The organism is Paenibacillus chitinolyticus NBRC 15660 (assembly GCF_000739915.1).
Classification (GTDB): domain Bacteria; phylum Bacillota; class Bacilli; order Paenibacillales; family NBRC-103111; genus Paenibacillus_F; species Paenibacillus_F chitinolyticus.
Genome location: NZ_BBJT01000004.1, coordinates 171,920 through 229,590, shown reverse-complemented (window position 1 = coordinate 229,590; position 57,671 = coordinate 171,920). Strand labels below are relative to the sequence as shown.

General features: G+C 54.2%; 48 protein-coding genes and 1 pseudogene (2 of these 49 running past the window's edge). 36 read left to right on the top strand and 13 right to left on the bottom strand.

The window, feature by feature from the left end:
• On the top strand, nt 1–685 hold the 3' portion of the coding sequence (locus tag PCH01S_RS11020) for a helix-turn-helix transcriptional regulator (RefSeq protein WP_042229253.1). Its footprint begins 266 nt before the window's first position; only the last 685 of its 951 coding nucleotides appear in the window; its start codon lies off the left edge, out of view; it ends in the stop codon at nt 683–685.
• 364 nt (nt 686–1,049) lie between these two features.
• Here PCH01S_RS11020 and PCH01S_RS11015 read toward each other — a convergent pair whose 3' ends face one another.
• From PCH01S_RS11015 to PCH01S_RS11000, 4 genes are all read right to left on the bottom strand, one after another.
• Entirely contained in the window at nt 1,050–1,502 is a 453-nt protein-coding gene (locus PCH01S_RS11015; RefSeq protein ID WP_241688814.1) for a hypothetical protein, read from the bottom strand.
• A 398-nt stretch (nt 1,503–1,900) separates the two neighbouring features.
• Nucleotides 1,901–3,079 (bottom strand): glycine C-acetyltransferase, encoded by a 1,179-nt coding sequence (locus tag PCH01S_RS11010; RefSeq protein ID WP_042229252.1) that lies wholly within the window; start codon nt 3,077–3,079, stop codon nt 1,901–1,903.
• 18 nt (nt 3,080–3,097) lie between these two features.
• Complete coding sequence (gene tdh, locus PCH01S_RS11005) at nt 3,098–4,144, bottom strand: L-threonine 3-dehydrogenase (protein WP_042229251.1); 1,047 nt, start codon at nt 4,142–4,144, stop codon at nt 3,098–3,100.
• A 231-nt stretch (nt 4,145–4,375) separates the two neighbouring features.
• Nucleotides 4,376–4,930 carry a helix-turn-helix domain-containing protein gene (locus PCH01S_RS11000; RefSeq protein ID WP_009676228.1) on the bottom strand — a complete coding sequence of 185 codons (555 nt, stop codon included), beginning with the start codon at nt 4,928–4,930 and terminating at the stop codon, nt 4,376–4,378.
• Between the two features lie 184 nt (nt 4,931–5,114).
• Here PCH01S_RS11000 and PCH01S_RS10995 point away from each other — a divergent pair, with 184 nt between their 5' ends.
• The 6 genes from PCH01S_RS10995 to PCH01S_RS10970 all read left to right on the top strand — a co-directional run bounded on the left by PCH01S_RS10995 (nt 5,115) and on the right by PCH01S_RS10970 (nt 12,114).
• Nucleotides 5,115–6,143, top strand: a complete 1,029-nt coding sequence (locus PCH01S_RS10995; protein ID WP_042229249.1) for a LacI family DNA-binding transcriptional regulator — start codon at nt 5,115–5,117, stop codon at nt 6,141–6,143.
• Between the two features lie 354 nt (nt 6,144–6,497).
• Nucleotides 6,498–7,469: an ABC transporter permease gene (locus PCH01S_RS10990; protein ID WP_042229246.1), complete on the top strand. Its 972-nt coding sequence runs from the start codon at nt 6,498–6,500 to the stop codon at nt 7,467–7,469.
• 15 nt (nt 7,470–7,484) lie between these two features.
• Nucleotides 7,485–8,366: a carbohydrate ABC transporter permease gene (locus PCH01S_RS10985; protein WP_042229245.1), complete on the top strand. Its 882-nt coding sequence runs from the start codon at nt 7,485–7,487 to the stop codon at nt 8,364–8,366.
• A gap of 57 nt (nt 8,367–8,423) precedes the next feature.
• Nucleotides 8,424–10,040, top strand: coding sequence for an extracellular solute-binding protein (locus tag PCH01S_RS10980; protein WP_042229243.1), 1,617 nt, complete (start codon nt 8,424–8,426; stop codon nt 10,038–10,040).
• 14 nt (nt 10,041–10,054) lie between these two features.
• Nucleotides 10,055–11,329: a Gfo/Idh/MocA family protein gene (locus PCH01S_RS10975; protein WP_042229241.1), complete on the top strand. Its 1,275-nt coding sequence runs from the start codon at nt 10,055–10,057 to the stop codon at nt 11,327–11,329.
• A 161-nt stretch (nt 11,330–11,490) separates the two neighbouring features.
• Nucleotides 11,491–12,114, top strand: a complete 624-nt coding sequence (locus tag PCH01S_RS10970) for an HAD-IA family hydrolase (protein ID WP_042229239.1) — start codon at nt 11,491–11,493, stop codon at nt 12,112–12,114.
• Here the strand turns inward: PCH01S_RS10970 and PCH01S_RS10965 are convergent.
• Both PCH01S_RS10965 and PCH01S_RS10960 read right to left on the bottom strand, forming a co-directional pair.
• A complete protein-coding gene (locus PCH01S_RS10965) occupies nt 12,069–12,386 on the bottom strand; it encodes a hypothetical protein (protein WP_042229237.1) in 318 nt (105 codons plus the stop codon). The genes PCH01S_RS10970 and PCH01S_RS10965 overlap by 46 nt on opposite strands.
• A 25-nt stretch (nt 12,387–12,411) precedes the next feature.
• A complete protein-coding gene (locus PCH01S_RS10960; protein ID WP_042229236.1) occupies nt 12,412–13,701 on the bottom strand; it encodes an alpha-L-fucosidase in 1,290 nt (429 codons plus the stop codon).
• A gap of 343 nt (nt 13,702–14,044) precedes the next feature.
• Between PCH01S_RS10960 and PCH01S_RS10955 the strand changes: the two genes are divergently transcribed.
• Genes PCH01S_RS10955 through PCH01S_RS10945 form a run of 3 tightly spaced genes read left to right on the top strand, consistent with a single transcriptional unit; the run spans nt 14,045 to nt 17,587 of the window.
• Nucleotides 14,045–15,013, top strand: coding sequence for an ABC transporter permease (locus tag PCH01S_RS10955; protein WP_042229234.1), 969 nt, complete (start codon nt 14,045–14,047; stop codon nt 15,011–15,013).
• 18 nt (nt 15,014–15,031) lie between these two features.
• The gene (locus PCH01S_RS10950; RefSeq protein WP_042229231.1) at nt 15,032–15,940 is read left to right on the top strand and encodes a carbohydrate ABC transporter permease; all 909 of its coding nucleotides are present in this window, start codon (nt 15,032–15,034) and stop codon (nt 15,938–15,940) included.
• A gap of 36 nt (nt 15,941–15,976) precedes the next feature.
• Nucleotides 15,977–17,587, top strand: coding sequence for an extracellular solute-binding protein (locus PCH01S_RS10945; protein WP_042229228.1), 1,611 nt, complete (start codon nt 15,977–15,979; stop codon nt 17,585–17,587).
• Between the two features lie 51 nt (nt 17,588–17,638).
• Here PCH01S_RS10945 and PCH01S_RS30400 read toward each other — a convergent pair whose 3' ends face one another.
• Together PCH01S_RS30400 and PCH01S_RS10940 are read right to left on the bottom strand one after the other, a co-directional pair.
• Nucleotides 17,639–17,788 (bottom strand): hypothetical protein, encoded by a 150-nt coding sequence (locus tag PCH01S_RS30400; protein ID WP_156972815.1) that lies wholly within the window; start codon nt 17,786–17,788, stop codon nt 17,639–17,641.
• A gap of 242 nt (nt 17,789–18,030) precedes the next feature.
• Complete coding sequence (locus PCH01S_RS10940) at nt 18,031–20,283, bottom strand: helix-turn-helix domain-containing protein (protein WP_042229225.1); 2,253 nt, start codon at nt 20,281–20,283, stop codon at nt 18,031–18,033.
• Nucleotides 20,284–20,441: 158 nt separating this feature from the next.
• Between PCH01S_RS10940 and PCH01S_RS10935 the strand changes: the two genes are divergently transcribed.
• From PCH01S_RS10935 to PCH01S_RS10915, 5 genes are read left to right on the top strand one after another with little or no spacing between them, the layout of a single operon-like run.
• On the top strand, nt 20,442–21,839 hold the full coding sequence (locus PCH01S_RS10935) for an alpha-L-fucosidase (RefSeq protein ID WP_042229222.1): 1,398 nt from the start codon (nt 20,442–20,444) through the stop codon (nt 21,837–21,839).
• Between the two features lie 51 nt (nt 21,840–21,890).
• Entirely contained in the window at nt 21,891–22,913 is a 1,023-nt protein-coding gene (locus PCH01S_RS10930; protein ID WP_042229220.1) for a carbohydrate-binding family 9-like protein, read from the top strand.
• A gap of 7 nt (nt 22,914–22,920) precedes the next feature.
• Nucleotides 22,921–25,755 carry a transglutaminase domain-containing protein gene (locus PCH01S_RS10925; RefSeq protein WP_174446800.1) on the top strand — a complete coding sequence of 945 codons (2,835 nt, stop codon included), beginning with the start codon at nt 22,921–22,923 and terminating at the stop codon, nt 25,753–25,755.
• A 15-nt stretch (nt 25,756–25,770) separates the two neighbouring features.
• On the top strand, nt 25,771–26,832 hold the full coding sequence (locus PCH01S_RS10920; RefSeq protein WP_042229219.1) for a glycoside hydrolase family 18 protein: 1,062 nt from the start codon (nt 25,771–25,773) through the stop codon (nt 26,830–26,832).
• Nucleotides 26,833–26,885: 53 nt separating this feature from the next.
• Nucleotides 26,886–27,707 (top strand): alkaline phosphatase family protein, encoded by an 822-nt coding sequence (locus PCH01S_RS10915; RefSeq protein ID WP_042229217.1) that lies wholly within the window; start codon nt 26,886–26,888, stop codon nt 27,705–27,707.
• Nucleotides 27,708–28,023: 316 nt separating this feature from the next.
• Here the strand turns inward: PCH01S_RS10915 and PCH01S_RS10910 are convergent, their stop codons facing one another.
• Together PCH01S_RS10910 and yhbH are read right to left on the bottom strand one after the other, a co-directional pair.
• Nucleotides 28,024–29,454: a SpoVR family protein gene (locus PCH01S_RS10910; RefSeq protein WP_042229216.1), complete on the bottom strand. Its 1,431-nt coding sequence runs from the start codon at nt 29,452–29,454 to the stop codon at nt 28,024–28,026.
• Nucleotides 29,451–30,611, bottom strand: coding sequence for a sporulation protein YhbH (gene yhbH, locus PCH01S_RS10905; RefSeq protein ID WP_042229214.1), 1,161 nt, complete (start codon nt 30,609–30,611; stop codon nt 29,451–29,453). The genes PCH01S_RS10910 and yhbH overlap by 4 nt, the downstream gene beginning before the upstream one ends.
• A 198-nt stretch (nt 30,612–30,809) precedes the next feature.
• Between yhbH and PCH01S_RS10895 the strand changes: the two genes are divergently transcribed.
• The 3 genes and pseudogenes from PCH01S_RS10895 to PCH01S_RS10885 all read left to right on the top strand — a co-directional run.
• Nucleotides 30,810–31,103 carry a Dabb family protein gene (locus PCH01S_RS10895; RefSeq protein ID WP_042229211.1) on the top strand — a complete coding sequence of 98 codons (294 nt, stop codon included), beginning with the start codon at nt 30,810–30,812 and terminating at the stop codon, nt 31,101–31,103.
• A gap of 119 nt (nt 31,104–31,222) precedes the next feature.
• Nucleotides 31,223–32,131, top strand: coding sequence for an aldo/keto reductase (locus tag PCH01S_RS10890; RefSeq protein ID WP_042229210.1), 909 nt, complete (start codon nt 31,223–31,225; stop codon nt 32,129–32,131).
• A 40-nt stretch (nt 32,132–32,171) separates the two neighbouring features.
• A pseudogene (locus tag PCH01S_RS10885) lies at nt 32,172–32,450 on the top strand (cell wall hydrolase); the annotation flags it as partial.
• 217 nt (nt 32,451–32,667) lie between these two features.
• Here the strand turns inward: PCH01S_RS10885 and PCH01S_RS10880 are convergent.
• Together PCH01S_RS10880 and PCH01S_RS10875 are read right to left on the bottom strand one after the other, a co-directional pair.
• Nucleotides 32,668–33,705: a metallophosphoesterase family protein gene (locus PCH01S_RS10880; RefSeq protein WP_042229208.1), complete on the bottom strand. Its 1,038-nt coding sequence runs from the start codon at nt 33,703–33,705 to the stop codon at nt 32,668–32,670.
• A gap of 100 nt (nt 33,706–33,805) precedes the next feature.
• Nucleotides 33,806–35,269, bottom strand: a complete 1,464-nt coding sequence (locus PCH01S_RS10875) for an aminotransferase-like domain-containing protein (protein ID WP_042229205.1) — start codon at nt 35,267–35,269, stop codon at nt 33,806–33,808.
• Between the two features lie 142 nt (nt 35,270–35,411).
• On the opposite strand from PCH01S_RS10875, the gene PCH01S_RS10870 reads away from it, so the two are divergent.
• From PCH01S_RS10870 to PCH01S_RS10800, 15 genes are all read left to right on the top strand, one after another.
• A complete protein-coding gene (locus tag PCH01S_RS10870) occupies nt 35,412–36,737 on the top strand; it encodes an MFS transporter (RefSeq protein WP_053228695.1) in 1,326 nt (441 codons plus the stop codon).
• A 259-nt stretch (nt 36,738–36,996) separates the two neighbouring features.
• Nucleotides 36,997–37,956: a hypothetical protein gene (locus PCH01S_RS10865; protein WP_042229202.1), complete on the top strand. Its 960-nt coding sequence runs from the start codon at nt 36,997–36,999 to the stop codon at nt 37,954–37,956.
• A 15-nt stretch (nt 37,957–37,971) separates the two neighbouring features.
• Nucleotides 37,972–38,223, top strand: a complete 252-nt coding sequence (locus tag PCH01S_RS10860) for an acyl carrier protein (RefSeq protein WP_009677159.1) — start codon at nt 37,972–37,974, stop codon at nt 38,221–38,223.
• A 45-nt stretch (nt 38,224–38,268) separates the two neighbouring features.
• A complete protein-coding gene (locus PCH01S_RS10855) occupies nt 38,269–39,963 on the top strand; it encodes an NAD(P)/FAD-dependent oxidoreductase (protein ID WP_042229200.1) in 1,695 nt (564 codons plus the stop codon).
• Between the two features lie 21 nt (nt 39,964–39,984).
• Nucleotides 39,985–41,259 (top strand): cation:proton antiporter, encoded by a 1,275-nt coding sequence (locus tag PCH01S_RS10850; RefSeq protein ID WP_042229199.1) that lies wholly within the window; start codon nt 39,985–39,987, stop codon nt 41,257–41,259.
• Between the two features lie 30 nt (nt 41,260–41,289).
• Nucleotides 41,290–41,547, top strand: coding sequence for an acyl carrier protein (locus PCH01S_RS10845; RefSeq protein WP_042229197.1), 258 nt, complete (start codon nt 41,290–41,292; stop codon nt 41,545–41,547).
• A gap of 41 nt (nt 41,548–41,588) precedes the next feature.
• Nucleotides 41,589–42,308 carry a class II aldolase/adducin family protein gene (locus PCH01S_RS10840; RefSeq protein WP_042229195.1) on the top strand — a complete coding sequence of 240 codons (720 nt, stop codon included), beginning with the start codon at nt 41,589–41,591 and terminating at the stop codon, nt 42,306–42,308.
• Nucleotide 42,309: 1 nt separating this feature from the next.
• Nucleotides 42,310–45,198, top strand: coding sequence for an AMP-binding protein (locus PCH01S_RS10835; protein WP_042229194.1), 2,889 nt, complete (start codon nt 42,310–42,312; stop codon nt 45,196–45,198).
• A 70-nt stretch (nt 45,199–45,268) separates the two neighbouring features.
• Entirely contained in the window at nt 45,269–46,513 is a 1,245-nt protein-coding gene (locus tag PCH01S_RS10830) for an LL-diaminopimelate aminotransferase (RefSeq protein WP_042229191.1), read from the top strand.
• Nucleotides 46,514–46,580: 67 nt separating this feature from the next.
• A complete protein-coding gene (locus tag PCH01S_RS10825; RefSeq protein WP_042229189.1) occupies nt 46,581–47,594 on the top strand; it encodes a hypothetical protein in 1,014 nt (337 codons plus the stop codon).
• A 33-nt stretch (nt 47,595–47,627) separates the two neighbouring features.
• Nucleotides 47,628–48,629 (top strand): cysteine peptidase family C39 domain-containing protein, encoded by a 1,002-nt coding sequence (locus tag PCH01S_RS10820; RefSeq protein ID WP_042229188.1) that lies wholly within the window; start codon nt 47,628–47,630, stop codon nt 48,627–48,629.
• Nucleotides 48,630–48,656: 27 nt separating this feature from the next.
• Complete coding sequence (locus tag PCH01S_RS10815; protein ID WP_042229187.1) at nt 48,657–50,636, top strand: sialidase/neuraminidase family protein; 1,980 nt, start codon at nt 48,657–48,659, stop codon at nt 50,634–50,636.
• A 9-nt stretch (nt 50,637–50,645) separates the two neighbouring features.
• Nucleotides 50,646–52,091, top strand: a complete 1,446-nt coding sequence (locus tag PCH01S_RS10810; protein ID WP_042229185.1) for a CoA-acylating methylmalonate-semialdehyde dehydrogenase — start codon at nt 50,646–50,648, stop codon at nt 52,089–52,091.
• A 40-nt stretch (nt 52,092–52,131) separates the two neighbouring features.
• Nucleotides 52,132–53,133 (top strand): MBL fold metallo-hydrolase, encoded by a 1,002-nt coding sequence (locus PCH01S_RS10805; protein WP_042229183.1) that lies wholly within the window; start codon nt 52,132–52,134, stop codon nt 53,131–53,133.
• 14 nt (nt 53,134–53,147) lie between these two features.
• On the top strand, nt 53,148–53,945 hold the full coding sequence (locus PCH01S_RS10800; protein ID WP_042229182.1) for an NUDIX hydrolase N-terminal domain-containing protein: 798 nt from the start codon (nt 53,148–53,150) through the stop codon (nt 53,943–53,945).
• 103 nt (nt 53,946–54,048) lie between these two features.
• On the opposite strand, the gene bluB is transcribed toward PCH01S_RS10800, so the two are convergent.
• Nucleotides 54,049–54,696 (bottom strand): 5,6-dimethylbenzimidazole synthase, encoded by a 648-nt coding sequence (gene bluB, locus PCH01S_RS10795; protein WP_042229179.1) that lies wholly within the window; start codon nt 54,694–54,696, stop codon nt 54,049–54,051.
• A gap of 378 nt (nt 54,697–55,074) precedes the next feature.
• Between bluB and PCH01S_RS10790 the strand changes: the two genes are divergently transcribed.
• The 3 genes from PCH01S_RS10790 to PCH01S_RS10780 form a co-directional block, all read left to right on the top strand.
• Nucleotides 55,075–56,391, top strand: a complete 1,317-nt coding sequence (locus PCH01S_RS10790; protein ID WP_042229177.1) for an ABC transporter substrate-binding protein — start codon at nt 55,075–55,077, stop codon at nt 56,389–56,391.
• Between the two features lie 162 nt (nt 56,392–56,553).
• Nucleotides 56,554–57,450, top strand: coding sequence for a carbohydrate ABC transporter permease (locus PCH01S_RS10785; protein ID WP_042229175.1), 897 nt, complete (start codon nt 56,554–56,556; stop codon nt 57,448–57,450).
• 20 nt (nt 57,451–57,470) lie between these two features.
• Nucleotides 57,471–57,671: the 5' portion of a carbohydrate ABC transporter permease gene (locus tag PCH01S_RS10780; RefSeq protein WP_042229173.1), read on the top strand. 612 nt of this gene lie beyond the right edge of the window; the window shows 201 of its 813 coding nt (coding positions 1–201); the start codon lies at nt 57,471–57,473; the stop codon falls past the right edge of the window.

Below are 57,671 nucleotides of genomic sequence, written 5' to 3'. Positions count from 1 at the left end.
GGAAGAGCTGCCGCCTGGGTTTGACCAGGCTTATCATAAAGTAATGGCCACTCACGGGAAAGAAAAGAGCCACCATCGCGACATTGTGCAAAATATTACGGACATTATCCAGATGGGAGCGCCCGCTTACCGGCAGGAGCATCCGAATTTTTTGGAACCGATTATCCGGGCCGTTCTGGACCAGAAAACCATTTCTACCGTTTATCATACGATGTCCCGCAACAAAACGGCGGAGAGGAACATTGATCCGTATTATCTCGTTCCACGTGAGCAGCGATTTTATCTCATCGGCTACTGTCATTTGAAGCGGGAGGTCCGCACGTTCCGGATGAGCCGTTTTCAGCAGGTGGAGGTGACCGGGCAGACGTTTGAAAAAGGGGATTTTAACATCCGTCAGTATCTTAAAAACACCTGGTCCATCGAGCGCGGGAACAAAAACATGACCTTCAAGGTGAAGTTCAACGCCGAAATTGCGCGGTACGTCAAGGAAGAGGAACTGTTCGTTCATCCCCGTATGCGCGACCGCAAGGACGGGAGCCTCATTTTCGAGGTGACGGTCAACAATGAGCGCGAGTTTCTCAATTGGGTGATGCAGTACGGTCCGGCGGCGGAAATTTTGGAGCCTAAGGCCGTGCGGGAGAAGCTCAAGCAGCAGCTGCACCAATGGGTGGAGCTATACAAATGAAGGAAGCGGATGCTTCTAAAAAAAATAGTTAACTCGGCGTCGACTCGTGGGCCTGGAGAATGGTACAATATCGGATTTTTTTCAATCTTCATAAAGGTAAGGGAGAAATTAATATTTAGTTCACATATTTATTAAGCTAAAGGAGAACGATAGCTCAATAAACCGCCTTTTCACCAAGGCGGTTTTCTTATGGTCAAATATCAATATTAGAAATTAACACAGCCTCAATAAAAAAATAGTTGTATTAGTAAACTTTGATTTATGACCAAAGTAAAGCCGCGCCCCTTTGAATAGACTGTGTTGAGTTATCGTATCGGATAGCTCAACACAGTTTATTGACATAAGCGATAGTTTAATATGTTGTTTACATGCCAATAAACATGTTTCTGCTAAGTGGACCCCAGTTTTCTCCTCTGAAGCTTGTCATTCCCTCTAAATTAACAAAACAAGGGAGCACGGTATACATGACTCCACGCATAGCATTAACCGTGAATGTCATGAGAAATCTCATTCTAGAATTGTCTGCAGGTGTAATCATCGCCATATCAGGACGTATTGCATTGGCTGCCGTTAATGCTTCATTCATGCCCACGCTTGCGATACCCGCAGGACCCATATTACTTCTAATCCAGTAATTCGAAACATTGGTTGCTGACGCTAAATCAGATCGTTGGTCATATGTCATTAAAATTTGATTTGGGGCAGTTAGTCTTGCCTCAACTAAAACTGGATGTGGCTGCCGATCCGCCGTAACCGTCGATAACCCCCAATAAGGTTCGCCGGCATAAGCATATTGGGGCATGAGTTCGTTAGTCATAAAACATCCTCCACTTAATTGTTATAGTCAATTGTCATGGGGTTATTGTATGTAAACCCAAGCTTTTTTGTTATAAATTATTTGCCAATGGCAAAGTACACACAATGCCAGGTTTCATTCAAGTTCTTCTGCCCGTCCGCTTAATATTAATTACAAATACCAAGCCGGTTATGAAATCACCTTTTTGTCGCCCCTAGGAAGATGTTGGCTAATTTTTAACTGTTTTAGGTAGTTCTATTGCACTATAGATGACCTAAATAGTAACAAATATTTTGGGTGCGGAAATTAAAAAAGTAGGGTTTATATTTTGTTTTTGATAGTTGTTGCTGTTACCTTCTGCCCTAACATAAAAAACCTGCCCCGCGGCCTATTGCCAAACAGCCGGGGCAGGTTTTTGCTTATGAAATAAGACCGGTTTCGCGCCCTACTTTTTTGAGCGCCTCCAGGGCAAAGTCCAAATCGTCCTGCGAGTGGGCGGCCGTAATGATCAGCCGGATGCGGCCTTTGTCGGCGGCAACGGTCGGGAAAACGATTCCCTGGGCGAAGACGCCTTCCTCGAGCAGGCGGCTGGAGAAATGCATGGTGGCCGCGGCGTCCCCGATAATAATGGGGATGATGGGCGTCTCGCTGGCTCCGGTATCGAAGCCGGCTTGAATCAGCGCCTTGCGGAAACCGTGGGCATGAGACCACATCCGTTCCACCAGCTCCGAGCTGCTGCGGAGAACGCGGATGGCCTCCAGACAGCTTGCCGCAACGGAAGGCGGATGGGACGTGCTGAACAGAAACGGCCTCGCCTTGTGAATCAGCACTTCCTTCAGCGCCTGGCTTCCGGCCGCGTAACCGCCGACCACGCCGATCGCTTTGGACAGGGTGCCGATCTGGATATGCACCCGTCCGTGCAGGTTGAAGTGGTCGGTGGAGCCTTTGCCGTTGCGGCCGAGTACGCCGCTGGCATGGGCATCGTCGACGCAGACGATGGCGTCGTAGCGTTCGGCCAGCTCGACGATGGCCGGCAGGGGCGCGATGTCCCCGTCCATGCTGAACACGCCGTCGGTCACGATAAAGCGCTTCCGGTACTGGCCGCTGGCGCGGAGAACGTCTTCCAGCGCGTTCATGTCCTTGTGCCGGTAGATTTTGCGCGCCGCTTTGGACAGCCGGATACCGTCGATAATGCTCGCATGGTTAAGCTCGTCGCTGATCACGACATCGCCGTCCTGCAGCAGTGTGGAGAACACGCCGAGGTTCGTCGTAAAACCGGACTGGAAGACGAGTGCGGCTTCTGTTCCTTTGAAAGCGGCAAGCTCCCGTTCCAGCTCGTCGTGAATCTTCAGCGTTCCGGCTATCGTCCGTACGGAACCGCTGCCGGCGCCATATCGGTATACGGCATCCGCGGCGGCCCGCTTGAGGTCGGGATGATTGGCAAATCCGAGATAGTTGTTCGAGGAAAGCTGAAGCACCCGCCGGCCGTTCAGTTCCATCCAGACATCCGAGCCGCTTTCCCATACGGCGGGCAGCCGGTACCGGCCTTCCCGTTTGAGCTGCTCCAGTTCTTCCGCCAAATAATCCAATCCGCTCATATGTTCATCCTCCGTTTTCTAAATATGAGTAAAGACGACTTTGGCGCATTGGCCCGAAGCCATCAAGTCAAAAGCTTCCTCGTATCGGTCGAGTGTAAACGTATGCTGGACGAGCGGCTGAAGATCGATGCGGTTCTGGTCCAGCAGCCCCTTGATCTGGTGCCAGGTGTTATACATGCGCCGTCCGGTTATCCCGTGGACCTGGAGGCCCTTAAAAATCACATGCCGGGACAGGTCGATCGGCACGGAATGAGCCGGAATACCCAGCAGCGAGACGCGGCCTCCGGGTGACATCGCTTCCAGCAGGTCGTTGATGGCGCGGGCATTGCCGGACATTTCGAGGCCGACTTCGGCTCCTTCGCCGCCCGTCATCTCCCGGATCAGATCCGGGGCCGAGACCGCGGGAGACGACAGGATCGTCGCGTCGGCGCCCAGCTTCCGGGCCATATCCAGCCGGTACGCGTTAAGGTCGACGGCGATGATTTTCCCTGCGCCCGCGGCCTTCGCTACCTGGACGGCCATGAGGCCGATCGGGCCTACTCCCATGACGACGACGGACTTGCCCACGATGTCGCCCGACAGCACGGACTGGACCGCATTGCCCAGCGGGTCCTGCAGGCAGGCCAGCTCGAAGGGCAGCGACTTGTCGTTCGGGATGATGTTGACCGCCTTGGTCACCGCATAGTCGGCAAAGCAGCCCGGCGCGGTAATGCCGAAGCTTCGCGTATGAGGGCAGACGTGGGCGTTACCCGAGCGGCATTGTTTGCACATCCCGCAGACGATATGGCCCTCGGCGGACACATAATCCCCGACGCGGACGCGGCTCACTTGCGAGCCCACCTCATGCACGACGCCCGCAAATTCGTGGCCGAACACATTAGGGGTCACGACATGCTGTTCGGCCCAGTCGTCCCATTGATAAATATGCATATCCGTGCCGCAGATCGAGCTCGCTTTCACCCGGATCAGCACTTCATCCGGCCCGCATTCGGGGACGGGAACCTCCATCAGAACGGCTCCGGCTCTGCGGTGCGCTTTGACAAGTCCAACCATGGTTTGGGTCATGACCAGCATTCTCCTTTTGAGAAATGATCGTTATAAAGTACTTATGTGCGTTATGAAGTACCTGAATGCTGCTATAGTAACCCAAACTATATTAGCGTGTAAATAAAAAAATTCCCGCAGGACCCAAAAGATTCCTACGGGAAAGGATAAAACCGGAAACACCGGATTGGAACGGAGCCGGTATAGAACGGAACCGAACTAGTACGAAGCCGCTCTAGAACGTAAACCGGACTAGAACGGATACAAAATGACGCTCTGAATATGAACCACTTCGTCCGTGCTGTTCCGGTAAATGTGACTCTGGTCGGCGTGAAACCGGATAGCGTCGCCGTTTTCCGCGACGATTACCTGCTCGCCGATTTGCATCTCAAGGGTGCCGCGGGTGACCGACACGTATTCCTCCACTCCCTCGTGATGAGGGTCGGATTCGTATTCGCAGCCGGGCTGCAGCTCCACGGAATAAATCTCGAAGCGGGAGCTTCCGTCGTACGGAAAGAGCGGATAAGCCGTATATTTTCCCTCTTCCGACGACATCGGAAACAGCTCGGATTTCTTCACCAGCGTAACCGACGGCTTCTCATCCTCGATGAGGGCCGAAACCGAGATATGCAGGCCGTGGGCGATTTTCCACAAAATCGTGATGGTGGGATTCGATTCCGCCCGTTCGATCTGGGCCAGCATCGTTTTGCTGACGCCCGTCAGTTCCGCGAGCTTATCCAGGCTGAGCCCGCGCGAACGGCGGATTTTTTTGAGATTGCCCGCCACCCGTTCTACCATGTTATCCATCTGTGTACCTCCGTAGTAAACGTTCTGCGCTTTCCCTCCATCATACCATCATCGGGCTTTCCGGAAAACGCCGTGCGGGACAGTTTGATCGTCTGGGCCCAATTGCCTATAACGGTTGCCTGCCGGAGGCTTGTGTGTGATAAGATGGGAGGGATGAGAAGGAACAGGAAGGAGCGGAGAGTCTTTGACCAGGCTTAAAGATATTGCGGATGTGATCGGTGTCTCCATCTCCACCGTGTCCAGGGCGATCAGCAACGATACGAGCCGGCCGGTGAGCGAAGAAACGAAACGGAAAATAAGGGAAGCCGCCTTGAAGCTCGGTTATCCGCTGGACGATACCCCGGCCGCGGCCGCGAGCCGGACCCAGATCGCCTGCGTCATTCCCGGCAAGCTGCTGGGCAATCATCCGTATTTCTCGGAGGTGCTTCAGGGATTTCACGGGAAGATGGCCGAGATGGGGCAGCCCGCCGCCATCGTCCGGACCTTCGAGGAAGTGAACGACGCGGAACGTTTCCAGGCTATGTTGACGGAGTCGGGGGCACGGGGAGTGCTCGCGCTGGGCTGGTACGACAAGGAGCTTCACGAGCTGCTGGACAAACAGGGCATTCCCATTCTCGGCGTCAGCCTGAACGACGATTCCCTGAAAATGCCCATCGTGGACTGCGACCGGGTGTCGGCCGCCCGGATGGCGGTGGGGCATCTGCTTGATCAAGGGCATACGAAGATCGGATATGTGGGCGGCCCCGCTTTTTTCAGAAAGCTGGAGAATGACGAACGGTTCATCGGATTCCAGTTCGCGATGCTCCAGGGCAACCTGCCGATCCGCCGAGAGTGGGTCGTCAATACGAACTGGGACGTGGACCTGAGCTACCGGCTCGTGACCGGCATGCTGCAGGAGCTGCCCCGGGCGGACTGGCCGACCGCCATGTTCTGCGCCAGCGATATGCTGGCGATTCCGGCGATGAGGGCGGCGCTCGAACAGCAGTGCCGCATCCCCGAGGACATCGCCTTCGTCGGCATGGACAATATCGGGTTTTCGCAGTATACGAGTCCGCCGCTCACCTCGATTGACGTGCCGCGTCAGGAAATTGGCAAGCTGGCCGCCAAATTCCTCTGCGACTACGTAGAGGAGGACTACCGGATCCCGCCGAGGATTTTGCTGCCGTGCTCCCTGATCGTCCGGGAATCGTCGGTTCACGATATCCGGCCTTAGACGGGGAGCAAAGAGGGTGCACGCACAAGCAAGAGTCTGACAGAACGATGTCAGGCTTTTTTAACTGCGCATTTTTATCCAAAAAATTTGGATGCATTTTAGCCAAAAAGTTGTTGCATTCCTCAGAACGATTTGGTAAATTAGGGTCAACAAGTTTCTTGTAAGCGTTTTCTAAAAGAAATAACGTTCTGCCTGTCTCACAAAACCGTTGAATCACCCTGATTTCCGTCGAAAATGATTCCAAAAGTTATCCAAATATAAAAACGATTTTGGATAGTCCTTTTTCAGCCCTAAAGTTATTTCGTGGGGCTGGAAGCGAATCGAACGCATTTCATTCCCGGAAGGAGAATTAACGTGGCTGAAACTATTCTCGAACGCGGCGGCCCGGAAACGGGGGCGCAACCTCGTCCGGTTCCGCGCAAACTGACGCTGGGCAGGCGGATTCTCCGCAATTGGCAGCTTTATCTGCTGATTTCACCCGTTGTGCTTTATTACATCGTGTTTCATTATGTGCCGATGTACGGCCTGCAAATCGCTTTCAAGGATTTTGTGGCGAATAAGGGAATCTGGGGCAGCGCCTGGGTCGGATTGGACCATTTCCAGCGTTTTTTCAACAGTTACTTTTTTCAGCGCCTGATTACGAATACGATCGGTCTCGGTCTTTACACACTGGCGCTCGGATTCCCGATCCCGATTATTCTTGCTCTCCTCATGAACGAAGTCCAATCCCAGAAGTTTAAGAAATTCGTTCAAACCGTCACCTACGCGCCCCATTTTCTTTCCACGGTCGTCGTTGTAGGCATGATGATGATGTTCTTGAATCCCAGATACGGCCTCGTTAACACCTTTCTTGGGATGTTCGGCGTCAAGCCCGTCAACTTTCTCGCCGATCCTTCCTGGTTCAAAACGCTCTATGTGCTCTCCGATGTGTGGCAGACGATGGGGTGGAGCTCCATTATTTATCTGGCGGCTCTCGCCGGCGTAGACAATCAGCTTCACGAAGCGGCGCGCGTGGACGGGGCGACCCGGCTCCAGCGCATCTGGCACATTAACCTTCCCGGCATCCGCCCGACGATAGTCATCCTGCTTATCCTGAATCTGGGGAGCGTCATGTCCATCGGATTCGAAAAAGTACTCCTTATGCAGAACACCCTCAACATGCAAAGTTCCGACATTATCGATACCTACGTATACCGCAGCGGGATTCTCGACGCGGATTACAGTTTTTCCGCCGCCGTCGGCCTGTTCAGTACGGTAATCAACTTCATTCTGCTGATCAGCGTGAACTGGATCTCCAAACGCTTCAGCGGATCGAGCCTATGGTAGGGAGGGGGAGAAGAGATGGAAAATACCCGTGAAGACCGCTTGTTCAACACCGTCATTTACCTGGTTCTCGGGCTGGTGCTGCTGATCGTCCTGTACCCGCTGGTATTCGTGCTCAGCGCTTCGTTCAGCGAACCCCAATACATTATGAACGGGGAAGTGCTGCTCTGGCCAAAGGGGCTGACGCTGGACTCGTACACCAAAATTTTCGAGGACGGCCAAATTATGAGGGGCTTCGGCAATACGCTCCTGTATACGACTACCGGGACCCTCCTCAACGTAATCATGACGATTCTGGCGGCATATCCCCTTTCCCGTAAAGATTTCGTGGGCCGCAACCTGTTCATGGGCCTGTTCGTGTTCACGATGTTTTTCAGCGGCGGACTCATTCCGACCTACATCCTGATCAAAAATCTCGGCCTGCTGAACTCCTTCTGGGTCATGATTTTGCCCGGCGCCGTGTCCATCTGGAACATCATCATCATGCGGACCTTTTTCCAGCAGACGATTCCCGGAGAGCTTGAAGAAGCGGCGACCATCGACGGCTGCACCAATATGCAGATCCTGACGAGGATTGTCCTGCCGCTGTCCATGCCGATCATCGCCGTCACCATTCTCTTCTATGCGGTCGGGCACTGGAACTCGTTCTTCAACGCCCTGCTGTACTTGTCCGACAAAAGCAAGTTTCCGCTTCAGCTCGTCCTGCGCGAAATTCTGATTCAAGGGCAGACGGACAGCCTGGTCAAAATGTCGACGGAATCGGCGATCAAGCAGCAGCGGGCGGTGGAAGGCATCAAATACGCCGTTCTCGTCCTGGCCAATCTCCCGATGTTTCTGCTCTATCCGTTCCTTCAGCGGTACTTCGTCAAAGGAATTATGATCGGCGCCATCAAAGGCTGATCGTTCATCCTATACACGATTCACGATATGTACGATTAAACAAGGGAGGTTAACGAGATGAAGAGAAAGAGAGCGATGAAACTCGTTTTGGCTTGCGCACTGACGACGGCGGTGCTGTCCGGCTGCAGCAGCGGCGGCGGGAAGGGCGCCGGGGAGGGCGCGGAAGCGAAAGGCGTGAATGCGACGGGGTTCCCGATCGTCCAGGAGCCGGTCACGGTCAATGCTTTTGCCGCTAAGTTTTTCGCCAATGCCGACTGGAACAAATTGAAGCTGTGGCAGGAATACGAGAAGAAAACCAACATTCACATCAACTGGGAGACCGTCCAGAAGGACGCCCTGAAAGAAAAACGAAATCTGCTCATGGCGAGCAGCGGGTATCCCGATCTGTTTTACGCTTCCGCTTTTTCGAAATCCGACTTGTTTAAATACGGCAAGCAGGGGGTCTTCCTGCCCCTGAACGAGTATATCGATCAATATGCGCCGAACCTCAAGGCTCTGATGGAGAAATACCCGGTCATTAAAAAGGGCATCACCATGCCGGACGGCAAAATTTACAGCCTGCCGACTTTGTACGACCCGGAATTCCGATCGGTTTTCTTCAATACCCCTTGGGTTAAGACGGAGTGGCTGACCAAGCTGGGTCTGAAGGAACCGACGAATCTAGACGAATTTGCGGCGATGCTGAAAGCGTTCAAACAGGGAGATCCGAACGGGAACGGCAAGCCGGACGAAATCGCGTGGGGCGGCGTCGGGACGACGGGAATTGTCGGTTACCTGAGAGGTTCCTTCGGCCTGGGCAATCACGGCAACGCCAACCAGTATGTCGATACGGAACCGGGTTCGGGCAAAATCCGCTTTGTCCCCGCCGATCCGCGTTACAAGGAAATGCTGGAATACATCCACAAGCTGTATAAAGACGGCCTCCTGGAGCAGGATATCGCTTCCGTGAAAAGCGAGGAAATCGACGCGAAGGGAACCGCCGGGCTGCTGGGCATTGTGGATAACGTAGACCCTGCGGCGATCTATAACCAGAAAGGATACGCCGGCCTGCCTGTACTGAAAGGACCGCACGGCGATCAGCTTTATACGTATATCGGCTCGCCGCTCGGCAACATCGGGATGTTTATTCTGACCGATAAAGCGAAGAATCCGGCCGCTATGGTCCGGTGGATGGATTATTTTTACGGCGAGGAAGGCATCAAGATGTTCTTCATGGGCTGGAAAGACGACACCTACAAGGAAGAGAGCGACGGAACGGTCGATTATGTGGACGCCATCAAAAACAACAAGGACGGTCTCAGTCTCGACCAGGCGGTCAGCCAATACCTGATCTGGCCGGGCGGGTATTACCCGGGTTTCGTCAAGCAGGCGTACTTCAAAGGAGCGGAAGGGCTTCCTACCTCCGTAGAAAATTCGAAGAAAGCCGATCCGCACGTGCTTAAGCCGGAGGAAATCTGGCCGGCCTTCAATTTCACGACGGAAGAGCAGCAGGAATTGACGACGCTGGCCAATGACATCGAAACCTATGTCACGGAAATGAGAGACAAATTCATTGTCGGAGATGCCCCTATGTCCCAGTGGGACGACTATGTGGCGACCCTGAACAAAATGGGGCTGGACCGCTACAAGCAAATTTATCAGGCTGCGCTGGACCGCTACTCCAAGAGCAGTTAAGGGAGAGAGAGAACATGAGCGAATTGACCGCAATATTAATCGGCGCGGGCGCCCGGGGAGCGGGCGGTTACGCCCCTTATGCCCTGGATTATCCGCATGAGCTGCAGTTCGTGGCCGTAGCGGAGACGGATGCCGGGCGCAGGGAGAAAATGGCGGAGAAGCACGGCATTCCGGCAGAGCACCGCTACGATACGTGGGAAGAGCTGCTGAACCTGCCCAAAATGGCGGATATCGCCGTCATCTGCACCCAGGACCGGATGCACTACGAGCCGACGATGCGGGCTCTTGCCGCCAAGTATCACGTGCTGCTGGAGAAGCCGATGTCCCCGGACCCGCGCGAGTGCCTGGATATGGAGCAGGCCGCCCGGGACAACGACCGGCTGCTCACGATCTGCCACGTGCTGCGTTACACGCCGTTCTGGACGGCGGTCAAGACGGCCATCACGGAGGGGAGAATCGGCGAGGTGGTATCCATCCAGCTCAACGAGAACGTGGGCTACTGGCATATCGCCCACAGCTTCGTGAGGGGGAACTGGAACAACTCGCACAAAGCCAGTCCGATGATCCTGGCCAAATCTTGTCACGACATGGACGTCCTGTCGTGGCTGATGGATAAACCGTGCAACCGGGTAAGCTCGTTCGGCTCGCTCATGCACTTCAACGGGGCGCACGCGCCCGAAGGCTCCGCGGACCGCTGCCTGGACTGCGCGGTAGAGCCGACGTGCCCTTATTCCGCCACGCGCTTCTATCTCAGCCAGGAATTCAGAGGCTGGGCAGGGCACTTCACGAGCGATCTGTCCAAGGAGAGCATCGTAAAGGGGCTGCGGGAGACGGACTACGGACGCTGCGTGTACCGCAGCGACAACAACGTCGTCGATCACCAGGTGGTGAACATGGAGTTCGAAGGAGGCGCCACGGCCATGTTCAGCATGTGCGGCTTTACGTTCGAACAGGAGCGCCGCATTCAGATCATGGGCACGCGGGGAGAACTGCGGGCGGAGGGCGACTCGATTATCGTTTACGATTTCCTGACGCATCAGAAAACGGAGATTACGATTCCCGCCCAGACGGCCGGACACGGAGGCGGGGACAGCGGCATCGTCCGCAGCTTCCTCCAGGAAGTGCGGAGTTACAGCGGCCAGGAAAGCCTCACCTCGGCGGCCGCTTCCGTCCGCAGCCATCTGATGGCTTTCGCCGCCGAAGAATCCCGTCTGAACGGCGGAGCGCCGATCGAATTGACGGAATACGCCCGGACGCTCGCGCAAAATGCGGGCGGGCTGAGTGGCTAAGCCGCGGCTCGCCGCTTTTACGGCCGCTTGGCATTGCGTTTCGGCGCGAAGGACGTGTATGCTGGTAAAAGAACATAAACGCCATAGCTGCTCCGGCGGCTGTGGCGTTTTTTTTGCCGTTCGGCTAGGCAAATCCGAATCGTGAAAGCAGGTGCCAAGGCGTGAAACCGATTCTCATTTTTGATTTTGACGGAACGATTGCGGATTCCAAAGGGCTGGCGGTGCAGCTTTTTAATGAGCTGGCGGTCAAATTCGGGGGCAGGCGAATCGAAGAGGCGGAAATCGGCAAACTTTCGGGCTTGTCCGTACCGGACCGCCTGAAGGCGCTGCACGTGCCGCTTTTTAAACTGCCCGCCCTTCTGCTGGAAGCCAAACGAAACTACAAACAAGCGGCGGTAAGCCTGCAGCCGGCTGACGGCATGAAGGAGCTGCTTCTGGCGCTAAAAGAAGAGGGCCGGACGATGGGCATCCTGTCTTCCAATACGGCCGAAAATATCCGGCATTTCCTTGATCTGAACGGGCTGGATGTGTTCGATTTCGTTCATTCGGCAACGAATCTGTTCGGCAAGGATAAGGCGATCCGCAGCATGCTCCGTACCCATTCGCTTCCGGCAGACCGGATCGTTTACGTGGGGGACGAGCTGAGAGACGTCGAAGCATGCCGGAGGGCCGGGGTAAAAGCGGCGGCCGTCACCTGGGGCTTCGATTCCGAAGAGCTGCTGGCTGGCGCGGGGCCGGATTATGTGTGCCGTACGGCGGAACAGCTCGCGGCGGTTTTGCGGTAAGGCGGAGCATACCGGGAGAAGCGGGAAAGCATCTCCGGGCAAAGCCCGGGCCCCGGGGCTGCGGCGGCGATATCCGCACGGGTGGATGCTTCCGTCGCATCGGCGGATGTGGTAGCGGCCGGGACATACGAAGCCGCGCAGCGGGAGCGCAAACGGTGGCCGCATGGAAGCGGATGAAGGTCGGGCTCGATTCGAGACTCGATACGCACGCCCGAATAAAAACGCCTGATCTGCCGGAATTGGCAGATCAGGCGTTTTCTTTTACCGTTCACCGTTACCCGTCCCCGCCGTTACAACTTAGTTATGCGTAACCACGGCCCCGGAACCGCCGTACATGTCCAGTTCGTCCTCCAGTTCGATTTTCAGCACGGTTACATAGTCGTGGGTATCTTCCTGTGTCAGATGAATCCAGGTGGTTCCGGGTATCTGGAACCAAGGCACGCCTCCGTGGATGTCGTACGTAAGCTCTTTGCCCGAATGCAGAACGGTAATCGTGCGGATTTTGCTGGAAAGGCCTTTGAGGCAGACCGATTCTTTCGGATCGTCGTACACGAACAGATACAGCGTTTTTTTATCTTTGGACAACGTGCTGCCCCCCAGATAATAACGGGTCAGAATGCCTTCCCGCGTTCCGTAAACGGCTTCTTCATGGGTCCGGATCCAGCTTCCGAGTCCCAGCAAGATCTGTTCCTGCCGGGGATCGACGGTGCCGTCTTCCTTGGGCCCGATATCGAGCAGCATATTTCCGCCCATGGAGATGCAGTCGCAGAACATCCGGATGATCTGATGCAGAGATTTGTAATGATTGTCGTCCGGAACGTAGCCCCAGGAGCTGTTGATCGTCGTGCAAAACTCCCAGGGACCCTCGGGTCTCGTAATCGGCAGCCCCTGTTCGGGGGTTTTATAGTCCCCGTGTCCCTGCAGACGGGAGTTGATCATGATCTCGGGATTGAAGGAGAGCAGATAGTTTTTAAAAGCGGGAAGGTTCCACTGCTCGGCGCTGCGCTCCCAGTCTCCGTCGAACCAGAGCAGGTCCACTTTCCCGTAATTCGTCAGAAGCTCGCGCAGTTGTTCATTGTTAAACGTCAGAAAGCGCTGCCATTTTTCTTCGTCCTGAACGCCGCCCGCAGGGCTTGAAAAGGGATTGGCCCGGCCCGGCTCCTCGGGAACTCTGCCGCCCTCGTAGACGCTGGGATAATCGGGATGGGACCAGTCGATCAGGGAGAAGTACAGGCCCAGCCGGATTCCCCTGCGGGTTACCGCATCGGCGTACTCCCGGATGATGTCCCTGCCGGCCGGCGTTCTTTTGACCACGTTGAGATCGCTGGTCCGCGTATCCCACAAAGCGACGCCGTCGTGATGCTTCGTTGTGAGGACGGCATATTTGGCGCCGGACTTCTCGATCAGATCCGCCCACTTGTCCGCATCAAAGTTCCGGGCGGTAAAGCCGCCGAGCTGCTTCATATAATCCTCGTACGAAATGCGCCCGTTGTAGAAAGACCACGACTCGGCGATTCCGTTAACCGCATAAATCCCGTAATGAATGAAAATCCCCAGTTTCGCGTCTTCGAACCACTGCTGTACCATCTGTTTCCTCTCCTTTTCGCGTAACGATTCTTAAGCAGTATCTCACATTCAGCAGGCGATGGATTGATGTGGTTTTTGACGTGCGTCTGCGGAGAACAAGAATAACCAACCGCCTGTTTGGGGAGGATTGGTTATCTTTGCGTGAGGAGAGCCCGAAGCGGGCGAATCCCGCCAAGAATATGTCTTTTTTGTTATCCAAATTCCGGAAAACGCGAATTTACTCCCTAACGGAGCAGTCCGCCACGAATGGTGTAGGGATTGAAAATGACATATTTACGGACTTCAGCCCGTGGGGATACACTTTTGAAAACGCTACCAAAACCAAGCGGAAAGGAGTGATACGATGCAGGCAAAAGCAAGCATCCGCACGACAGGCACGGCGGGGCGCCCGGAAGCGGGCACAGAGAAGAAGCCGGTCTGGAAACGGATGGTTTTAAACTGGGAACTGTACGTGTTTATCGCCCCGGCGTTTCTTTACTTTCTTATTTTTCATTACGGGCCCATGTACGGCATCCTGATCGCCTTCAAAAATTTTATTCCTACCAAAGGAATTTGGGGGAGCCCCTGGGTCGGATTCGATCATTTCGTCCATTTTTTCGAGTCGTATTATTTCTGGGATCTATTGTGGAACACGCTGAGCATCAGCTTGTACGATCTTGCCGTCGGGTTTCCGATTCCGATTCTTCTGGCGCTCGCTTTCAACGAAGTGCGGGACGGATTTTTCAAACGGATGGTGCAGACCGTGACGTACGCCCCTCATTTTATATCCGTTGTCGTCATGGCCGGAATGATCATTACGTTCCTGTCGCCGTCCACGGGGATTCTGGTGCATCTGATCGAGAAGCTGGGCTTCACGGCCCCACAGGTCTTGACGGACCCGAACTGGTTCAAAACGATGTATGTGTTCTCGGGGGTGTGGCAGAGCGCCGGCTGGGGAACGATTATTTACCTGGCGGCTTTGTCCGGCGTGGACCCGCAGCTGCACGAGGCGGCCATCATCGACGGCGCTTCGAGATTCCAGCGCATCCGGCACATTAATATCCCGACGATCGTACCGACGATGACCATTTTGCTCATCCTGAATATGGGAAGCCTCTTCGGAGTCGGGTTCGAGAAAATCCTGCTGCTGCAAAATCCGCTCAACATGGAGGCGTCGGATGTCATTTCCACCTTCGTCTACCGTTCGGGCCTGGTCAACGCCCAGTACAGCTTCTCGGCGGCGGTCGGATTGTTCAACTCCGTTGTAAGCGCCGTGCTGCTGGTGACCGTGAACCAGATTGTCCGCCGTACCAGCGAGAACAGCTTATGGTAAAAGAAAGGAGGGAACCGGATGAGCTCGACCGTTAAAGATACGGCGCGGGATAAACTGTTCCTGATCAGCACGTATGTCTATGTCGCGATTGCTCTGATTCTGGTGGCTTATCCCCTGATTTATATTTTGAGCGCTTCGGTCAGCAATCCGAAGTATGTCGGCTCGGGCGAGATGTGGCTGTTCCCGAAAGGGCTCACGTTCGAAGGGTACCAGATCGTTTTTGCCAACACGAAAATCTGGATGGGGTACGCCAATACGATTTTGTATACGGTAATCGGGACGGCCGTTAACTTGCTCGTGACGATTCCGGCTGCGTATGCGCTCAGCCGCAAAGATTTCGTGGGCCGCAACTTTTTTATGGGTATGTTTATGGTGACGATGTTTTTCGGAGGCGGTCTTGTGCCCACGTACCTGCTCGTCAAGGGCCTCGGGCTCATGAACAGCATCTGGGCGATCATTTTGCCTTCTGCGGCGTCCATCTGGAACATCATCGTGTCGAGGACGTTTTTTCAAACCTCTATTCCGAAGGAACTGCAGGAAGCGGCCCAGATCGACGGCTGCACGAATATGCGGATGTTTCTGAAAATCATCCTGCCGCTTTCGATGCCCATCGTGGCTGTCATGGCGCTATTTTACGGAGTCGGCAACTGGAACAGCTACTTCTCGGCGCTCATTTATCTGCATGAAGAATCCAAGTATCCGCTTCAGCTGATTTTGCGCCAGATTCTCGTGCTGCAGGAGATGTCCGCCCAGACGGGCGGCTCGCTGGATGCCTCGACGGCATCCGCGCTCAACAATAAAGCCGAGATTGCGGCGCTTGTCAAATATGCCGTTATCATCGTGTCCACGCTGCCGATTATTGCGATCTATCCGTTTCTGCAGCGCTATTTCGTGCAAGGCGTCATGATCGGTTCCGTCAAGGGCTGATCTTGCCATACACCATATAAGGGGAGGATTTTATTTATGAAAAAAGTGTTGAAGTCAGGCTCGCTTATGCTCGGTCTTACGCTTGTGATAGCAGGTCTGTCCGCCTGCGGCTCCGCCGATAAAGCCGGGGAAGCGGGAACCGGCAAAAACGCCTCCGAAGTGAAAAAGGACGGGTTCCCGATTGTCGATAAACCGGTGACGATGACGCTGATGGCTCCCGATGTCGGGGTGCAGGACTGGAACAAAATGCAGGTCATGCAGGAGATGGAGAAACTGACCGGCATCAAGATGCAGTACCAGAACGCGCCGATCGACAGTTTCGAATCGAAGAAAAACCTCGTGTTCGCCAGCGACAGTCTGCCGGACGTGTTCTTCGGGGCGGACATCAAGCCGGCGGAGCAGGTGACGTACGGCAGCCAGGGCGTGCTCCTTCCTCTTGAAAACCTGATTGATAACTACGCGCCGAACTTGAAGAAAATTCTTGACGAGCATCCGGAGATCCGCAAAAACATGACGACGCCGTCGGGCCATATTTACGCGCTCCGCACGATCGACCTGTCGGCGGTCTGGTACCGCAGTCCGATGTGGTACAACGGCAAATTCTTGAAGGCGCTGGGTATTACGAAGCTGCCGGAGACGACGGAAGAGCTCTATGCATACCTCAAACGCGTGCAGAGCGAGGACCCGAACGGCAACGGCAAGAAAGACGAGATTCCGCTGACTTCCGTTAAACTCGACGACTTGCGGATGTTTTTCCTCGGATTCTGGGGCATCTATGACGAGGTTATTTATGCCGACAAAGCGGGCAAGGTCCATTATACCCCTCAGGAGGAAGGCTACAAAGGGTATTTGACGTTCCTGAACCGCTTGTGGAAAGACAACCTGCTCGATCACGAGACGTTCTCCCAAACCGACGAACAGAAGAAAGCGAAAGGCAAAAACAACCGCGTCGCGCTGTTCAACGATTACTACCCTTACTTCACGATGGGCACGGAGCCGGACGATAGCAACCCGATGATGAAGCCGCTCAAGAGCGAAGTGCCGGATTCACCCGTTTACGGCAAACACCCGGGCATTTCCTCCAACGGAACGTTCGCCATCACGAAGAGCAACCCAAATCCGGAAGCGGCCATGCGCTGGGTCGATTACATGTACGGATACGAAGGCGGCACGCTGTTCGCCCAAGGTCCGGAGGATGTGCTCTGGAAGTACACGGACAAGGAGAAGCACGTGAAGGAGTGGAAGCCCGTGCCGGGCGGCGGCGACCGTGAAGAATACCGTGGCACGCTGACGCCGAATTACGGCATTCTCGTGCCGGGAGCGGCCAGCAGCGAGCTGTCCAAAGGGCTGAAAACCGATTTCGATAAATGGCTCGACAAGGAAAACGAAGAGAAGCTGACGCCGATCGCCAAAATTCCGTTCCCGAGCGTCTTCCTGACGGAAGAAGAACAGGCGGAAGTGACCCGGCTTAAGTCCGATCTGGATACGTACGTCAAGCAGATGGAAGCGAAGTTCGTAACCGGCCAGGAACCGCTGGCGAACTGGGATGCCTATGCGGGCCAACTGAAGAAGATGGGCAGCGACAAGATCGTGGGCATCTATCAGGCGGCGTACGACCGCTGGAACGAGGGCAGCGGGAAGAAGTAGAGCCTGCCTGATGCCCACCACGGAAGCAGCTTCATGCGGAGCGGCAGTCCTTCACCGGGCGTTTCGCCGGGGCTTCTCTTCCTTCGTCAGACGGACGATCGCCGCCACACGCCGGCTGCCCTTGCGCGCCACAATAAGCAGGCCCGCCCCCGATGAATCGGGGAGCGGGCCTGCGGGCAAGGCGGCGGGGAGAAGCCGCATTCATGGGGCATCGCCGGGCATCACCGGGCATCACCGGGCTGCCGCCGGCTCAAGGATGCGGGTATACGGCCTGCCGGACCGGGAGCCCAACTTTCTGCCGCACGTTCAGCGGAACCCCATTCGAGGATCTTCTGCCTCGTGTTCCGGCCTTGTACAGCGGTTGGCCGAAGCGGACCCGCCATGTGGTTGACCGCCGTCATGTGACGCCGATCACCGCGCCGCCGTGCCACCGTGCGTTCGGGTTAAGCATGCTCGCCCGACGTGTTCAGCGTCCGGTACTGCCCCGGCGTATAGCCCGTTTCCTTTTTGAATTTGCGGATGAAGTTGGGGGTGTCCAGATAGCCGACGCGGACGATGATCTCTTTGAGCGGATCGTTTGTCGTTTTTAGCTGATGCATGACTTCGTTCATCCTTTTTTGCCAGATATACTGGATAAAATTGATGCCGGTCTTCTCCTTGAACGTCCGGCTGAGATAAGAAGGCGAGATCCCGTATTCGGCGGATACGACCTCCAGACTGAGCGTATGCTCCATGAAATGATTGTCGATGTACCCGACGATCCGGTCCATGAGGGAGTGCTCTTCCTTCGTCCGGTCCCGTTCGACCTGCGAGCATATCCGTCCGGCGAGGTCCAGGCAGATGGCTTCAAACTCCTCGGATGAATTGAAGTTGAGCTTGGACAGCACGTCCTGCGTCAAACCATGAATACCGAGCTCGGACGCGGTTTTCAGCAGGGTCGTCAGGATGTCGTAGTGAATCAGCCGCAGATGGGGGGCGCTCAGTCCGGCTGCCGGCAAGTTTTTCAGCGCTTCCTGAAGAGTCTGCTCCGATACGTCATAGCTGCCCTGTTTCAGACTTTGGGACAGCTTCAAAAGCACGTTGCCGGGAATCCAGAAGGTGCTGCGCTCCGGCGCATTGGACAGTTTTTCAAAAAAGGTAACGCTTCCATGAACGGTCAAAATGTTCGATTCGAACGCGGAACACGCTTCGATGTACGACTGGTTCAAATGCGCGTGGCTCGTATAAGCCGTTCCGACCCCGATGACCGGCGAGACATCGAACAGCTCTAGCAGGTGGGTCCGGATGCCTTCCACGATCTGCTGCATTTGACCGAAAGGCGTCTGACCGGAGGGATCGAACCCGACGACAAGGGCAAGCTGATTCGGCTGAGGAAGCTCCACGCTGTAAGCTCTGGCGGCAAGTCCGGGAAAATCGACCTCGGCAAAAAGCTGAATCATCGTCTGCCAGTCATCCTTGCTGTCGTGCAGATGAGAGCGCTTGTCAAAACCGATTACCACCGCGAAGTGACAGTCATGGTCGAATTTGAGATCGAAAGCTTCGAGAAGATCGGCCGACAGGCTTTTGGTCTGCCCGTATTTAAGCAGCATGAGCAGGGCGTGATTGCGGGCGTAAGGCTCCTGAAGATCCGCGCGGGTGCTGTGCTCCTGCAGGGAAATCCGGATTCGCTCGAGTTCATTGCCCGAAGTCCGGCTGCTTCTTGATTTGGAGCTGGCGAAATGGACCAGGTTCGAGATAGGCAGGTACTGCATCCGGGCAAGCAGCAGCGCCAGGGCGGCGCCGACGATCACGACGATGGACACCAGCAGAATAATAAAGCTGCGCACATGCAGCACGCTGCTGAAAAACTGGGCGCTCGGCATCAGTGTGACGTAAGTCCAGCCGTTTTTATCGGATTTCACGGATACGACGGAGTGGGACTGCCCGTTTAACGTCTGATTGTGAATGCCCGGAGGCAGCTTGAACAAAGCGCCGAGGTCGCCGGCCGTCAGCGATTCCTCGTTTCCGTTGTTCGTCAGGACCTGCCCGTTGTTGTCAAAAATGTACGTCAGCCCGCGGTAGCTGCCGAGAATGGAATCGATCAGGCCGGTGAGTTCAGACTCCGGAATAAAGTACATCACGGTCCCGTGAGGGGCCGGACTGTTGGGCGTAATCGGCACCAGGTAAGCGAGAATCGACTGCTGCAGGGATGTCGGCTGGCTGACGAGGTCCGCCGGACGCATTTTTGGAAATTTAAGCGTATTCAAATCCTGCCGCAGCCCGTTCTGGGTCCATTTGTGGAAGCTGTATTTGTCCGAAAACACATCCAGTCCTGACATGCCGAAGGACGAATAAATTTTATCGTCGTCGTGATAGTACAGGAACAGATCTCCGATTATGGAGCTGGTCGCTTTGTAGTTGTCCAACGCGCTGATCGCTTCCCGGCTGTAATAAGGGTCGTGGACCTTGTAAAGCGTCAGCCGTTCGTCATAAGAAATCCGGGACGCGATTTCGATCAATTCTTTGACCCTGCCGTCGATGATGGTTTTCGTCTGATTGAGCTGGTTGAGGTGAGACTGCTCGATTTCGGACTGGAGATTGCTCACGGCGCTGCGGTAAATAAAGATCGTCGCGAACGCCAGCGGAATAAGCAGGATGAACAAATACGACCAAATATATCGCATAAAAAGCTTCGATTTAAAGTAATCGGATTTCATTTATTGCTCCCTCCCGTTTCGGAATGATTTAGCCTCTGCATGATGTTTTGAAAGGAATATCCATAATCATACCAAAAAAACAGCGGATTCATAGGGCAGTTCGTAGGATTTATGAAAGGGATTACAAAAAAATATTCGGCTTGCTTGGAGGTTACGTGATGAGTGAGATGAACGCAGAGACACAAGAAGGGGCGGCTCCGGCCGTCGTGGAAGGCGTGCACAATTACAGCCGGGAGGAGGACTGGGCTAAACCGGAAGATCCTGCGCTGCTGGAGAGGTTGGAGTGGTTCCAAGACCAGAAGCTGGGGCTCATGATGCACTGGGGACCGTATTCCCAGCTTGGTGTCGTGGAGTCGTGGGCGCTGAGCGACGCGGATGCGGACTGGTCCCGGGACGGAATCGACTGGGACGTGAGCGCGGAAGACCTTAAACGCGAATACTTCGGGCTGAACCGCACGTTTAATCCGCTCCGCTTTCAGCCCGAGCTGTGGGCCGGACTCGCCGCAGACAGCGGCTTCAAGTACTTGAACTTTACGACGAAGCATCATGACGGCTTCTGCATGTGGGATACCCGCACGACGGATTACCGTGTGACGCATCCCGACTGCCCGTTCCATGCCCACCGGCATGCGGATATTTGCGGCAGGCTGTTCGACGCTTTCCGGGCGAAGGGACTGGCGATATCCGCCTACTTCTCGAAGGCGGACTGGCGCTCGCCCTATTACTGGGCTCCGGGCATGGAACGGGGCGGCCGCACGTCGCGGGGGACCTCTTACGACACGCGGGAACACCCTTGGTTGTGGGAGCAGTTCGTGAAGTTCACGCACGAGCAGATCGAAGAGCTTATGACCCGCTACGGGCGCATCGACATGCTGTGGCTGGACGCGGGCTGGGTGAACGCGGCCAACAACCAGGACATCCGGCTCGGCGAAGCGGTGGAAAAGGCGCGCGAGCTGCAGCCCTGGCTGCTCTGCGCGGACCGGACCGTCGGGGGACCGTACGAAAACCTGATCACCCCCGAGCAGACGCTCCCGGAACGCCCCCTGCTCGTCCCGTGGGAGAGCTGCATCACGATGGGGACATCGTTCTCGTTCCGGTATGAGGACACGTATAAAACCGTCCGCCAGCTCGTCCATCTCCTCATCGAGATCGTGTCAAAGGGCGGCAACCTGGCCCTCAACGTCGGACCTCAGCCGGACGGAAGGCTGCCGGAGACGGCTGTGGCCCGGATGAAAGGACTCGGGGCGTGGCTGAAGGTAAACGGCGAAGCCATTTACGGAACGCGCATCTGCGAGCCTTATTCCGAAGGAAGCTGGCGTTTCACGCGGAAGGGGGAGACCGTTTACGCCTTCTGTCTGGTCGAGCGGGAACAGTCGCCGATGGAGGCGGAGATATGCATCCCCCTCCGGGATTCCTTTGCCCGGGTTGAGCTGCTGGGCATGGACATGCCATTGGATTACCGGCTGACCGAAAAAGGAATTACCGTCCGCCTGCCGGAGTCTATTCGCGAGAAGGAAGTGCCCGAGGCAATCGTGTTCCGGCTGTCCAAAAAGTAGGGCGGCCCTGTCCGGAACAGTTGTATCCACTTAGAGAAAGGGGTGATCGGCATGGCGTTAAGCGGAGTGCCGGAACCACGCATCGTTTTTGCGCCCAAGCATTACTTGTGCAGACGGGCGTCCGGGCCGCTGGAGCTTGACGGACGGATCGACAAGCCGTTCTGGGAAGCGGCCGAATGGACGGAAGATTTTACGGATATCGAAGGAGACGCCAAGCCGCAGCCGTCCAAACGGACCCGGGCCAAAATGCTCTGGGACGACCGGTATTTCTATTTTGCGGCGGAGCTGACGGAGGACCAGATTTGGGCGACGCTTACGGAGCGGGATTCCGTCATTTTTTACGACAACGATTTTGAGATTTTTATCGATCCCGACGGCGATACCCACGAATATTACGAATTTGAGATGAATGCCTTGAATACGGTCTGGGATTTGCTGCTCGTCAAACCTTACCGGGACGGAGGGCCGCCCGTCAACGGCTGGGATATCGGCGGGCTGAAAACGGCGGTCCATATAGACGGGGAGCTGAACAATCCGGACGCGGACAACCGGAAATGGACGCTGGAGGTAGCGATGCCGTGGTCCGCTCTGCGAGAGTGCGCGCCTGAGAACCGCCCGCCGGTCCAAGGAGAATTCTGGCGTGTGAATTTCTCCCGCGTGCAGTGGCGGACGGAGACTGTGGACGGCTCCTACCGGAAAATGATAGATCCCCAAAGCGGCAACCCTTACCCCGAGGACAACTGGGTCTGGTCTCCGATGGGGATCGTCAACATGCATTATCCCGAGCTGTGGGGCTATGTGGTGTTTGCGGACGGGGACGGGCCGGAGAGCTTCGCGCTGCCGGACGATGAACGCGTAAAGTGGGAGCTGCGGAAGCTGTATTACCGGCAGCGGAATCATTATGAACGGTCGGGTGTTTTTATAAGCGATGTCGGCGAGCTTCTTGGCTGTGAGCCATGGACCATCGTTCCGCAGGTTGAAACCACGGCAAGAAGCTTTCAGATTTGCGCCGCCTCCGCCGACGGCAAAGCCGTCTATGTGATCCGCGAGGACGGAAAACTGTGGAAGGAGTGAAAGACAGATGAACGCGAACACGAATGACAATCCGAACCGGAACAATAAGCCGGTTAAGAACCGGAATGAGGCTGAGAACCCGAGCGTCAATCTCCTTGAAGACGACTTTTTGAAAGCGAATTTGAACGCGGATTCGGAGGTTGAACGGAACGCGATACTCAGGCCGGATTTGTCTGTTTTCTCTATGGATGCCGAAGCGCTGGCGGAAGTGCAGAGGAAATTCGACATCAAGCGGGAATTCGCCCGGAATAAAGAAGAGGAGCTTTTCGGCGTGTTCCGGCAGAAGCTGACCGAGGAAGAAACGTGGGCGCTCAAATTTCTTTTCGCGTATATGCCCTTAAACGATTTGGCGGATTACGACGGAATCTTGTTTCTGAATCACGTCCGCACGACACTTGAAATCCGTGCCAAAGTACCTTGGGGCGAGCGGGTGCCGGATCATCTGTTTCTTCACTTCGTGCTGCCTCTCCGGGTGAATAGCGAAAATCTGGAAGACTGCCGGGGCGTTCTTTATGAGGAACTGGCGGAGCGGACCAAGCATTTGCCGATGGAAAAGGCGATCCTGGAGACCAACTATTGGTGTCACGAGAAAGCCACCTATGTCGGAAGCGATCTGCGGACGATCTCGCCGCTGACCATGCTGCGAAGCGCGCAGGGACGCTGCGGGGAAGAGTCGACGCTCGCGGTATCCGCGCTGCGGAGCATCGGCATTCCCGCCAGACAGTGCTACACGCCGCGCTGGGCCCACTGCGACGATAATCATGCCTGGGTGGAGGCGTGGGCCGACGGACAGTGGCATTATATCGGCGCCTGCGAGCCCGAGCCGGTACTGGACCGGGGCTGGTTCGGCGCGCCCGCCCGGCGGGCCATGCTGGTCAACACTCGGGTTCACGCCAACTATCCGGGACCGGAACCGGTTACGCTGGCCGAGGAGTGGCTGACGGAAATCAACCTGCTGGAAACGTACGCGCCCGTACGGGCGGTGACCGTTGCCGTAAAGGACGAAGAAGGCCGGCCGGTTGAGGGCGCGCGGGTCCATTTCCAGCTGTATAACATGGCGGAGATGTACCCGATTGCCGTCATGGCGACCGATTCGGAGGGTCTTGCCCTGTTTAGGACGGGATGGGGAGATCTCCTCGTCCGTGCCGTCAAAGACGGCCTATGGGCAGAAGAGAAGCTCTCGGCTGTGGGCAGCTCCACCCTGGTAATGACGATCCGGAACGCCGAGGAGCCGCCGGGGACGCTGGACGTCGACATGGTGCCGCCTCCCGAGCGGGAAGGCGAGGCCCTGTACGCGGTTACCGAGGAGATGCTGAAGCTGCATCAGGCACGGGAGCAGGAGGGAGCCGCGGTCCGTAAAAACTTCGAGGATACGTTCCTAGGGGAACAGGACGCGGTAAAGCTGGCCGGAGAACTCGGTCTTCCTCCGCAGCGGGTGTGGAACGTGCTGCGCAAGGCCAGGGGGAACAGCCGGGAAATCCGCGATTTTCTCCTGGAGCGGAGCCCTTCTAACGGAGAGTGGCCTCTGCGGCTGCTGGAAAGCATGAGGGACAAAGACATGCTGGACACGTTCCGTCCGACTCTGGACGATCATCTCCTGCACGCCTTGAAATGGGCGGATGCCTGGGAGGAGGACGTGTTCGTCCCGTATATTCTTTGCCCGAGGGTGCACTTCGAAATGATCGGACCGTACCGGCGGCTGTTCGAAGAAGCGTTCACGGCGGAGGAGGCTGCCGCATACCGGAAAGACCCGTCCGGGCTTGTGCGCCGTCTTGCCGCCGAATACGAGGTGCGGGACGATTTGACGAATCTTCCCGGCCGGGCTTCCGCCGCAGGCAGCTTCGCGCTGAAGAAAGGCGACCGCCTTTCCCTCGATATTATGTTGGTCGCCGTCTGCCGCAGCCTCGGCATTCCGGCCCGGCTTCATCCGAATAATCAGAAGCCCCAGTTCAGGCTGGACGGAGAATGGAACAATGCCGGTTGGCAGGAAGAAAGCAAAGCGCAGAGAGGGACGCTGCTGCTCCGCCCGCCCGGCGAGCACGCGCATCCGGGCGCTACCGAGCCGCGGGAGACCGGCGTGCATTCAGATTCCGCTGCGTCTGAAGAGTCCGCCGCAGCGCCCGCCCCGGAGGCTTCCTACTTCCAGAACCTCACCGTAGCCCGGCTTGAGGACGGTCTTTACCGGACGATCGTGTTCCCGCACGGCAAGAGCGACTTGTACGCGGAGCCGCTGGAACTGGAAGCCGGCAGCTACCGGCTGACGTCCGGAACGCGGCTTAAGGATGGGACGGTGCGGGTCCGTTTCCGCCATTTCACCGTTCTTCCCGGTCGGCAGACGGAGCTTACGCCAACCTTCCGTGAGGCTCCTTCCGATGTTCCCGTGCTCGGTTCCGTGGACGGGCGCATCGTTTTCGGCAGCCTGGAGGAGAACGGAGAAACCTGCGTGCTTGAAGATTTGGCGGGCGGACGTGCCGTGCTGGCGGCCTGGATCGAACCGGAACGTGAGCCTTCCAAGCACCTGATCCGTGAGCTTACAGAGCTTTCCAATTTGTATGCTAAAGCGGAAGCAGCCGTTATAATGGTGGTAGGCGGCGACCGGAGAACGGTTTCATTCGATCCCGCCCGTTATGGCGCACTGCCTGAGGGAACTCATTTTGTCCGGGATGAAGATTACGGTTCCCTGGATGAATTTAACGCGAAGCGTCCGCTGCCCGAGGCCGGTTTTCCGCACGTTTTCGTTGTGGACCGGAAGGGACGAATCCGTTACACCCAGTCCGGGTACAAAGTGGGGTCCGCCAGGGAGGCTTTGCAAATTTTCGAAAATTTGTGTGAGAACGATTAGGAGGAAAACACCGCAATGAGCAAACCTTATGTAGTAGCGGGCTATGTCGCCGATGCCGGACTCCCGGACGTAACGGGGGAAGATCTCGGCAAGCTGACCCATCTGAATGTGGCTTTCGGCCATGTCCGGGAAGATGAAATCCGGATTGATCATCTTGCCTGTCTGGATGAGCTGACACGTTTTAAAACCGTTAATCCGGATCTCGTTCTGCTCCTGTCTGTCGGCGGATGGGGATCGGGCGGATTCTCCGAAGCGGCCTCCACCGAGGAGGGCCGGAGACGGATGGCGCAGTCCGCCGTGAATATCCTCCTAGCGCATCCGTTCGACGGGATTGATCTGGACTGGGAATATCCCTGCTACTCCACCGCAGGCATCCAGTCGAGCCCCGAGGACAAACGGAATTTCACGCTGCTTCTGCAAACGATCAGGGAAGCGATAGACGAACAGGGACGCAAGGATGGACGCCGTTACCTGCTGACGATCGCAGTGGGGGCCGACCAGTATTATCTGGACGGTACGGAGATGGACCAAGTGCACCGGTATCTCGATTTTCTTCAGGTGATGACATACGACATGCGGGGCGGCTTCCAGGTTCTCACAGGGCACCATACGAATCTTTACAATTCTACGGGGGATCTGTTCCGTATCAGCACAGATACGTCGATTAACCTGTACCTGAGTGCAGGCGTACCCCGGGATAAAATCGTCGTCGGCGCCGCTTTTTATTCCCGCCAATGGGAGAAGGTGCCGGATGCGGCAAACGGGCTTCACCAGATCGCCGGAGGCTCGGGCGGGTACGGTCCGAATTATACGACGCTTGCAAACGACTACATCAATAAAAACGGCTATGTCCGGTATTGGGACGAGGAAGCGAAAGCGCCTTACCTGTTCAACGGCAGCACGTTTATCACCTACGACGACGAGGAATCCCTTCAGCATAAGTGCCGGTATGTCGAGGAAAAAAACTTGGCCGGCATCATGTTTTGGGAGTACGGCTGCGATAAAACCCGCCGTCTGCTGGACAGCCTGCACCGCGGTTTGAATAAACCGATTGACAGCGCTTCAAAAACCTTTTAAGATCAAAACAACATGAAATCACATAAAGCCACATAAAAGAAGGTGGTACACGTATGGCAAAAACGATTGTCCTTGTATTGGACGGACTGCGCTACGACGTCATGCTCTCATCCATGGGCTATTTGAATCATCTTGTCGAAAAGTCGCAAGCGGCCTTGTACAAGGTGAAATCGGAGCTTCCGAGTCTCTCGAGGCCGCTTTACGAGGTGCTCCTGACAGGGACGCCCAGTTACATAAACGGGATTACGGCCAACCATGTCGTCAGGCTGTCCCGTTTTCCGAGCGTGTTTCATCTGGCCCGGCAGCAGGGCTTGACGACAGCCGCGGCGGCTTATCACTGGGTGAGCGAGCTGTACAATTCGGCCCCGTTCGATTACGTAGCCGACCGCATTCAGCACGACGAGAGCAAGCCGATTCAGCATGGCATGTTCTACTATGAGGACTCTTACCCGGATTCCCATCTGATCGGGGATGCCGAGCACTTGCGCAGGACGCATAACCCGGACTTTCTGTACGTTCATCCGATGAACATCGACGATGCGGGCCACAAATTTACGTCTGATTCCGCCAGGTACCGGGGACAGGCTCTACATATGGACGGACTGCTTGCCGTTCTCCTGCCCGTCTGGATGGAGCAGGGCTACCAGATTCTCATTACATCCGATCACGGCATGAATGAAGACGGACATCACGGCGGGACGGGCGACGCGGAGCGGGATGTCGGCCTGGTCGCGATCGGGGACCGGTTCACGCCGGGCGTGTACACGGACAGTTACCTGCCTCAACTGGCGATTGCTCCTTTGATCTGCTCCCTGCTCGATATTCCGGTATCCGCCCATATGTCGGACATTCCGGTAGCCGGCTTCTGCAAGTAGGCGGGAATTTCCCGCGCTTCGGGCGCCGCAAACAAAAACCTGCCTGAACCGGTTTATAACCGGGATAGGCAGGTTTTTGTTTGTCTGGCTCGGAGTCGGGCCGATTGGCAGCTTGAAATCTACTGGCTCGCAAGCCTAGTTGGGCTCATCGCAATATACTGATGGTGAAGACCCAGGCGGGTACGTGAATACCGCTGCGCACGCCAGATGCGAACCGCAGCAAAAAAAGCCTGCCTAACCGCAGCTAAGATGCTGATGGTCAAACAGGCTATTTTTTAGTGGACAAACGACTTGTTCCCTCGCTGTCCAATCTCTTTTACATAAACTTTCGGTGGCTTTTCTTTCCGTCGTATGAAAACAGCACCGCTTTATCTTCCACCACGCTTTGCAGGTAGACGGGTTTGCCCCACAGCCGGTACAAGTACGGCAACGTTTTTTCCACGTATTTCAGGTCGAGCTCGACGCCTTCGTACGAGTGCCGCAGATACAGCTCTCCGTTGCGCTGGTAATCCCCGTCGTACACTTCCAGATAAGGAAAGCCGCCGTTAACCCGGGAATATACCAGTTGGTCCCTGATGTTTTTCCAGGTCTTGTCGGTGATTTTCCATTCCGGCCCCTTTTTCTCGAACACATACAGATCCAGGTCTTCGACCAGCTCTTTGGTCATGTAATTGCGGATAAAAGAGGTGTCCGAATCGAATTCCCGGACTTCGAAAAGTTTGTTTCGGCCTCCGCCGTCCCGCCGCCCGTACTTTTCCCGTTCTTCCTCATTCGGATTGTCCCAGCGCTTCTCGATATCCTCGAAGATTTTGAGCCCGAGGTAGTAGGGGTTAAGCGAATGCCTGGACGGCTGGACTACGCCCGAATTCAGCTTGGAGTACTCGATCGTCTCCTCCTCGGTCAGGTCAAGCTCGCGCAGAATGCGCTGATGCCAGTACGAAGCCCAGCCTTCGTTCATGATTTTGGTCTCCATCTGCGGCCAGAAGTAGAGCATTTCATCGCGCATCATGGTCATAATATCGCGCTGCCAGTCCTCCAGGTGGGGAGCGTTCTCTTCAATGAACAGGAGAATGTCCTTCTCCGGTTTCGGCGGAAAACGGACCGTCCGGCTTTCTTCCTCCTCCGGTTCCGAGTCCTGCCGCTCCAAATCCCACAGGTCCTCGTAGCCGGTTTTCGGTCTGCCGTTCCTGCCGAGCTTGTCGTTGTCCTTGCCGTCCTGTTCTTCCGGTTTCATGCGTCCCGGCGTCGTCAGGCTCGGATCGACGTGCTCCTGCACGGCCAGCACGCAGTCCAGAAATTCCTCGACCCGCCGGGCTCCGTACTCGATCTCGTATTGACGCACGCGCTCGGCGGTAGCCGACATGCTTTCCACCATATTGCGGTTGGTGCGGGAGAAACGCGCGTTGTTTTTGAAAAAATCGCAGTGAGCGAGAACGTGCGCCACGATCAGCTTGTTCTGGATCAGCGAGTTGCCGTCGAGCAGGAACGCGTAGCAGGGATCGGAATTGATGACCAGTTCGTAAATTTTGCTAAGCCCGAAATCGTATTGGGTCTTCATCTTGTGGAAGGTTTTGCCGAAGCTCCAATGCGAAAAGCGGGTCGGCATTCCGTAAGCCCCGAACGTATAAATGATATCGGCGGGGCATATTTCATAGCGCATCGGATAGAAGTCGAGGCCGAAGCCTTCGGCCACTTCCGTAATTTCCGCAATCGCATGTTCAAGCTGGCGTATTTCGTCCGGTGTCAAATAAGTTCGCCTCCCTCGGTACGGGGTGTGAAGAAGGATCGGAGCGCCTTGTGCACTTCGGATTTTTCCCGGATGATGTAGTGCATAAATTTCGGATGATGAATATTGCGGTAAGCGGACATGAGCGTGGAGCTGCGGTTATACTGGTTGACTTCGCCGTAGCCGAACATGTTGGAACGCTCCATTAGCTGTCCGATCAGCTTCACACAGCGTTCGTTGTCCGAGGTGAGATTGTCGCCGTCCGAGAAATGGAACGGATAAATGTTATACTGCTCCGGCGGATACCGGGAGTCGATGATGTCCAGCGCGGCCTGGTATGCGGAAGAACAGATCGTACCGCCGCTTTCGCCTTTTGTAAAAAACTCCTCCTCCGTCACTTCTCTCGCTTCCGTATGATGGGCGATGAACACGATTTCGACATGCTCATACTTCGTCCTTAAGAAACGCGTCATCCAGAAGAAGAAGCTGCGGGCGATAAACTTTTCGAACGATCCCATGGACCCCGACGTATCCATCATGGCGATGATGAGGGCGTTGGAATGAGGCTTTTCCACTTCGTTCCACGTTTTGAAACGCAGATCGTCCGGCGAAATGCCATGGATGCCGGGATCGCCCTGCGTGGCGTTGCGCCGTAAATTTTCGAGTATCGTCTTCTTCTTGTCGATGTTGGACATAATGCCTTTCTTGCGGATATCGTTGAAAAGCACTTCCTTCACCGAGAAATTTTTCTTATCTTTGCGCTGCAGGAACGGCAGTTCCAGCTCTTCGAAAAGGAGAGCCTGCAGCTCCTCGAACGAAACCTCGGCCTCGTAATAATCCTCGCCGGCCTTATCGCCGGCTCCTTCGCCTTTGCCTCCTTTGGAGGAAGGCTGGGGATCTACGCCGAGAACGTCACCGACTTGACTGTCGCCGTCGCCCTGTCCGACATGCTTGCTTTTCTGGTAGTTATATCGGAACCGGTACTCGTCGAGTGAGCGGATCGGGACTTTGACAACCTGCTTGCCGTTGGACAGAATGATGCTCTCATCGGACACGATGTCGGGCAGATTCTGTTTGATCGCATCGCGGACTTTTTCCTGGTGTCTCGTCTGGTCCTGGAAGCCTTTGCGGTGAAGTGACCAGTCCTCTCGGGAGACGATAAACGAAGAGTCTGTCATGATGGGCACCTTCCTTGTGGAATATGGGGCACAGTTTGGCCTGTTGTTAAGTAAGTATATTCACGGGAAGGGACGATATGTGATCGGGAGCGAGATAAAATGTGAGGAAACGGGAACATGCCCGCAGCCGTGCCGGGTTAGCATTCAAAAAACGATATGGTATACTGAAAGCATTACGATTGGAAAAGAGGGAATCCATTGATCGATCATATCGTGCTTGTAAAATTCGGCGAATCCACGACGGAGGAGCAGCTTCAGGACGTTATCGCCCGATTTAAAGCGTTGAAGAACCACCTGTCCGGCGTCATTGACCTGCAGGCGGGGCTGAATTTCTCCCCCAACAGCCAGGGGTATCAGCTGGTTCTGTCCGTCCGTTTCGAGAACCAGGAAGCGCTGGAAGCTTACGGACCTCATCCGGAGCATCAGGCGGTTGCCGCTTATATCCGCGAAGTCGGCCGTGTGGACAGCATTGTGGTTGACATCCGTATCTGATTGGGGAGCGACCCGAAGATATAAACGTACATACGAAGCCGTGTGCCGGATGGGTACCGGCTTCCTTTTATAGGATAGAAGGCGTTCTGAATACGAACAGAGGAAGGAAGAATCCGTTTATGAAAAAGAATCGACTGGGACAATCCGATCTGTTTATAAGTGAAGTCGGGCTTGGCTGCATGTCTCTAGGGACGGAGGAAAAAAAGGCGGTCGAACTCGTCTGCCGGGCTCTGGATCTGGGCGTAACGTTCCTCGATACGGCCGATCTGTACGACGAAGGCCGCAATGAGGAGCTGGTAGGCAAAGCGATCCGAGGACGCAGATCCGAGGTGGTGCTGGCGACGAAAGTGGGCAACCGCAGAGTACCGGGCCGGGAGGGATGGACGTGGGACCCGTCCAAAGCGTATATCAAATCGGCAGTGAAAGACAGCCTTAAGAGGCTCCAGACCGATTATATCGATGTGTACCAGCTTCACGGCGGGACGCTGGAGGACCCCATCGACGAAACGATCGAGGCTTTCGAGGAACTCAAGGAGGAAGGGCTCATCCGCCATTACGGGATCTCTTCGATCCGGCCGAACGTTATCCGCGAATATGTGAAGCGCTCCGGCATCGTCAGCGTGATGAGCCAATACAGCGTCTTGGACCGGCGGCCGGAAGAAGAGGTACTGCCCCTACTGGAGGACAAGGGCATCAGCCTGATTGCCCGCGGGCCGGTAGCCCGGGGCATTCTTACCGCAAGCGGAGAAGAGAAAGCCGCTCAGGGCTATCTCGATTACAGCCCGGAAGAACTGCCGCAGGTACGAGGGCAGCTGCTTGAGGCGGCCGGTCCGGGCAGAGACCCCGGCCATATGGCCATCCGTTACGCTCTGTCCCATCCGGCGGTAGCCGCCGTCATCCCGGGGGCCAGCTCCGTGGAGCAGCTCGCGCACAACGCGGAGGCGGCAGCGGCGGACCCGTTGTCCGCGGAAGAACTGGAGGAGATTCGCCGGATCTCCAAGGCTTCCCGCTACGCGCAGCACCGTTAGAAACAGCGCCGCCGAATAAATTTTATTCGCTCATTTGGGCCTGGGAATCAACCGGGCCTGGGCGAATCGCTCGGATTTCAAAGGACTGCGGACTATTCCGCAAATGATTTACCAGCCTCACGCATTCGAGGCCGTCCAGCGGCTTATCCCACTACCGGAAAGCCCGGTAGCGGATAAGCCGCTGGCGTGCCGGCCCATCAACGGTGAACGCTCGTGGCCGGGCGACTGTCCGCTGACCCGGTACAATCAGCCTTTAGTCGGCCGTTACAAGCTGCACTGCTTCTACGAGCCGACGGCGAAAGAGTGCGAAAACGGGTAAAACACATTTTGATTTCCCTGCATAAAAAAATCCCCCTGGTGCACAGAGGGACCCACCGGCAGCCGAACGGGAATGTCATTCCTGGGCGGCTTTTTGTTTGGCCGGAAATCAAGTGCGAGGGGGAGCTCAATAACGCCGAGTAACAGCCGGACACCGGGGTTTATGCCGGTGTCCGGCCTGTCTGCGTCTGCGGCGGGGCATGTCCGGCGGTACGGGTTCAGTCCGCCGCTTTTTTGAGCGGAACGGTCCAGTCCGCCGCGCCGATCCAGCTTGCATTGCTGAACTCCCGGCCGCGTACGCGAACCTCATGCTCGTAAACCTGGATGTACATTCCCTGAGACAACACTTTGGAGCGGCTGCGCCCTACGGTAGAGTTGCTGAACCAGTGAAAGGTGGCGTGGCGGGTATAATGGTTGGCCGTAAAATCGCGGTGCGTGTGGCCCGAGAATACGAATACATTGGGATAAGGGGCAAGAATAGCGCGCAGCTCGTTGGCCCGGATCACCCGGTGAGTGCCGCCGTCGGAGCCTTCCTGCGGAAGAGGCTGGTGAATCATGACGAGAACAGGGAGATGATTCTCCAGTTTCGCCAGCTCGGCTTTCAGCCAGTCCAGTTGGGTATCCGAGTACCACGCACCTTCGCCAACCTCAGGTTTTTCCTGCACGTAGGCTTCTTGGGACAGTAGGAAAACCGGAATTCTGCCGGCTTCAAACTTGCCGTAAGGGCGCTCGGTTTTCATAAAAGCCTGAAACCGCTGCCTCGATTGCGCATCCGTTTTACCGTTGGGCTGCGTCTCTGTGGCGAAGCTTCCTTTGCCGTCGATCCATATGTCGTAATAGTCGTGATTGCCCATGTTGGCATATAAAGGAGGCAGCTTGAAGCCGCTGAGCACGTTTTTGAGCTGCTTGTAATCGTTATCCGAGCCGTACTCGGTCAGATCTCCTCCCAAAATTAGCGCATCCCCGGGATGCTCCGGCTTTACGAGATCGGCCAGCGCTTTCTTCAGCTTGTCGGAGGTCCCGGAATCGTAAGGGGTGACGTGCAGGTCGCTCAGCAGCCAGAAGGACGCGAGCAGCTTTCCCGGGCCGGCAGGCACCGGAGTCGGCGTCCCGGATGGTCCTGGGGAAGCGGCGTTCAGCCCCGAGCCCAGCTCCTTGGAAGCGCCGCGTGTAAAAAAAGTGTAGAAAGCGGCGGCACCGAGAGAGGCCGCCGCAATAGCCCCCGCAAGGGAACGGAGAAATTGCCGTCTGTTCATGTCTCACTTCCGTTCGGAGATAGTTGTGCCGGAGCACGTTGTCTCCCTGATCATACGGATTACGGGCAAATCGGTTACACCCGGGGCGGGGAAAATCGGGCTACAGAACCGCTTTTTCGAAAGCACGCCGTATTCTGCGGACTCCTTCGACGATTTCGTGTTCCCGGATCGAGGCGTACGTGAGTCTAAAAAATCCTTTTTTCATGCCGTAAATGCTTCCGGGCCACAACATGACGCCTTCCTTTATAGCTAAATCGACCAATTGTTTGTCTTCCAAAGGCAGATTGAGCTTGAGCCAGACGTAATATCCCCCCGGTGCGTTATGGTTTCCGCCGAAAACGGATGCGTACGGATAAAGTTCGCTTTGCAGTGCGCTGAGCATGGCGTTTCTTCTTGCCGTCAAAGCTTCGCGGATGGAGATGAGGGATTGAACGGACGAAGGGGAGGTCATGTAGAGCTGCGCGAGCCGTTCTCCCGAATGGCTGGAGCTGTAACCCATCCGGTTTTTGGTCTCGGCGAGTTTGGCGATCACCGGAGGGGGAGCCACAATCCAGCCGGTACGCATGCCGGGTGTTGATATTTTGGACAACGTTCCGAGGTAGATGACGATCTTATCCCCTTCGGGAGAAGCTTTTAAAGGCGGAACGGGCGGCGAGCCGGACAGATGAAGCTGGCCGTACGGATCGTCTTCCACGAGCGGGAGCCGAAGCTGTTCGCACAAATCGATGAGTTTGGCGCGGCGGGCCGGACTGAGTGTTGTGCCTGTCGGATTCTGATAGGTGGGATTTGTAAAAACCATGCGGATGTTGTGCTTGTGAACCAGACGAGGCAGTTCGTCCGGGATCAGGCCGTGTTCGTCTACGGGAAGCGGGAACATGCGGATACCGGATGATGAGAATACTTGCATCGCATAGATGTAGGAAGGTCCTTCGAGAGCGACGGCGTCTCCGGGCTGGAGAAGAGTGTTGGAAATGAGCTGAAGCGAATGTTTCACTCCTGATGTGACCAGGATGCTCTCGGGAGAAGCGGAGATGCCGGACCGGGTTTTCATAAAATCGGACAGGGTGGCGCGCAAGGCCGGTTCACCCCGGTTATCCGAAAAGTAGCTGTAGGCCTGCGTGTAGTCGATTTGGGCAGCGAGCTCGCCGAGCAGACCGAGCGGCATCAGATCCGGGGACAGCTCCCCTTTGATCATGTTTACGATACCGGGTATGGATGCGGCTTCGCTGATCTTGTCGGTTATCGCCGCGTTGGGATTGAAGAAACGCCGTCCCAGATAATGATCCCAATTCGGCGCGGTCTGGACGGTCGTTTCCCAGAGGCTTTCGCTGACCCGGGTTCCGCTGCCCTGTACCGAATAAACAAGTCCGGTAGCCCGGAGTTCTTCGTATGCGGCCGATACGGTGCTCCGGTTGACGGACAATTGGAGCGCAAGCTCTCTTTCGGTCGGAAGTCGGGTGCCTGGCGAGAGCTCTCCTTTTAGGATCTGTTCCTTGAAATACGTACAAATTTGACGAAATATAGGGGTATGATCATAGGGCCGCGGTTTCCAGCGCATATTCATGGCTAACCCTCCTTGTTTCGTTTATTATACCGCAAGAGGGGATTGGATGGGGAAAAAAACTGGGATTGGCTGGTGTGTCTACATAATTTAGGCGATATACTGAACTTACTCGCTACTACATGACGAGGGTGAAAGGAGTTAGATGCGTTTGCTGTTCAAAGAGAAAAAATATGCCTGGTTTCTGCTGGCATTCTTATGGGTCTTCGGTTTTGTCGGATCTTTGGGCAGGTTCGTCATGGCTTATTATCAGAAGGACATTTCGGAAACGCTGGGCGTAGGACGAAGCTTTCTGGGCGCCACCTGGTCAACGGCCATTTTTATCGGCGCAATCAGCGCTCCGCTCGGCGGCTGGCTGATCGACAAAATCGGCTACAAGAAAGTCATGATTTATTCGGCGATCGCCAACCTTCTTTCGCTGGCTATCGTCCTGCTTTTCCGGAATCCCATCGGTTACTTCCTCGGTTTCGGATTGATTACAGGCATTGCGGGCATAGGGGCCTCGGCCAGCTATGTGCTGGTCGCGAACTGGTTCAAACATCACCGCGCCAAAGCGTTAATGATCATTGGTAGCGCGGGTTCGCTCGGATTGGCGGTGCTTACTCCCGTCCTTGTCAGCAACAAGGGCTGGCTGAACTGGACAACGGTATACACCGTGCTGTTTATTATCTCGCTCGCGTTTATTCCCTTGATTTTATTGATTGTCCGTTCCAACAAAGAGGCGCCCGAAGAAGAGGCGCCGGCAGCATCCGTGCAGGACTCATCGTCACCTACAAATAAGGAACCCGGTGAAGAACAGCCGCCGGCTCCCGCAGAACCTGTCTTTTCTCTGAAGAAAATGTCGGAAGGCTTCAAGGCTTTCCTGGTTTACCTGACCCGCCCGGTTATGCTGGTCATTATGTTCGCGCTCCTTACCTGCGGAATCAGCATGGGCACCGTCGAAATGAACCTGATGGCCATTCACCAGTTGGCCCACGTGTCGGATGGGATGATGTCCTCGTCCCTTAGTCTGCTCGGACTTCTGGAACTGGTGGGAGGAGTCACGTTCTCCTTTCTTCTGGATTACATGCCGCGTGTCAAAGCACTTGCTTACTTATATTTCTTCCGGATCGCCGGTTTCGCGGTCCTGTTCTTCCACTTCGATTATTCCCCTATTCTCTTCTCGCTGATTTTCGGAGCGACATACCTGGGCGCCGTGCCTGGCGGTATTCTCGTTGCCGGAGAAGCACTGAATGAAGGGAAGAAACAAATCGGCCTGCAGACGGGTATTCTCCTGCTCATTCATCAGTTGGGCGGAGTCGTTGCGGCAATTGCCGGCGGCCTCAATTTCGACCTTGCGAATGACTATCAGTTCCTGATCGCGGTCAACGTCGTTTTCAGCTTAATCGCTTCCGCGGGATACTTTGTTCTTTACCGCAAAGGAATCGGGACCAAGAAAGCTCCTGTTCTTACCGGTGAAGTCGGCGCCTGATATGAAACTTTCAAGAGAGGCGGGAGACTGCTCCCGCTTCTGCTTGACCGGCAGTCTAAGTCCGGCTTGACGTTTTCCTAACCTTTTGAGGTGCTTCGATATTTCTGTGCCGTCGGTGTTTTTCACGGTGTGCACTGGAGATATATAGTCTATGAGACAACACAGAGAAGATGAAGAAAGTGAGGTGTCGGCATAGGCAGCCCTTTTTTTTAAGCACAAATTGGATATTAATAGAAAACTAAGGAGTTGATATTAAAATATGAAAATAATACCAAGATACGATGAAGATTTTTTTAACTGTGTGGAAAGTCATTACGTCAGCTATTGGAAAGCAGAAGGCATCCCGGTTGAATATATGTTTTACGGTGCTTTGGAAGATACCAGTCACGTCTATGAGCATTTTATCGCAAAAAGGGACAACCGCTGGCTTTTCCACGATAAAAAACGCGTTATTGACGATATTCATCATTTCGGCCTGACATTACGCCAGGAGAGAATCGAAACGTTCCAAGAAGCGGAGCCGAAAATTATCGAAGCGCTGGATGAGGGGAAAATCGTGTTTTTCTTCATCGACGGGTACTATTTCAAACACCGCACCTTTACTTATCTCCAAAAGCATGAACCCCACTGCATGATGATTTCCCAGCTCAGCCACGAGGGCGGAAAGAAATGGTTTATTCAAGACCACTCCCAGCCGGATTTCTTCGACTACTACCCCCATGAAACGGTTGAAAAAGCCTATGACGATAACCCCACAGAACAATTTGTCAAAGAAATCATGATTTTCGACATCGACCGCGAACGGGCGGCCAATCCCGAACTGGATCAAATCAAAGCGAAATTCGAGCTCTGGGTCCGTGAATGCCGAGACGATTTTAAAATTTACCAGCAGACTATCGACTTTCTGGAAGCCAACAGTGCAGACATCTCCAAGGTAGAAGAAGAACTGGAGGCGTACCAGAATGCATTTTTCTTCCTTTACAGCTCCCGACTCCTGTTCAGCCGATTCCTCGATGTCATGAACATTGAAACCTCCATCCGCGAATCTTTAAATGAAAGCATTCAACTGACCGACAGAATCCGCAAACTGATCACCAACTACAAAATCCTGGGGAAAATAAGTGTTCCCAAAATTACGGAAGCATGCGGCAAACTCTACGAAATCGAGCCTAAAATGATCCAGACCCTAAAAGAAGAGCTGCTGGCACAAAAAATATAGGAGGAGTCAACTTTTATGAATCCAATTGAGCACAAAATCAGAGAAATTCTTACACAGGCGGACATTGCCGTCGACCAGATCGGAAGCAATGACGATATGACCACAATGGGGTTGAACTCGTTAACCCTGATTAAATCGATGCTGGAGATCATTAAGTTTTACGATCTCGAAATCGACGAGGAAAGCGTGGAGTTTTACAACATCAAAACGATTCAGAACATGGTGGACTTCGTATCCGCGAATGTGGCCGAGAAGGCGAACGCTTAAACCCACAAAGAGGACAACCTTAAACAGGGAAGGGGCATTATTTTAATGGAAAAAACAACAGGAACGGCAGCACACTACGATGTTATCGTAATCGGGGCGGGAATCGCGGGAACGATCCTGTCCGCCATTTTGGCCAGACAGCAGCTCAGCGTGCTCGTCATCGATGCGGCGACTCATCCGCGTTTCGTTATCGGGGAATCGATGATTCCCGCGACATCTTTTATGATGCGGATTATGGCCGAGCGTTACGATGTGCCTGAAATCATGCACTGCAGCACACTGCCGTTCGTTCAAAATCATATCACATCGAATTCCGGGACAAAACGCAATTTCTCATTCTTCTATCACCGCGAGGGAGAGGCCCAGAATCCGAAGGAAAGCACGCAACTGCCGGTGCCTAATATCCCTTACGGGCCCGAGGCTCACTTGTTCAGACAGGACACCGATGCCTACATGATGGCGGTTGCCATTAAATATGGCGCCAAAGTGAAGCAGAAGACGATGATCTCCGATATCGACATTCACGAGGATGGCGTAAACATCAAAACGACGGCGAACGAAGAGTTCAGCGCCAAGTATATCGTGGACGCCAGCGGTTTCAACTCCGTATTGGCGAAGCGTCTCGGTCTGCGCGAAGAGCCGTCGCGGATGAAAACGAAATCCCGTTCCATTTTCACCCACATGGTAGGCGTGAAACCGTTCGACGAAATTACAAATAAGGACGAGCACAAGCTCCCCAACCGGATTCATAACGGTACGCTGCATCATATTTTTGACGGCGGCTGGCTGTGGGTCATCCCGTTCGACAACAACGCGAAATCGACGAGTATTCTTTGCAGCGTAGGTCTTCAATACGACCTGAACCGCAATCCGGACAACGTTCCGACCAAAAAGCCGGAGGAAGAATTTGCCGACTTCCTCGAAGCCTATCCCGATGTCAAAAAACAATTCGAAAACGCCAAACCGGTTAGAGAGTGGATTTCCAGCGGAGGCCGACTTCAATATTCCGCAAGCAAGGTTATCGGCAAGCGCTTCTGTCTGCTGGCACACGCTTCCGCGTTTATCGACCCGCTGTTCTCCAGAGGACTTGCCATCACGACAGAGACGATCAATTCGCTCGCCCAGCGGTTAATCGACGCCGTAAGGGAAGACGACTTCAACGAAGAGCGCTTCGAACCGGTTTCCCGTATCATTCAGCAATCCTACGACACGAACGATCGCCTCGTTTCCTGCTCGTACACCGCTTTCCGTGATTTTAACCTCTGGAATGCCTGGTACCGCGTTTGGGCGCTCGGACAAGCTTTCACCTCTCTTCGTCTGACTCAAGTTCTTTCGAAATTCTACAAAGAAAGAGATATGCAAATTTTGCTTGATATCGAGAAAGCTCCTTACATCGGCTCCTTGTGCGTGGATTTTGCGGAGTTCCAGCCTCTGTTCGAAAAGATAGCCTCGACGGTGGAAGCGGTCCGTGATCACGGTCTTTCCACGGAGGAAGCGACCAAGCGGATTTACGGCTATTACGAAGAAGTGCAGAGCTTCATTCCGGACCAGTACGAGTTTTTGAACCCGGACAGACGCTTTATTTCCAAAATGGACATGCTTTCCCTCTATGAAGTCGTCATGTGGGGCGCGCAGCAGGCGCCGGAAACGATCCGTAAGCTGTATTTCGATATCGACGAATCTTTCCTGAAGGGAACGAAGGAGCCCGCTTCCAATGAGGTTCCCGTTGCGACGGTATAACTTGTCGGGGGGCTGTAAATCATGCATCTTCTTCTCAATGTAATGATCGCTCTGATTCTCATTCTTACATCCGCGCGGATTATGGGAAGAGTGGCGCTTCTGCTGAGGTTTCCTTCTGTAATCGGGGAGATGGTGGCGGGGATTCTTCTGGGACCCACCTGCTTCATGTATTTCTTTCCCGAGATCAGTAAAACGGTATTCAATGCGGATGTCGGCAATGTGATCTATATTTTAAGCAATTTCGGCTTGTGCCTGTACATGCTGCTCGTAGGGATGGAGATGAAAGGCATCGACCGGAAATCGTTCCGGCAGGCCGGTATGCTCGCTTCATCGGGAATCATTCCTCCCTTCCTGCTTGGAGGGGGAATCTCCCTCTTCCTGTATGCGTCCCTTGCGCAGCAGCAGATTACCCAGCTCGAATTTTTCCTGTACATGGGCGTCGCCTTATCCATTACCTCGATACCCATGCTGGCGAGAATCCTGGAGGAGCAGGGGCTGCTTCAGTCACGTTTCGCCTCGCTTACACTGCTGGCGGGAAGTATAGACGACGTCGTCTCGTGGTGCATCTTGGCTGTCGTCATCGTAATGGTGCAGGCGAAAAACATGTTTTCGGGAATGTCGACTCTGTTGTATACCGTGTTGTTCGTTCTGATTGTGCTGTTTGTCGTCAAACCGCTTATGGAGCGCTTTGGCGCAAAGGTTCAAAAGGCCGGTTTCTTATCGCACGGAGGTCTGGCCCTAGTGCTTTTAATGACTATGGGCGCGAGTTTCGTCACGGAATACATCGGCATTTATGCCGTCTTCGGCTGCTTTATTCTGGGACTGGCCATGCCGCGCAGCGAAGTGTTCCTCAGTGAAATGAACATCAAAATCAGGGACATTACCGTCGTCTTTTTCCTCCCGCTTTATTTCGCCTATTCGGGCATGAAGACGAATCTGCTGGATCTCTTCAGCGCCGATATGCTGGTTCCGTTCCTTATCCTGCTGTTTTGCTCCATCGTCGGCAAATACGGCGGATGCACGCTTTATATGAGAAAGATCGGATTCAGCTGGAGGGAGGCATCCGCAGTCGGCGGCTTAATGAATGCCAGAGGTCTGATGGAGCTGGTCGTCATCAACATAGGGATGACTTACGGAATCATCACGCCCAAGCTGTACGCGATGCTCGTGCTGATGGCGCTTGTGACCACTGCCCTGGCCATGCCGATCTATTCATTCTCGATGGGAACCAAGCCTCGTTCGGCTGCACCGGTATTCCCTCCTAAAGTCCAGTACCGTACAGAGGACGGGGCATAGGAACATCAATCTGAAGAAGGTGGGAACACAATGAATATTCAAGACAAAATCAAACAATTTATTATGGAAGCCTCGGACGGCAATGTGACGCCGGAGGATCTGGAAAGAGTGGGCGACGACATCGGAAGGTTGGGACTGGATTCCCTGGCGAAGATCAAAATCGTCGTTCTGCTGGAAGAAGCTTACGATATCGAAACCGAAGTGGAAGAAATCAGTCCGGAAGTGCTCAATTCCATTTCCCGTCTGGCGGAATTCATCGAGGAGGAAGTTCAGAAAGTTTCTGTATAACGCTCTTTAATCATTCTTCAACCGGAAGGGGACTAAAATCAGTGAGCCAGTTTATTGAAGAGATGGTTTATGCCTCTCAAATTTTATACCTGGAGGGACATAACGACATTAACAACGGGCAAATTTCCTACCGTGATCCTGAATCGGGAAATATCTGGATCCGGAAAGGGTTCCTGGGCTGGGAAGAAACGACGCCGGATGATTTTATCCTTATCGATTCCGAAGGTAACCGTCTGAAGGGAGAGGGGCATATCCCCTCGGAATGGCCGCTTCACACAGAAACCTACAAAGCAAGGGCGGACGTGAACTGCATTATCCATTCGCATCCCCCGTATTCCATGATTTTCAGTGCCACGGATTTGGACCTTCGTCCGGTCACGCACGATGCTACGCCGATTATGAATACACAGCGGTTTACGCTGACTACAAATACGGTAACGAATCCGAATATTGCGGCACAAGTAGCCGAGTCCCTCGGTAAAAGCAACACGCTGCTGCTCAAAAACCACGGGCTTGTCGCAGCCGGCAAAACGATTCCGGAAACCGTCTGCTGGGCGGCCGTTCTGGAGAATGCCTGCAAACTTCAGCTTATCGCCGAATCGACAGGTGTTCCTTATACGTGGACAGAAGGCCATGAGATCAAAATGAAAAGCAAAATCATCTTCGGCGCGACAGCGATCCGGGAATACTGGGCCTACTGGTGCAGGAAGGCAGACCGGCATTTTAATCCCGATTCCAAAAATCATTTGGTAGGAGTGTAACATGACCAATCAACTGTTAACTCAAGAGGATGTACTGTCCATTTTCTACAATTTAAAAGGCCGGGAATACGTCGGAAGCAAATTTTCCAAATCTCCCCGTCCGGAAAGACATAAAAACTTCGAAGGTCCTTATACCCGCCTGAAAACATCCGTTTTCAACAAAACCAATGAAGACATGCTGCCCAAGACAGGACTAAGCATTCTGGAGCAGGTGCTGCTCAGCTCTTTCAGTGTCACGTCGGTTAAATTTTACGGCTACCAGTCCGAAATGCTGTGGTCGTTCCCGTCTGCCGGAGGTTGCTATCCGGTCGATGTGTATGTGATTGTCCGTTCGCTGGACGGAGTGGAGCCGGGCATTTATTATTACTCGCCTCTCAATACTTCTCTTCATAAAATCGCCTGCGCGGATTCTCTTTTCCTGCTGGATGAGGCGATTCTTCCACAGGATCAGGACGCGGATTATTACATCATGGTTTCGGCCGTTCCTTGGCGCAGCTGCTGGAAATACTCCCATCGCGGTTACCGTTTCAGTTTTATCGATGCGGGCCATGTCCTGGCAAATTTCCAGACGATCTTCCATTCGCTCGGCGTAAATTTTACCACGTATACCGCATGCAAAGATCAGCATATCAAAACGCTGCTTCATCTGGACAGCCACGAGGAACCGGTCGGCATTATCGCCGTCAAGCAGCACGAAACCAAACCTCTGGCCGTGCAGCAGGCCTATCGCGGAAACTATCAAAGCCGCTGCATCACTACGTTCGACAGCGGTTTGTCCGAATTCGACTGGGAACCGATCCGGCTGTACCAGGAAAAGGTGCGCCAGTCACTTCAGCACCAGCAGCCATCCGAAGACTGGACAGTGCGCCATCATATCCCGGCGGAGTGGAACGATTACAATGAGATGCTGCGTCTGATCATCGAACGCCGCTCCAGCTCCTCCTATCTGCCGGTTGAAATTCCCCGTCACGATTTCATCCGTCTGCTGGAATTTGTAAACAGTCTCGGTATGCCAATCCGCATATTCTGCGTTGTCCATGCCGTGGAGGGAATGATTCCGGGCACCTATGAATTCAACGGCAGCGAGCTGAAAATGATCAAAGCCGGCGATTTCAGAGCCCGCTCCACACAGCTTTGCTTCGATCAGGAGTTCGTCCATGATTCTTCGGTCTTGTTCTTCTTTGCGATCGATAAGTCTCAAGTGAACGATAAAAACTTTTACACTTATCAGCAAAGACTGGTGGACATGGGAATTCTGGCTCAAATGATTTATCTCAAATCGGGAGAATTGAAGCTGGGTTACTCGGCGATCGGCGGCTATTACGACGAAGAAGCGAAGGAACTGTTTAACCTCGGCGAAAACATGGACCTGCTATACTCCGGCACATTGGGCAAAGACGACGTTAACTCCGCCTTCAAGGTTAAAATGGACCGCTACTATCTCAACAAACCGAAAGACAGTGAAGAGGTAAAGGGTGACTCGCCGGCTCAAAACGGGCGCATCATCGACAAGCTGTACGAAGCGGTGCTGAAATACGGACCGAAAGAAGCGATCCGCTACGCGGATGAAAGCTATACGTACCACCAGTTCTGGAACCAGGTGGAGAAAACGGGCGCCTGGATCAAGCAGCAGATTCCGAAGCAGTATCCCGTGGGGATTTCCATGAAGAACTGCCCGAACTACTTGTTCGCCTACTACGGACTTCTTCTGGAAGGGTATATTCCGATGCTGATCGACCATACTTTTACCCAGGATGAGGTGGACAATCTCTGCTCCTACTACAATATCGGCTCCCTTCTTACGCTTGACGGGGAAGGCCGGATTCAGGTTCAGCTGCGGGATGAAAACTTCGACTCGTTCGATGAAGACGAATTCGCGAATGTGGCGACGTGCCGCTTCTCTTCGGGAACGACAGGCCGGCCCAAATGCCTGATGTTTACCCACGATGCGGTGATCAATGCCGGAGTGAACTGGGCGAAGGCTTCAGGGATCACTTCCGCCGATAACGTGCAGGTAACCGCGCTGTTCCATAACGGACTCGCCTTTAATACTTCTCTGCTTGCCGTATTCGTGTCGGGCGCCTGCCTGTTTATCGCAAAGCAGATTACACCGAAATCGATCTGGGAGACGGTGATGAAGGAGAACATCTCGATTCTGGTCGCCTTCCCTGTCGTCTATGATCTGCTTAACAACTCGAAATATTGCAAACCGGAACACAATCTACGCTTGTGCTTGTCCTCTGCGGCTCCACTGCACTATGCCGTGAAGCAGTCGTTCCTGGACAAGACGGGTATGGAAATCTGCGATTATTACGGAATCGTCGAGGCAGGGCCCTGCACGTTCAATAACGGCAGTAAGGAAGCTTCACTCGGTACGCCGGTTCCCGGCGTCGATATCCGGATCGTGAACGAAGAGGGTTTTGCCGTTGCGGACGGTGAATCGGGCATTATCCAGGTCCGTTCCTCCTCGATGGCCAAAGGCTACTACAAAGCCTCCTTCCCGTTTGTCATATCGCCGGACGGCTATTATCAGACGACGGACAGAGGGTTTATCGAAAGCAATCACTTGCACATTAACGGCCGTTCCTCGGACATGATCAACGTCGCCGGCAAGAAGATGGACCCGCTTGAAGTGGAGAATGTCCTGCTGAAGCTGTCGGGCGTTCAGGATGTCGCCGTTGTCGGCATCATGAATGAGCGGAAGACGACCGAGTATCCGGTAGCCTTTGTCGTACTTGATCCGGGTGTGACGATCGACGATCTTATCGCACACTGCCAGCAGTATCTGGCTCCGTTCAAGCTTCCGCAAAAATTTGTTACGGTAGACAGCATTCCGCGCAGCGGAGTCGGCAAAATCAAACGCAAGGAATTAGCGGATTCACTGTCATAAGCAAAGCAAACTCATACGCCGGCGGGACACACCGCCGGCGCTCCATAAAACACATAAATGAGGGATAATCATGCTCGTTCTTCAAGATTACATTCAAAAGTCCTTTGCGGACCGCATCGGTGGGGATAAGTTCGGCAAAGGAAACGAGGTTTATAAATTCGAGAAAATTAAACGCGCGAAGGCTCAAGCTTTAAAGGAAAAACCGGGTATCCCTATTATCGACATGGGATTAGGGGAGCCGGACTGGATGGCCGACAAGGAAGTCGTTAACGTTCTTTCCACGGAAGCGGCCAAACGGGAAAACCGGTTCTACTCGGACAACGGGTCGTTCGAATTCAAGGAAGCGGCAGCCGCTTATATGGAGCGGATTTACGGTGTAAAGGGGCTTGATCCAACGACCGAAATCAATCACTGTATCGGCTCTAAGCCTGCCCTGGCCCAGATTCCGGCCGTTTTCATCAATCCGGGAGATATTACGCTGATGACCGTGCCGGGCTATCCTGTTATAGGTACCCACACCCAGTGGCTTGGCGGTGAAGTGGTCAAGATGCCGCTGCTGGAGGAGAACGGCTATCTGCCCGATCTCAATGCCTTGTCCGACGAGGTGAAGAAAAGAGCGAAGCTGCTCTATTTGAATTACCCGAACAATCCGACCGGTGCCGTGGCTACCCGGGCGTTTTATGAAGAAGTCGTCCGCTTCGCCAAAGAAAACGAAATTATCGTCGTCTCCGATGAAGCTTACGCCGCCTTGACGTTCGACGGAGAACCTCCGCTGTCGTTCCTGTCCGTCCCGGGGGCCAAAGACGTGGGCGTTGCCATCCAGTCCTTGTCGAAGGCGTTTAACATGACAGGCTGGAGACTCGGTTTCGTAGCCGGGAACGAGCTTGTTCTTAAGGCCTTTTCTTATGCGAAAGACAATCACGATTCCGGGCAGTTTCTGGCGATTCAAAAGGCAGGCGTCTACTGTTTGAATCACCCGGAAATTACGGAGGCTACCGCCGCCAAATATTCCAGACGGCACGGTCTTCTGGCCGAAGCTTTAGGCTCGGTCGGTTTTAAAGTGCAGAAGCCCAAAGCGACCTTCTATTTGTACGCGCAGGCTCCCAAGGGGATAGAAGACGGCCCCCGTTTCGACAGTGCGGAGGACTTCTCCCAATATCTCATTACCGAAAAGCTCATCTCCACCGTGCCATGGGACGACGCAGGCGCGTATGTGCGTTTCTCCGTCACGTTCGAAGCAGATGGCGAAGAGGAAGAAAGAGCATTGATCGACGAGTTGAAATCGAGGCTGCACGGACTCCGGTACATCTGGTAATCCCGGCGCATAGGCAGTATGAACAGGACAGAAGGCTGCCCTCAATTTTAAGAAGGAGTGAAGGCGCGTGAAAACGGGAACTAAAGTGCTGCCTGTGGAGATACCTCCCATCCATGGACGCATGTATTACGCGTTTCCTTTGAGCATACTCGGTCCGGCGGGTTCTTATATGCCCTGGATGCTCAACAATTTTATACAGCTGCAGGCTTATTCGCTGACCAGGACCCGGGAAGAGCAAGTCGCGGAAATCCGTTTCTATAACGCGGACGAGCCCGGCTGTTTCAGTGAAGTGTTGACGATTGTGCCGGAAGCGGCGGGAAAAGAGCCGGACATTCACCGGCAGGCGGTGGAAGCCATTGACCGGGACCAGTACGTGTATGCCTATGTAGATAAATATTATGTGGCGGACAACCCTTTCCACGGTAAAAAACACGTTATCCAGGAAGCGCTGATCTATGGATACGATCTGGAGGAGCAAACTTTTCAGATTCTCGGATTTAACAAAAGCAGACTGTTCGCTTCTTCAACCGTTCCTTTTGCCGACATTGCCAAAGGGATCGTCCACTCTCCCGTTACGGATGTTTTCCTGTTGAAGCCGAAAGAAGATTTCAATCCGGAATTCCAACTGGACAAGGTGATCCCGCTTCTGACCCAGTACGTAGACTCGGCGGATAAGCATACCGGTCTTGCACTCCCCGAGCGTTCTCAACTGGTGTTCGGACTCGACGTATACAAAAGCGCTGTGGAGTCTCTGAGGTGCATTTTGGACAGGGAAGGTGCTGTCGTTACGAATATCGCGTACCTCCATATCCTCTGGGAGCACAAGAAGGTCATGGGAGTCCGGCTTCAATACATGCTGGAGCATGGGATAGCCGTACATTCCGGTCTGGACATCGTGCAGGAAGCATACCGGCAAATGGAACAGGAATTGTTCAACTTGAGAAACAAATTGCTCAAATACGAGCTCACTCAAAGCGCGCGTCTGATCGAACAGATCATACAGAGTCTCGATGCGATGGCGCTGAAAGAAAAGCAGGTTCTGGAGCTTTGGCTGGAAAGACTGGCTATGATACCGGGCTGAATTTCATCTCGATTAAGAAGGGAGCGCGCTGCGTTGACGTATAACCAATCTCTCCGCCCGTTTAACGACTTCTGGATGAACTGCGTGTCGAACACGGTTTATTCCATTGCCGTCTCAAACGATTCCAGCTACCGGACGGCTGCTTATCTGAACCACTACACGTATCAGGTCGCAGTTGATCCTTCATTCACTTATTTAACGATGGACCACCCGCTCAAGTATCAGAATGAGGTTTTCAATGATTTTATCCGAGAGTGGGAGCCTTACTATTTCCGGAATCCGCAGGCAATCGGGGAAGAAATCGGCGAACTGCTGGACAGCGGTCAGCTCCCGGTCGTTCACGTGGATTTATTTCACTGGATTCCGAACTCGCTCGCCTGGAAACAGTACCACTGGTACCACTACTCCCTGATCACCGGTTACGATGCGGAGCGTTCGGTATACCGGGTGCTGGATGACGATATCAACGGTTTCCGGGATTTTGAAGTTCCACCCGAACGTCTTCAGGAGGCTTTTCTCAGCTCGCAGACGGAGAATAATCCGGCTTATCAGGAGCCTCCTTGTTCTTTGATCCGGTTGAAGGACCAGATTCCGCCTTTCGAATTCAAACTTTCCGATTTGAGCCGTCATGCGGAAAGGCTGATCGGAGAGCTGGACAACCTGCAGACGGAGCATTTGTGGGAGGGAACGCCGGAACCGGACAAGTTTGAAGAGAGCATGACCAACGGACTGGTCGGCGTCAATATTATCGAAAGCAGACAGACGGGAAACCGGCTTATGCTGCGCTATTTACTGGATGCAGGGTTTATCCGGGAAGCTGATTTTCAGACGCTCGACAAGGAACTTGAGGATTTGGCACTAGGCTGGTTCAAAGCGAAAAATGTGTTTATCAAGGCGAAGTTTTCGTTGAAAAGAAGGTTTAACCGGGATCAGCTCCTGACCCTGGCCGTGCCGCTTCTTTCCCGGGAGAGAAGTTTTTGGGCGGCGCTTCTCGAAACTACCGGTGCTGCGGCAGCACTCTCCAAGGAATCTTAGAAAGGCAGCCAAGGAGGGCACTAAGATATGAAATATATCGGAACGGAACAAACAGAGGCTTCCCGGCACCACGGAAGGCTCCAGCCTGTTCCAGGCGTCCGGCATTACCAGGCGGTCCGGGCTTGCAGGCTTAAGCCTGATCTGGAAGGGGGACCTGGCTGGACCTTTCATAATGCACCTATGCTGGCTTTCTGGAGGCAGCGGTTTTATTTGCAGTATATTACATGTCCCGTGGAAGAGAATCATCCTCCCGCCCGGACGATGATCACAAGCTCGGCCGACGGCAAGGAATGGACCGAACCGGTGATTGCGTTTCCTTCCTATGAAATACCGGAGGGGGTATATAGCGGCCCGGACGGAGCTGACCTGCCGAAAGGCAGCCTTGCCGTCATGCATCAGCGTATGGGATTTTATACGGCAGCCGATGGAAGACTGCTGACGCTGGGCTTCTACGGCATCTGTCCGGTTCTTTCCGTAATGCCCAATGACGGCCGCGGAATCGGCCGGGTCGTTCGTGAGATATACCCGGACGGGTCCATGGGCCCCATTTATTTCATTCGGCTGAATGTCCATGCGGGATGGAATACCGGTAACACGAGCTATCCTTTGTATACGGAATCGCCGGATGAGGGGTTTGTCGAGGCATGCCGGCTGTTACTGCAAGACAGGCTGGCGACGATTCAGTGGTGGGAAGAAGATCAGAGCGAGGATGGTTTTTATCCGCTTGCGGGTTACAAAGCGCTGAGCTGCTATCCCCTGCCCGGTAACAAGGTAGCCGGTATCGGCAAAAACGGGAAATATGCTTTAAGCGAAGACAATGGGGAAAGCTGGACAGAGACGGGGGAAATTGACGGTCTGGTCACAGCGGGTAGCAAGCTGTGGGGCCAGCAAACGCCGGACGGCAAATATGCGCTGCTGTACAATCCCAGCCCTAACAACGCGTACCGCTGGCCGCTGGCCGCAGCCGTAAGCGAGGACGGGCTTCATTTCGACAAGCTCCGGTTAATCGGAGGGGAAGTTCCCCCGCGCCGCTATACAGGCTTTTACAAATTTTACGGGTTGAATTATGTCCGCGGAATATCGTCCGGAAACGGCACACCGGAAGAGGACGCAATCTGGGTCACTTACAGCATGAACAAGGAGGATATTTGGGTAGCCCGCATTCCGGTGCCCTTGGTGCCGGATTTCCACGATGATGGAGATGCGGCAGCTCCTACGGCAGACACGGATACAGATACAGATACCGATACGGATGCCTCGACCCTTGGGGGAAGAGTGTACGGCTTGTCCGGTTCTCCCATTGAAACGGCAAAAGCAGCGGCCCCGGCGCCGGACACCGATGGATCCGGTCCCGTATCCGCAGCCGGACAGCTCTGCGAAATGCCCGCTCTTTCAAGCTCCGGCCTGGAAGATTTCGACGGCTGGAGCATCTATCGGCCCAAATGGTCGGAGATCCGTTTAAGAGGAGATTCCGGCCTGATCTTGAGCAGCCGTGACCCCTATGACTACGTCAAGGTGGAGAAAGCTTTCGCTTTCAGGGCCGGCCATCAAACGGATGTGACGATCGGTATCCGGCCCCTTGCCATCGGAACGGTACCGCTTACGATCGAACTGACCGATGGACGGGGCGAAACGGCCGTCTGGCTCCATTGGAGCACGGACGGACGTATTTCGGTCCTGCAAGAAGAAAGCCGCGTATTCTTACAAACCTACGAAGAGGGCGCCGAGTATGAATGCGTGCTGTCCATCGATCCGGAAAATGGCAGCTTAAGCCTTTCCATAGACGGGACGCCGGCAGGAAAGCTTTTTGAGTATCATGCAGCGAAGGCGGGAACCGTCGCGTTCAAAGTAGGCGAGAGGCCGTTCCGTGTCTCCCTGGACACGCCCTTGGACGGCGGGGACCTCGGCATCCCGGACGAGCCGCTCCTTCCCTCCGCCTACTGCATCCGCTATGTGAAGCTTCAAAGTTCGCGTTATTCAAATCGTGTGCAAGCCGAAAGGAGATGACGTGCTTCTGTGAGCATTTTATTAAAAAACTATATATCCGGCAGCTGGCAGGAATCTTCTTCGTCCGTGACCGAAACGGTCTATAATCCGGCGAACGACGGGGTTCTCGCTCAGGTTCCGCTGTCAACCCGCAAGGATCTGGACGAGGCGGTTCAAGCGGCGAAAGCCGCCTTTCTGCCTTGGAAAAACACACCGGTCCAGAAAAGGGCGAGGATTCTTTTCAAATACCAGCAGCTTCTCGTTGAAGCTTGGGACGAGCTCGCCGCTCTGATTACGAGGGAGAACGGAAAATCCCAGCAAGATGCGTATATGGAAGTCCAACGCGGTGTCGAATGCGTGGAATTTGCGGCGGGTATTCCGTCCCTCATGATGGGACAGATTACTCCGGACGTGGGTACCGGTGTGGAGACGACTATGCTGCGCTACCCGATTGGGGTTGTGGGGGGCATCACACCGTTTAACTTCCCCATGATGGTTCCGTGCTGGATGTTTCCTATGGCGATTGCCTGCGGCAATACGTTCATTTTGAAGCCGTCCGAACGCACGCCTCTGCTTGCTAACCGGCTTGCCGAGCTGTTCACGGAAGCGGGGCTTCCCGACGGCGTGTTCAATATCGTACACGGGGCGCGCGAAGTGGTGAACGGCATTCTGGAGCATCCCGAGATCAAAGCCGTATCCTTCGTCGGCTCGCAGCCGGTTGCGGAATATGTGTACAAAACGGCGGCACAGCACGGAAAAAGAGTTCAGGCGCTGGCTGGAGCCAAAAACCACTCCATTGTTATGCCGGATGCGGATGAGGAGCTTACGGTCAAAAGTATTATCGAGTCGGCTTTCGGATCTGCAGGCGAACGGTGCATGGCTTGTTCCGTCGTCGTTCTGGTCGGTGGAGACCGCGACGACTTGAAACAGAGGCTGATTGACGCGGCGGATCGGTTGCAAATCGGCAACGGCGAAGATAAGGAAACGGAGCTGGGTCCCCTTATCCGTCAAAGCCACAAAGACAGGACCCTGGATTATTTGAGTTCCGGCGAACAGGAAGGCGCCGTTCTGCTGCGGGACGGCAGAAAAGACGGGGCCGCATCCGGAGCGGGCTATTTCCTCGGCCCGACTGTCTTTGACGAAGTTACACCGGCAATGAAGATTTGGCAGGATGAAATTTTCGCACCGGTGTTGTCCATTATGCAGGCGGACAGTCTGGAAGAGGCGATTGCGATAGCCAACCGTTCTTCTTTTGCCAACGGTGCCTGCATTTACACCGGACAACTGGCGGCTGTCCGCCAGTTCCGCGAGGAAATAGACGCCGGAATGCTGGGAGTGAACATCGGCGTACCTGCCCCGACGGCGCTTTTCCCTTTCTCCGGCTACAAAAACTCTTTTTACGGCGATCTGCATGTGAACGGGAAAGACGGACTGGAATTTTATACGCGCAAGAAGGTAATGACGGTGAAAGCCTGAGTACAGCCTGAAGCGGTGCATATGGAAAGGAGTGTGACGAATGGAGCTGCTCAAGCAGGAAACCGAGGAGATTGTCAGTGTGAAGCTGCCTGTCGGCAGTGTCCTGCAGTGGCTGAACGCTTATCTTATCCGCGGGGAAGACGGCTATACGCTGCTTGATGCGGGAATGCCCGATGAAGAAACATTCGGCTTGTGGCAGCAAGCCTGGAGACATCTGGGGATTTCTCCGCGCGATATCACCTCCATTATTATCACTCATCATCATGTGGATCATTACGGGCTGGCAGCGAGGCTTCAGGAAGTGACGGGAGCATCGGTCCGGATGACGGAGTCCTGTTTCCTTCAGGCCTCGCGGATCTGGTCGGCGGATTCCGTTTACGATGAAGAGGTATTGGAGCTTTTCGCCCGGCACGGAGCTCCACGGCATCTGCTGGAAGTGACCGCGCCGGAACTGAAGCATTACGTGAAGTCTGTGAATGTTCATCCGGATGCGGAATTTATACGTGCAGGCGATAAACTTGCGCTCGGTAAGTCGATCTTCGAAGCCGAGCTGGTGTCCGGCCACGCGGAAGGACATCTCTGTCTGTACGACAAACAAGAGCAGCTCATTTTTTGCGGGGATCATGTGATTCCGAAAATGCTGCCGAACCTTAATTTCACGCTCGGATTTGACGAGAATCCGCTCGGCTCCTATTTCAGCTCGCTGAAGGAGCATGCCGAACTGCCTGTCCGGAAGGCTTATCCGGGGCATATGATTCCTTTCCGCAAGTACAACGCCCGTGCGGCCGATATTGCGGCCCAGTACCGGCAGCGCATTGACGATATACTGGCCCGGATGGACAAGCCGATGACCGCCTTTGAATTGTGCTGTCTCGTGTTCTTTGTGCCGGTAAACGCGGAACAGCTCCGTTTTAAGCTGTTTGAAATGTTGGCTTGCCTGAATTATTTGCAGAGCCTGAACTTGATTAAACCGGCGGAAGCGGGAGCGGACGGGCGGCTTTATTACAGACGTGCACCCGCACATGCTAATCGGAACCCATGAAAGGATGAGGAGCATTGGAAGCAAACAAAATAGTGGACTGGGCACATTATATCTTCGTAAGCGCAAAAGCGGGCCTTACTTATGCCTCGGACAGCTGCGATCTGAAAAGATACGAGGTTATTAAGGGAGTGGCGCAAGAGATGCTTTCTCTTTACACAGAGCCGCATGAGGATCTCCCTCGCAGAGTTCCGAACGGAGAAAACAAAATTTATTTAACGTTTGACGACGGCCCCGATCCGGTTTATACCCCGCAGATCCTGGATCTTTTAAAGAAATACGGCATCACCAGTACGTTCTTTTTAATGGGAGAAAGGGTCCGGAAGCACCCGCACATCGTTAAGCGGATAGTGGATGAAGGGCATGCGATCGGCAATCATACCTACACCCATCCTTTCATGATCCTCCTTAATGAGAAAGAGTTGAACGAGGAGCTGTCCCTGACGGATGAAGCCATACGGGATGCCGTCGGTTTTGCGCCCGTTCTTTTCCGCCCTCCGTACGGTTTGCTGAATCAGGGGACTATCGATTTGCTCCGGGCTCGGGGCTACGAAATTATGATGTGGTCCGAGGAACTCGAAATGTATGATTGGTCTTTCCCCGGTGTGGACAACATGGTCCGTCTTATTGAGGAAAAGACAGAGTCCGGCAGCATGATTCTGCTTCATGACGGTGGAGGAACCCGGGAAGAAACCGTCCGTACGTTAGATAAAGTCATTCCTCTGCTGCTCGAGCGCGGCTTTCATTTTGCCGCGGATTACCTGGAGCAGAGCGGGAATGAACATGGGCGCACAGCGGCGGAAACGGTCCGGTAACACACGGCCGAGTGCTGCAACAGCAGAACCCGCGTGCCTTACAACCGCATACCGCGACGCTGCAAAAAAACAAGGGAGCATTCCGGAAGGAATACTCCCTTGTTCAGTTTCCGCGCTGTCCCCACGTTTCGCGGTAGATCAGGCCGTCCAGCTCCCGGCGTTTCTCCCAGTTTGCCGTTTCGAGAATCGGCTGGGCGGGATAGTGGTCCGTGTAGCCGATGGAGATTAGAGCGAGCGGATCGATATGCGGCGGAATCGCCAAAATATCGCGGATATCGTTCTTCTTGTAGAAGCTGACCCAGCCGGCTGCCAGACCTTCCGCGCAGGCTGCGAGCCACAGGTTCTGGATTGCGCATGCGACGGACATCATGTCCGTCTCCGGGATGGAGTTGCGTCCCAGCACGTGGGAACCTCCGCGCGTCGGATCGCAGGTGATGCACACGGTCAGGGGCGCCTGCTTCAGGCCCTCGATTTTTAAATTCAGAAATTGATCCTGGCGCTCCCCTTCGTAATGAATGGCCAGCGCCCTTCTTTCTTTGTCGGCCGCCCAGGCGAGCCGTTCTTTGATTTCATCCGACTCCACCAGGATAAAATTCCACGGCTGCATAAATCCTACGGAAGGGGCATGATGAGCGGCTTCCAGCAGCCTGATAACGGTTTCATCCGGAATCGGATCGCTGCGGAAAGTACGGACGTCCCGCCGGGTATACACAATCTTATAAAGCGCTTCTCTTTCTTCACTGCTGAACATGTGTGTTCACCTCCATTTCCATTATATGCTTTTTTGGATGAGATCGGTTTGATTAAAAAAGAGGAGAGGAACAAATTTCCTTCCTATTATGATTTTTTTTTGACAAAAACCTCTTGCCAATGAAACCGCTTCCGTGTAATATGGAGTCAAATATCACACCTGATCCAACGATGGCTAGAGATAATGAGAAGCCTTCATGCATACTCCTTTTCGGAGGTGTTTTTATGCTGGAGGCTTCTTTTTCTTATGCCTATTTATAGAAAGGAGAGATCGCGTCCGGGATACCGCGAAGAAATGAATGCGTTTTCAAATAAGATGAAAGTTCACTCAAACCGGCACAGACTTACACACTTTAACGAATTTCAGGGGGGAACGTTCTTGAAAAAACTAATGGTCCTTATGATCGCGCTTGCGATGCTCCTTTCAGCTTGCGGAGGAGGAGGCGGAAATACGGCGTCTACAGACAATAAAGGTTCCGGCGGAGACAACGGCAAACCCGTCGAGCTTCAGTTTTACTTCCCGGTTGCGGTAGGCGGACCGATTACGAAAATCATCGATGGGCTTGCCCAAGATTTTGAGAAGGAAAACCCGAACATTAAGATCAAACCGGTTTACGGCGGCAGTTACCAGGATACGATGACGAAGGTCGCTACGGCGGTTCAGGGCAACAACTCCCCGGATATGGCGGTTCTTCTGTCCACGGATCTGTACACGTTGCTTTCGATGAAAGCCATTGAGGATCTCACTCCGCGGTTCTCGAAGGACTATTTCGGCAACTTCTATGAAGCGTTCCTCGGCAACACGAAGTCCGGCGACACCGTTTGGAGCGTTCCGTTCCAGCGCAGCACGATCGTGCTTTACTACAACAAGGACATGTTCAAGGAAGCGGGGCTGGACCCGGAAAAAGCGCCGAAAAACTGGAACGAGCTCCGGGAGGCTGCGGCCAAGCTGACCAAAACGGACGCATCCGGTAAAGTGTCGCAGTGGGGGGTCGAAATCCCGAGCACCGGCTATCAATACTGGATGCTGCAAGCGCTCTCATTGCAATCCGGCGACAACATTATGTCGAGCGACGGCAAGCAGGTCTTTTTCAACAAACCGCACGTAGAAGAAGCGCTCCAGTTCTATATGGACCTGGGACAGAAGGATAAGGTCATGCCAAACGGGGCGATCGAATGGGCGACGGTGCCGTCCGACTTCATCAGCGGCAAAACGGCCATGATGTTCCATACGACCGGCAACCTGACGAAAGTCAAAACCGATGCGAAATTCAACTTCGGCGTCGCTTTCCTGCCGGCCAACAAACAATTCGGTTCCCCGACCGGGGGCGGCAACCTGTATGTGTTCAAAAATATCCCGGAAGAACGCAAAAAAGCGGCCGTCAAATTCATCGAATTCCTGACGAAGCCGGAGCGTGTGGCCCAGTGGTCGATCGACACCGGATATGTCGGCACGACGAAAGCCGCTTACGAAACCGATCAGCTGAAAAAGTACATCGAATCGTTCCCGCAGGCCAAAGTAGCCAGAGATCAACTGGAATACGCGGACAGCGAGCTTTCCACGTACCAGAACGGCCAGATAACCAAGCTGTTTAACGACAATATTCAGGCGGCGCTGCTCGGCAAGATGACGGCGAAAGAAGCTTTGCAGAAATCGCAGGAAGCGGCGGACGGCATTCTGAAAAATTTTAAATAACTTTAACTAATTTCAACTAACTTAAAACATGTTCGGCTAGAGACGATGAGAAGCCGCAGTTGCGTTAAGGAATCCTTCTTTCTCTATGGGATCGCCTAATGCGACCTGCGGCTTCCTGTCGTTTTCGACCAACCTCTCCATGTGAAGAAACGGGTGATTTTATTGGCTCAACGAACCGCAACCATCAAGAATAAATTCAACTGGAAAGAGAATGCGTTCGCTTATGCGCTCCTTTTGCCTTCTCTGATTTTCCTGGCCTTGTTCACGTTCTACCCGACGCTCAAGTCGATCTATCTCAGCTTCTACAGCTCCAACTTCGAAAGCAGCACGTTTGTCGGGCTCGATCAGTATAAATCCGTCCTGCAGGATGATGTGTTCCGGAAAGTCATCAAGAACAACCTTCTCCTGGCGGTCGGCACGGTTCCGACGAGCATTTTTCTCGCCATCTACATGGCCATCTGGGTGAATAACAAGCTGAAGGGCAACGGACTGCTCCGTGCCGCCTTTTTCTACCCGACGATTATTCCGATGATTGCCATCGCTAACGTCTGGCTGTTCATTTATACGCCGGATTACGGGCTTTTGGACAAATTCCTCGGTGTATTCGGAATCGATAGCCCCAACTGGCTCGGCAGTCCCGAGTGGGTTATGTACGCCATGATGCTTATGGTTCTCTGGAAGGAAGCCGGGTATTTCATGATTTTCTACCTGGCGGGACTGCAAAGTCTGCCCAAGGAAGTGTATGAAGCCGCCAAGCTGGAAGGCGCGAGCCCTTTTCAAGTTTTTCGCAAAATCACGTTTCCGCTGCTGATGCCTACCACGACGTTCGTGTTTATTATCGCGGTCACCAATTCCTTCAAGCTGGTGGATCACCTGTACATTATGACTAAGGGCGGTCCGGACAACGGGAGCAACCTGCTGCTCTATCACATTTACGAAACGGCGTTCAGCTTCTGGGATATGGGCAAAGCATCCGTGCTAACGGTTATCCTGCTCGTCATTCTGCTTGCCGTATCTATTTTCAACTACGCTTATCTCGATAAAAAAATCCACTACTAGAAGAAAGGAGAGGCAACCTTATGCATCAAGTCATCAACCGGACGGTTATTATTCTGCTTGCCATCGCCTTCCTGATCCCTCTGGTATGGACGGTGTTCACTTCCTTCACGCCTTCGGAAGAAATCATTACAAGGGCCAATCCGTTTGCGATCGAAAATCCGACTTTCGTGAACTACATCAACGCTTGGAAAACGATTCCGTTCCTCCAGTATTACTGGAAT

What these genes read in the sequence shown, in the direction of transcription:
- PCH01S_RS10875 (WP_042229205.1), bottom strand. Translation starts at nt 35,269, where the DNA reads ATGAATATGCGCTGGAAACCGCGGCCCTATGATCATACCCCTATATTT.
- PCH01S_RS10870 (WP_053228695.1), top strand. Translation starts at nt 35,412, where the DNA reads ATGCGTTTGCTGTTCAAAGAGAAAAAATATGCCTGGTTTCTGCTGGCA.
- PCH01S_RS10860 (WP_009677159.1), top strand. Translation starts at nt 37,972, where the DNA reads ATGAATCCAATTGAGCACAAAATCAGAGAAATTCTTACACAGGCGGAC.
- PCH01S_RS10950 (WP_042229231.1), top strand. Translation starts at nt 15,032, where the DNA reads ATGAGCTCGACCGTTAAAGATACGGCGCGGGATAAACTGTTCCTGATC.
- PCH01S_RS10845 (WP_042229197.1), top strand. Translation starts at nt 41,290, where the DNA reads ATGAATATTCAAGACAAAATCAAACAATTTATTATGGAAGCCTCGGAC.
- PCH01S_RS10935 (WP_042229222.1), top strand. Translation starts at nt 20,442, where the DNA reads ATGAGTGAGATGAACGCAGAGACACAAGAAGGGGCGGCTCCGGCCGTC.
- PCH01S_RS10945 (WP_042229228.1), top strand. Translation starts at nt 15,977, where the DNA reads ATGAAAAAAGTGTTGAAGTCAGGCTCGCTTATGCTCGGTCTTACGCTT.
- PCH01S_RS10865 (WP_042229202.1), top strand. Translation starts at nt 36,997, where the DNA reads ATGAAAATAATACCAAGATACGATGAAGATTTTTTTAACTGTGTGGAA.
- PCH01S_RS10830 (WP_042229191.1), top strand. Translation starts at nt 45,269, where the DNA reads ATGCTCGTTCTTCAAGATTACATTCAAAAGTCCTTTGCGGACCGCATC.
- PCH01S_RS30400 (WP_156972815.1), bottom strand. Translation starts at nt 17,788, where the DNA reads ATGCGGCTTCTCCCCGCCGCCTTGCCCGCAGGCCCGCTCCCCGATTCA.
- PCH01S_RS10890 (WP_042229210.1), top strand. Translation starts at nt 31,223, where the DNA reads ATGAAAAAGAATCGACTGGGACAATCCGATCTGTTTATAAGTGAAGTC.
- PCH01S_RS10960 (WP_042229236.1), bottom strand. Translation starts at nt 13,701, where the DNA reads ATGGTACAGCAGTGGTTCGAAGACGCGAAACTGGGGATTTTCATTCAT.
- tdh (WP_042229251.1), bottom strand. Translation starts at nt 4,144, where the DNA reads ATGACCCAAACCATGGTTGGACTTGTCAAAGCGCACCGCAGAGCCGGA.
- PCH01S_RS10955 (WP_042229234.1), top strand. Translation starts at nt 14,045, where the DNA reads ATGCAGGCAAAAGCAAGCATCCGCACGACAGGCACGGCGGGGCGCCCG.
- PCH01S_RS10975 (WP_042229241.1), top strand. Translation starts at nt 10,055, where the DNA reads ATGAGCGAATTGACCGCAATATTAATCGGCGCGGGCGCCCGGGGAGCG.
- PCH01S_RS10930 (WP_042229220.1), top strand. Translation starts at nt 21,891, where the DNA reads ATGGCGTTAAGCGGAGTGCCGGAACCACGCATCGTTTTTGCGCCCAAG.
- bluB (WP_042229179.1), bottom strand. Translation starts at nt 54,696, where the DNA reads ATGTTCAGCAGTGAAGAAAGAGAAGCGCTTTATAAGATTGTGTATACC.
- PCH01S_RS11000 (WP_009676228.1), bottom strand. Translation starts at nt 4,930, where the DNA reads ATGGATAACATGGTAGAACGGGTGGCGGGCAATCTCAAAAAAATCCGC.
- PCH01S_RS10835 (WP_042229194.1), top strand. Translation starts at nt 42,310, where the DNA reads ATGACCAATCAACTGTTAACTCAAGAGGATGTACTGTCCATTTTCTAC.
- PCH01S_RS10880 (WP_042229208.1), bottom strand. Translation starts at nt 33,705, where the DNA reads ATGAACAGACGGCAATTTCTCCGTTCCCTTGCGGGGGCTATTGCGGCG.
- PCH01S_RS10940 (WP_042229225.1), bottom strand. Translation starts at nt 20,283, where the DNA reads ATGAAATCCGATTACTTTAAATCGAAGCTTTTTATGCGATATATTTGG.
- PCH01S_RS10855 (WP_042229200.1), top strand. Translation starts at nt 38,269, where the DNA reads ATGGAAAAAACAACAGGAACGGCAGCACACTACGATGTTATCGTAATC.
- PCH01S_RS10805 (WP_042229183.1), top strand. Translation starts at nt 52,132, where the DNA reads ATGGAGCTGCTCAAGCAGGAAACCGAGGAGATTGTCAGTGTGAAGCTG.
- PCH01S_RS10815 (WP_042229187.1), top strand. Translation starts at nt 48,657, where the DNA reads ATGAAATATATCGGAACGGAACAAACAGAGGCTTCCCGGCACCACGGA.
- PCH01S_RS11015 (WP_241688814.1), bottom strand. Translation starts at nt 1,502, where the DNA reads ATGACTAACGAACTCATGCCCCAATATGCTTATGCCGGCGAACCTTAT.
- yhbH (WP_042229214.1), bottom strand. Translation starts at nt 30,611, where the DNA reads ATGACAGACTCTTCGTTTATCGTCTCCCGAGAGGACTGGTCACTTCAC.
- PCH01S_RS10980 (WP_042229243.1), top strand. Translation starts at nt 8,424, where the DNA reads ATGAAGAGAAAGAGAGCGATGAAACTCGTTTTGGCTTGCGCACTGACG.
- PCH01S_RS10920 (WP_042229219.1), top strand. Translation starts at nt 25,771, where the DNA reads ATGAGCAAACCTTATGTAGTAGCGGGCTATGTCGCCGATGCCGGACTC.
- PCH01S_RS10915 (WP_042229217.1), top strand. Translation starts at nt 26,886, where the DNA reads ATGGCAAAAACGATTGTCCTTGTATTGGACGGACTGCGCTACGACGTC.
- PCH01S_RS10985 (WP_042229245.1), top strand. Translation starts at nt 7,485, where the DNA reads ATGGAAAATACCCGTGAAGACCGCTTGTTCAACACCGTCATTTACCTG.
- PCH01S_RS11010 (WP_042229252.1), bottom strand. Translation starts at nt 3,079, where the DNA reads ATGAGCGGATTGGATTATTTGGCGGAAGAACTGGAGCAGCTCAAACGG.
- PCH01S_RS10925 (WP_174446800.1), top strand. Translation starts at nt 22,921, where the DNA reads ATGAACGCGAACACGAATGACAATCCGAACCGGAACAATAAGCCGGTT.
- PCH01S_RS10850 (WP_042229199.1), top strand. Translation starts at nt 39,985, where the DNA reads ATGCATCTTCTTCTCAATGTAATGATCGCTCTGATTCTCATTCTTACA.